Source organism: Mesorhizobium sp. YR577 (genome assembly GCF_900116595.1).
Taxonomy (GTDB): domain Bacteria; phylum Pseudomonadota; class Alphaproteobacteria; order Rhizobiales; family Rhizobiaceae; genus Mesorhizobium_M.
Window position 1 is genome coordinate 230,687 of record NZ_FPBI01000002.1, and the last position, 57,671, is coordinate 288,357.

General features: G+C 60.4%; 52 protein-coding genes (2 of these 52 running past the window's edge). 40 read left to right on the forward strand and 12 right to left on the reverse strand.

What is annotated here, in order from left to right; genetic code table 11:
* The 4 genes in view from BM413_RS04020 to BM413_RS04035 are tightly spaced (at most 37 nt apart) and all read left to right on the forward strand, a layout consistent with a single transcriptional unit that may run on beyond the window.
* Positions 1-1,374, forward strand: partial view of a molybdopterin-dependent oxidoreductase gene (locus tag BM413_RS04020; protein ID WP_091910689.1) — the 3' portion only. 936 nt of this gene lie to the left of the window's left edge; only the last 1,374 of its 2,310 coding nucleotides appear in the window; the start codon falls outside the window, past its left edge; its stop codon occupies positions 1,372-1,374.
* A 21-nt stretch (positions 1,375-1,395) separates the two neighbouring features.
* Positions 1,396-1,965, forward strand: coding sequence for a peroxidase-related enzyme (locus BM413_RS04025; protein ID WP_091911109.1), 570 nt, complete (start codon positions 1,396-1,398; stop codon positions 1,963-1,965).
* 4 nt (positions 1,966-1,969) lie between these two features.
* Positions 1,970-2,371, forward strand: a complete 402-nt coding sequence (locus BM413_RS04030; RefSeq protein WP_091910692.1) for a rhodanese-like domain-containing protein — start codon at positions 1,970-1,972, stop codon at positions 2,369-2,371.
* A gap of 37 nt (positions 2,372-2,408) precedes the next feature.
* Positions 2,409-3,830, forward strand: a complete 1,422-nt coding sequence (locus BM413_RS04035; protein WP_091910694.1) for an FAD-binding oxidoreductase — start codon at positions 2,409-2,411, stop codon at positions 3,828-3,830.
* Between the two features lie 13 nt (positions 3,831-3,843).
* Here BM413_RS04035 and araD read toward each other — a convergent pair whose 3' ends face one another.
* The 10 genes from araD to BM413_RS04080 form a co-directional block, all read right to left on the reverse strand.
* Positions 3,844-5,586, reverse strand: coding sequence for an L-arabinonate dehydratase (araD, locus tag BM413_RS04040; RefSeq protein WP_091910695.1), 1,743 nt, complete (start codon positions 5,584-5,586; stop codon positions 3,844-3,846).
* 81 nt (positions 5,587-5,667) lie between these two features.
* Positions 5,668-6,441, reverse strand: a complete 774-nt coding sequence (locus BM413_RS04045; RefSeq protein WP_244537746.1) for a FadR/GntR family transcriptional regulator — start codon at positions 6,439-6,441, stop codon at positions 5,668-5,670.
* Entirely contained in the window at positions 6,442-7,416 is a 975-nt protein-coding gene (yjfF, locus tag BM413_RS04050) for a galactofuranose ABC transporter, permease protein YjfF (protein ID WP_091910697.1), read from the reverse strand.
* Positions 7,413-8,432 carry an ABC transporter permease gene (locus BM413_RS04055; protein ID WP_091910699.1) on the reverse strand — a complete coding sequence of 340 codons (1,020 nt, stop codon included), beginning with the start codon at positions 8,430-8,432 and terminating at the stop codon, positions 7,413-7,415. The genes yjfF and BM413_RS04055 overlap by 4 nt, the downstream gene beginning before the upstream one ends.
* Positions 8,429-9,943: a sugar ABC transporter ATP-binding protein gene (locus BM413_RS04060; RefSeq protein WP_091910701.1), complete on the reverse strand. Its 1,515-nt coding sequence runs from the start codon at positions 9,941-9,943 to the stop codon at positions 8,429-8,431. The genes BM413_RS04055 and BM413_RS04060 overlap by 4 nt, the downstream gene beginning before the upstream one ends.
* A 116-nt stretch (positions 9,944-10,059) precedes the next feature.
* Positions 10,060-11,022, reverse strand: coding sequence for a galactofuranose ABC transporter, galactofuranose-binding protein YtfQ (gene ytfQ, locus BM413_RS04065; protein WP_091910703.1), 963 nt, complete (start codon positions 11,020-11,022; stop codon positions 10,060-10,062).
* A 174-nt stretch (positions 11,023-11,196) separates the two neighbouring features.
* A complete protein-coding gene (locus tag BM413_RS33510) occupies positions 11,197-11,529 on the reverse strand; it encodes a hypothetical protein (RefSeq protein WP_244537747.1) in 333 nt (110 codons plus the stop codon).
* Positions 11,523-12,842 carry a hydantoinase/carbamoylase family amidase gene (locus BM413_RS04070; protein ID WP_348272874.1) on the reverse strand — a complete coding sequence of 440 codons (1,320 nt, stop codon included), beginning with the start codon at positions 12,840-12,842 and terminating at the stop codon, positions 11,523-11,525. Before BM413_RS04070 ends, BM413_RS33510 begins: the two co-directional genes overlap by 7 nt.
* On the reverse strand, positions 12,842-13,777 hold the full coding sequence (locus BM413_RS04075; protein ID WP_091910705.1) for a dihydroorotate dehydrogenase: 936 nt from the start codon (positions 13,775-13,777) through the stop codon (positions 12,842-12,844). Before BM413_RS04075 ends, BM413_RS04070 begins: the two co-directional genes overlap by 1 nt.
* The gene (locus BM413_RS04080; RefSeq protein WP_091910707.1) at positions 13,777-14,613 is read right to left on the reverse strand and encodes a dihydroorotate dehydrogenase electron transfer subunit; all 837 of its coding nucleotides are present in this window, start codon (positions 14,611-14,613) and stop codon (positions 13,777-13,779) included. The genes BM413_RS04075 and BM413_RS04080 overlap by 1 nt, the downstream gene beginning before the upstream one ends.
* A gap of 351 nt (positions 14,614-14,964) precedes the next feature.
* Here BM413_RS04080 and BM413_RS04085 point away from each other — a divergent pair, with 351 nt between their 5' ends.
* From BM413_RS04085 to BM413_RS04165, 17 genes are all read left to right on the forward strand, one after another.
* Complete coding sequence (locus BM413_RS04085) at positions 14,965-15,852, forward strand: helix-turn-helix domain-containing protein (RefSeq protein WP_244537748.1); 888 nt, start codon at positions 14,965-14,967, stop codon at positions 15,850-15,852.
* A 187-nt stretch (positions 15,853-16,039) separates the two neighbouring features.
* Complete coding sequence (locus BM413_RS04090; RefSeq protein ID WP_210188903.1) at positions 16,040-16,813, forward strand: ABC transporter ATP-binding protein; 774 nt, start codon at positions 16,040-16,042, stop codon at positions 16,811-16,813.
* Positions 16,813-17,580: an ABC transporter permease gene (locus BM413_RS04095; protein ID WP_091910713.1), complete on the forward strand. Its 768-nt coding sequence runs from the start codon at positions 16,813-16,815 to the stop codon at positions 17,578-17,580. The genes BM413_RS04090 and BM413_RS04095 overlap by 1 nt, the downstream gene beginning before the upstream one ends.
* Complete coding sequence (locus BM413_RS04100) at positions 17,573-18,370, forward strand: nucleoside phosphorylase (RefSeq protein WP_091910715.1); 798 nt, start codon at positions 17,573-17,575, stop codon at positions 18,368-18,370. Before BM413_RS04095 ends, BM413_RS04100 begins: the two co-directional genes overlap by 8 nt.
* On the forward strand, positions 18,367-19,371 hold the full coding sequence (locus BM413_RS04105) for an ABC transporter substrate-binding protein (protein ID WP_091910717.1): 1,005 nt from the start codon (positions 18,367-18,369) through the stop codon (positions 19,369-19,371). Before BM413_RS04100 ends, BM413_RS04105 begins: the two co-directional genes overlap by 4 nt.
* A 3-nt stretch (positions 19,372-19,374) precedes the next feature.
* Positions 19,375-20,118 carry an ABC transporter permease gene (locus BM413_RS04110; RefSeq protein ID WP_091910719.1) on the forward strand — a complete coding sequence of 248 codons (744 nt, stop codon included), beginning with the start codon at positions 19,375-19,377 and terminating at the stop codon, positions 20,116-20,118.
* Between the two features lie 10 nt (positions 20,119-20,128).
* Positions 20,129-21,310 (forward strand): phosphopentomutase, encoded by a 1,182-nt coding sequence (locus tag BM413_RS04115; protein WP_091910721.1) that lies wholly within the window; start codon positions 20,129-20,131, stop codon positions 21,308-21,310.
* Positions 21,311-21,430: 120 nt separating this feature from the next.
* A complete protein-coding gene (locus tag BM413_RS04120) occupies positions 21,431-21,694 on the forward strand; it encodes a WGR domain-containing protein (RefSeq protein WP_091911113.1) in 264 nt (87 codons plus the stop codon).
* A gap of 272 nt (positions 21,695-21,966) precedes the next feature.
* On the forward strand, positions 21,967-22,998 hold the full coding sequence (locus tag BM413_RS04125) for a substrate-binding domain-containing protein (protein ID WP_091910722.1): 1,032 nt from the start codon (positions 21,967-21,969) through the stop codon (positions 22,996-22,998).
* Positions 22,999-23,086: 88 nt separating this feature from the next.
* Positions 23,087-24,625, forward strand: coding sequence for a sugar ABC transporter ATP-binding protein (locus BM413_RS04130; protein WP_091911114.1), 1,539 nt, complete (start codon positions 23,087-23,089; stop codon positions 24,623-24,625).
* Positions 24,626-24,644: 19 nt separating this feature from the next.
* Positions 24,645-25,631 (forward strand): ABC transporter permease, encoded by a 987-nt coding sequence (locus BM413_RS04135; protein ID WP_091910724.1) that lies wholly within the window; start codon positions 24,645-24,647, stop codon positions 25,629-25,631.
* Between the two features lie 27 nt (positions 25,632-25,658).
* Positions 25,659-26,639 (forward strand): sugar-binding transcriptional regulator, encoded by a 981-nt coding sequence (locus tag BM413_RS04140; protein ID WP_091910726.1) that lies wholly within the window; start codon positions 25,659-25,661, stop codon positions 26,637-26,639.
* Positions 26,636-27,631: an aldo/keto reductase gene (locus BM413_RS04145; RefSeq protein WP_091910728.1), complete on the forward strand. Its 996-nt coding sequence runs from the start codon at positions 26,636-26,638 to the stop codon at positions 27,629-27,631. Before BM413_RS04140 ends, BM413_RS04145 begins: the two co-directional genes overlap by 4 nt.
* Before the next feature lie 18 nt (positions 27,632-27,649).
* Positions 27,650-29,359, forward strand: a complete 1,710-nt coding sequence (locus tag BM413_RS04150) for a glycerol-3-phosphate dehydrogenase/oxidase (RefSeq protein ID WP_091910730.1) — start codon at positions 27,650-27,652, stop codon at positions 29,357-29,359.
* On the forward strand, positions 29,350-30,192 hold the full coding sequence (locus tag BM413_RS04155) for a class I fructose-bisphosphate aldolase (RefSeq protein WP_091910732.1): 843 nt from the start codon (positions 29,350-29,352) through the stop codon (positions 30,190-30,192). The genes BM413_RS04150 and BM413_RS04155 overlap by 10 nt, the downstream gene beginning before the upstream one ends.
* A gap of 22 nt (positions 30,193-30,214) precedes the next feature.
* Entirely contained in the window at positions 30,215-31,729 is a 1,515-nt protein-coding gene (locus tag BM413_RS04160; protein ID WP_091910734.1) for an FGGY-family carbohydrate kinase, read from the forward strand.
* Positions 31,726-33,342, forward strand: coding sequence for a GMC family oxidoreductase (locus BM413_RS04165; RefSeq protein ID WP_091910737.1), 1,617 nt, complete (start codon positions 31,726-31,728; stop codon positions 33,340-33,342). The genes BM413_RS04160 and BM413_RS04165 overlap by 4 nt, the downstream gene beginning before the upstream one ends.
* Before the next feature lie 19 nt (positions 33,343-33,361).
* On the opposite strand, the gene BM413_RS04170 is transcribed toward BM413_RS04165, so the two are convergent.
* On the reverse strand, positions 33,362-33,883 hold the full coding sequence (locus tag BM413_RS04170; RefSeq protein ID WP_091910739.1) for a Pycsar system effector family protein: 522 nt from the start codon (positions 33,881-33,883) through the stop codon (positions 33,362-33,364).
* Between the two features lie 173 nt (positions 33,884-34,056).
* Between BM413_RS04170 and BM413_RS04175 the strand changes: the two genes are divergently transcribed.
* The 4 genes from BM413_RS04175 (at position 34,057) to BM413_RS04190 (ending at position 42,273) form a co-directional block, all read left to right on the forward strand.
* On the forward strand, positions 34,057-37,782 hold the full coding sequence (locus tag BM413_RS04175) for a TonB-dependent receptor domain-containing protein (protein WP_091910741.1): 3,726 nt from the start codon (positions 34,057-34,059) through the stop codon (positions 37,780-37,782).
* Positions 37,782-39,752, forward strand: coding sequence for a CHASE2 domain-containing protein (locus BM413_RS04180; protein ID WP_091910742.1), 1,971 nt, complete (start codon positions 37,782-37,784; stop codon positions 39,750-39,752). The genes BM413_RS04175 and BM413_RS04180 overlap by 1 nt, the downstream gene beginning before the upstream one ends.
* 209 nt (positions 39,753-39,961) lie before the next feature.
* Positions 39,962-41,497 carry an L-piperidine-6-carboxylate dehydrogenase gene (locus BM413_RS04185; protein WP_091910744.1) on the forward strand — a complete coding sequence of 512 codons (1,536 nt, stop codon included), beginning with the start codon at positions 39,962-39,964 and terminating at the stop codon, positions 41,495-41,497.
* Between the two features lie 290 nt (positions 41,498-41,787).
* A complete protein-coding gene (locus BM413_RS04190; RefSeq protein WP_091910745.1) occupies positions 41,788-42,273 on the forward strand; it encodes a transposase in 486 nt (161 codons plus the stop codon).
* Positions 42,274-42,413: 140 nt separating this feature from the next.
* On the opposite strand, the gene BM413_RS04195 is transcribed toward BM413_RS04190, so the two are convergent.
* Positions 42,414-43,571: a fumarylacetoacetate hydrolase family protein gene (locus BM413_RS04195; protein ID WP_091910747.1), complete on the reverse strand. Its 1,158-nt coding sequence runs from the start codon at positions 43,569-43,571 to the stop codon at positions 42,414-42,416.
* Positions 43,572-43,968: 397 nt separating this feature from the next.
* Here BM413_RS04195 and BM413_RS04200 point away from each other — a divergent pair, with 397 nt between their 5' ends.
* The 15 genes from BM413_RS04200 to urtC form a co-directional block, all read left to right on the forward strand.
* Positions 43,969-45,294, forward strand: a complete 1,326-nt coding sequence (locus BM413_RS04200) for an ABC transporter substrate-binding protein (protein ID WP_091910749.1) — start codon at positions 43,969-43,971, stop codon at positions 45,292-45,294.
* Between the two features lie 124 nt (positions 45,295-45,418).
* A complete protein-coding gene (locus BM413_RS04205) occupies positions 45,419-46,366 on the forward strand; it encodes a carbohydrate ABC transporter permease (RefSeq protein ID WP_091910752.1) in 948 nt (315 codons plus the stop codon).
* A complete protein-coding gene (locus BM413_RS04210; RefSeq protein WP_091910754.1) occupies positions 46,363-47,313 on the forward strand; it encodes a carbohydrate ABC transporter permease in 951 nt (316 codons plus the stop codon). Before BM413_RS04205 ends, BM413_RS04210 begins: the two co-directional genes overlap by 4 nt.
* Entirely contained in the window at positions 47,310-47,507 is a 198-nt protein-coding gene (locus BM413_RS04215) for a hypothetical protein (protein WP_091910756.1), read from the forward strand. The genes BM413_RS04210 and BM413_RS04215 overlap by 4 nt, the downstream gene beginning before the upstream one ends.
* A 4-nt stretch (positions 47,508-47,511) precedes the next feature.
* Entirely contained in the window at positions 47,512-48,624 is a 1,113-nt protein-coding gene (locus BM413_RS04220) for an ABC transporter ATP-binding protein (protein ID WP_091910758.1), read from the forward strand.
* Complete coding sequence (locus BM413_RS04225) at positions 48,617-49,636, forward strand: ABC transporter ATP-binding protein (RefSeq protein ID WP_091910760.1); 1,020 nt, start codon at positions 48,617-48,619, stop codon at positions 49,634-49,636. The genes BM413_RS04220 and BM413_RS04225 overlap by 8 nt, the downstream gene beginning before the upstream one ends.
* Positions 49,637-49,647: 11 nt before the next feature.
* On the forward strand, positions 49,648-50,250 hold the full coding sequence (gene dhaL / locus BM413_RS04230) for a dihydroxyacetone kinase subunit DhaL (protein ID WP_091911117.1): 603 nt from the start codon (positions 49,648-49,650) through the stop codon (positions 50,248-50,250).
* Positions 50,247-50,636 (forward strand): dihydroxyacetone kinase phosphoryl donor subunit DhaM, encoded by a 390-nt coding sequence (gene dhaM / locus BM413_RS04235; protein ID WP_091910762.1) that lies wholly within the window; start codon positions 50,247-50,249, stop codon positions 50,634-50,636. Before dhaL ends, dhaM begins: the two co-directional genes overlap by 4 nt.
* Before the next feature lie 17 nt (positions 50,637-50,653).
* Positions 50,654-50,956, forward strand: a complete 303-nt coding sequence (locus BM413_RS04240) for an HPr family phosphocarrier protein (protein ID WP_091910764.1) — start codon at positions 50,654-50,656, stop codon at positions 50,954-50,956.
* On the forward strand, positions 50,940-52,532 hold the full coding sequence (gene ptsP / locus BM413_RS04245) for a phosphoenolpyruvate--protein phosphotransferase (protein WP_091910766.1): 1,593 nt from the start codon (positions 50,940-50,942) through the stop codon (positions 52,530-52,532). The genes BM413_RS04240 and ptsP overlap by 17 nt, the downstream gene beginning before the upstream one ends.
* Before the next feature lie 10 nt (positions 52,533-52,542).
* Entirely contained in the window at positions 52,543-52,974 is a 432-nt protein-coding gene (locus BM413_RS04250; RefSeq protein ID WP_175544235.1) for a hypothetical protein, read from the forward strand.
* Positions 52,975-53,011: 37 nt separating this feature from the next.
* Positions 53,012-53,998, forward strand: coding sequence for a dihydroxyacetone kinase subunit DhaK (gene dhaK, locus BM413_RS04255; RefSeq protein ID WP_091910767.1), 987 nt, complete (start codon positions 53,012-53,014; stop codon positions 53,996-53,998).
* 270 nt (positions 53,999-54,268) lie between these two features.
* Positions 54,269-55,579 carry an urea ABC transporter substrate-binding protein gene (urtA, locus tag BM413_RS04260; RefSeq protein ID WP_091910769.1) on the forward strand — a complete coding sequence of 437 codons (1,311 nt, stop codon included), beginning with the start codon at positions 54,269-54,271 and terminating at the stop codon, positions 55,577-55,579.
* A gap of 185 nt (positions 55,580-55,764) precedes the next feature.
* Positions 55,765-57,381, forward strand: a complete 1,617-nt coding sequence (gene urtB / locus BM413_RS04265; protein ID WP_091910771.1) for an urea ABC transporter permease subunit UrtB — start codon at positions 55,765-55,767, stop codon at positions 57,379-57,381.
* On the forward strand, positions 57,378-57,671 hold the 5' portion of the coding sequence (gene urtC, locus BM413_RS04270; protein ID WP_091910773.1) for an urea ABC transporter permease subunit UrtC. 936 nt of this gene lie beyond the right edge of the window; 294 of the gene's 1,230 nt are visible here — the first part of the coding sequence; it begins with the start codon at positions 57,378-57,380; the stop codon falls past the right edge of the window. The genes urtB and urtC overlap by 4 nt, the downstream gene beginning before the upstream one ends.

The following is a 57,671-nucleotide window of genomic DNA, read 5'->3' on the forward strand; positions in this document are numbered from 1 at the left end:
GTTGCCACGCGCAGCATGATCACCGTGAGCTGGAGCCTTCAGCGGGCGCATCATGGCGAGCAGCCATTCTGGGCAGCCCTCGGTCTGGCAGCAGTGACGGGCCAGATCGGCCTGCCAGGCGGCGGCGTTGGCTATGGCTACGGTTCGCTAGGCGGCGTCGGGGCGCCCTATAATATCGGGAAATCGCCGGCGATCTCGCAGCTTCAGAAGCCGATAGACAGCTTTATCCCTGTCGCACGCATCACCGATATGCTGCTCAATCCCGGCAAGCCCTTCACCTATCAAGGCGAGACTCGAACCTACCCGGATGCCCGCCTCGTCTACTGGGCTGGCGGCAACCCCTATCACCATCATCAGGACATCAACCGCCTGTCGGACGCCTGGACGCGGCCTGAAACGATCATCGTGCAGGATCCGATGTGGACGGCGACGGCGCAGCGCGCCGACATCGTCCTACCAGCGAGTACGTCGATCGAGCGCAACGACCTCGCCGGAAACCGCCGCTCGGACTTCCTCCTGGCCATGCACAAGGCCATCGAACCGCTTGGCGAGGCACGCTCCGACTTCGACATTTTCCATGGAATTGCGCAGGAACTGGGCGTTGGCAACGCCTTCAGCGAAGGCCGCGACGAAATGGGCTGGCTACGCCATCTCTATGATGCAAGCCGTGAGGACGCGGCCGAGCGTTTCGGCTTCGAAATGCCGGATTTCGAGACCTTCTGGGAAGCCGGCTATGCGCGCGTTCCCGTAAAGACCCATCACACCTATCTCGCCGAATATCGCGAAGACCCTGATGCAAACGCACTGGCTACCGAAAGCGGGCGCATCGTTCTCGGCAGCGAAACGCTTGCACGGCTTGGCTATCAGGATTGCCTCAGTCATCCCGCATGGATCGAGCCGGCCGAGTGGCTGGGAAAGGCGACACCCAATGAGTTGCATCTCGTCTCGCACCAGCCGGAAGGCCGTCTGCACAGCCAGCTCGAGACCGGAATTGCCAGCCGCAAGCACAAGCGCAACGGACGAGAGCAGGCAAAGATCAATGGGCAGGACGCCGGTCGGCTCGGCATCGCGGACGGCGATACGATCCGCCTATGGAACGAGCGCGGCGCATGCCTGGCCACTGCGACGGTAACAGAAGCAGTCAGGGCTGGCGTCATTGTCCTTCCGACCGGTGCGTGGCTCACGCCGGTCGGCAATAGCGGTCTCGATATCGCGGGCAATCCTAATGTGCTGACGCTCGACGTTCCAACGTCGAGTTTCGGCCAGGGCTGCTCGGCCCACACCTGCCTGGTTCATGTCGAACCCTATGGCGGCGACGTCGAGGACGCGCACCGCACCTATCAGAACGCGCTCGAAGCGCTTGACGCAGTTTGAAACGATTATTTGGAGGTCACCGTGAACGCACCCGCCATCAGCCGCTTCCCCGTCCCGGAGATCAAGGATCTCCCCGACGACATCCGCGAACGCATTCTGGCGGTTCAGGAGAAATCCGGCTTCGTCCCGAATGTCTTTCTAACGCTTGCCCATAGGCCGGACGAATTCCGGGCATTCTTCGCCTATCACGATGCGCTCATGGACAAGCCCGGCCCGATCACCAAGGCCGAGCGCGAGATGATCGTGGTTGCGACGAGCAACGCCAACCAATGCCAGTATTGCGTTGTTGCCCACGGGGCCATCCTGCGTATCCGGGCCAAGAACCCGCTCATCGCCGATCAGGTCGCAGTCAATTATCGCAAGGCCGACATCACGCCGCGCCAGATGGCAATGCTCGATTTTGCCATGAAGGTTTCGACGCGCGCCTATGAGGTCGGCGACGCCGATGTCGAGGTGCTGAAGGAGCACGGCTTCACCGAGGAAGACGCCTGGGACATCACCGCGATCTCTGCCTTCTTCGGCATGTCCAACAGGCTCGCCAATGTGACGAGCATGCGCCCCAACGACGAATTCTACGCGATGGGGCGCTGAGATAATGGCCAAAGGTTACAAGGACATGCTGGCGGAAGCGGATGCTGTTGTTCAATCCGTCAGCACCGCCGACATGGCTCCGCTTGCCGGCGATGACCAATACACGCTCGTCGATATCCGCGACGTGCGCGAGCTGGAGCGCGACGGCACGATCCCCGGATCGATGCATGCGCCGCGCGGGATGCTGGAGTTTTGGATCGATCCGGAAAGTCCCTACCACAAGCCAGCTTTTGCTGAAGACAAGACCTTCGTGTTCTTCTGCGCCTCGGGCTGGAGATCACTGCTGGCAGCCAAGGTCGCACAGGAGATGGGCTTGAAAAGCATGAGCATGCGCGGCGGCTTTTCCGAGTGGAAGAAGGCCGGTCATCCTGTCGCCGAGCGCGAAAGGCGCGAAGTGAAAGGCTGACGCGGCAGCCGTCTCAATATTGGTTCCGGGAGGGAGAATGCTGGAGCGTCCTTCAGACGCCGTACTCGACGCTTTCGCGGCGATCGTCGGACCTGCCTACGCGCTGCGTGACACAGATGCGGTTGCGCCCTATGTGACCGACCCGCGTGGCCTCTTTTCGGGATACACGCCGCTCGTGCTCCGGCCCGGCAGCGTCGAGGAAGTTTCCCGCATCCTGCGCCTAGCGACCGAGACGCGAACCGCCGTCGTGCCGCAGGGCGGCAATACGGGGCTCGTCGGCGGGCAGCATCCCGATGTCGGTGGGACCGAAATCCTCCTTTCGCTAGGCCGGCTCGACCGCATCCGCGAGATCGACTTGCGCTCGGGCGTCGTCGTTGCCGAGGCCGGCGTGATCCTGCAGCGTCTGCGTGATATCGCCGACACGCAGGACAAGTTGTTTCCCCTATCGCTCGGCTCGCAGGGCTCCTGCCAGATCGGCGGCAACCTGTCCTCCAACGCCGGCGGCACCTCCGTCCTGGCTTACGGAAATGCACGCGATCTTTGCCTCGGCCTCGAAGTGGTACTGCCGACCGGTGAAGTGTTCGATGATCTGCGCAAACTGCGCAAGGACAACACCGGATACGACTTGAAGAACCTCTTCATCGGTGCCGAAGGAACCCTCGGCGTCATCACCGCCGCAGTTCTCAAGCTGTTTCCCAAACCCAGAGGGCGCGAAACTATCTGGCTTGGGGTCGCATCACCCCAAAATGCGCTTGAGTTGTTCGAGATCGCATCCTCCACCGCTGCCCGCGCGCTCACCGGTTTCGAGCTAATGCAGGAATGCGTCGTGGATTTCGTCATCAAGCATATGCACGGTCATCGTGCGCCGCTTGCGTCGGCTGCTCCATGGCACATCCTGGTCGAGATCTCCTCTGGCCGGTCGGCCGACGACGCGCGCGGGCTTGCCGAGGAAATCGTCGCCGCCGGTTTCGAGCGCGGCCTTATCCTCGACGGAACAATGGCAGAAAATCTGGCTCAGACAGCCGAATTCTGGCGCATGCGGGAAAGCATGACCGAGGCGCAGCGGCCTGAAGGCGCCTCGATAAAGCACGACATCGCCGTGCCTGTCGCGGACATTCCGCGCTTCATCGATGAAGCGGGCCGCGCGGTCGCTTCGGTCTGTCAGGATGCGCGCGTGGTTTGCTTCGGGCACATGGGCGACGGCAATCTGCACTATAACGCGACCCAGCCTGCCGGCGCGTTCGATGCTTCATTCCTCAATCTTTACCCGGCCATGAACAAGGCGGTTCACGATGTCGTCCGCTCGCTTTCGGGATCGATCTCGGCCGAGCATGGCATCGGCCGCATGAAGCGTCAGGAGTTGATCGAGACCGCGCCACCGGTTGCGATCGATCTCATGCGGCGAATGAAAGACGTGGTGGATCCGGCAGGCATCATGAATCCCGGCAAGGTCATTTGATCAAGCCCTTTCGTCAGTGCGAGTCGCGCTCCACATGCGACCCACGATTTCCGCGCAGGAAATCGAAGTCAGCGCCGGTATCGGCCTGCATCACGCGATCGACATAGAGCATGGCGTAGCCGGACTCCGGCTTGTCGAAGGGCGGCCTCCATGCGGCCAGACGCTCGGCGATTTCTGCGTCCGATATGTCGAGATGCAATGTCCGCGCCGGCACATCCACCTCGATCATGTCGCCGTTGCGCACGATGGCTAGCGGTCCGCCGGCGGCGGCCTCGGGTGCGGTGTGCAGGATGACGGTGCCATAGGCTGTCCCTGACATGCGGGCATCGGAAATGCGGATCATGTCGGTCACGCCTTTCTTCAGCACCTTTGACGGAAGCCCCATATTTCCGACTTCGGCCATGCCCGGATAGCCCTTTGGGCCGCAGTATTTGAGTACCATGATGCAGTTCTCGTCTATGTCGAGCGCGTCGTCGTTGATGCGCGCATGGTAGTCCTCGATGCTTTCGAAGACGACCGCGCGGCCGCGATGGCGCATGAGATGCTCTGAGGCCGCTGACGGTTTCAGGACTGCACCGCCGGGCGCGAGATTGCCCCGCAACACCGCAATACCGCCTGATCGCGTCAGCGCCTTCTCTACCGGCAGTATGACGTCGTGATCGTAGTTTTCGACGGCTTTCACGCCTTCCCAGATCGCCTCGCCGGTCACCGCGAGAGCATCTTTGTGCAGCAGCCCGAGCTCGCCGACGGCGCGCATCACCGCAGGCAGGCCGCCGGCATAATAGAACTCTTCCATCAGGAACTTGCCGGAAGGCTGGAGGTTGACGATGGTCGGCACATCCCGGCCGAGTCTGTCCCAATCGTCGAGCGAAAGATTGATTCCGATGCGGCCGGCCAGCGCCAGAAGGTGCAGCACAGCATTGGTGGAACCGCCGATCGCACCGTTGACGCGGATTGCATTCTCGAAGGCTTCGCGCGTGAGCACATCCGACGGCTTGAGGTCGTCCTTGACCATATCGACGATGCGCCGGCCCGACATTTGCGCCAGCACGCGACGGCGGGCGTCCACAGCAGGAATGGCAGCATTGCCTGGCAGTGTCATGCCAAGCGCTTCCGCCATCGAGGCCATTGTCGAAGCGGTGCCCATGGTCATGCAACTGCCGGCGGAGCGCGCCATGCCCTGCTCGGCATCCATGAATTCCTCCAGTGTCATCTCGCCGGATTTCACCATTTCAGAGAATTGCCAGATGGCGGTGCCTGAGCCGACATCCTTGCCGCGCCACTTGCCATTCAGCATCGGGCCGCCGGACACGACGATTGCGGGTATGTCGACGCTCGCAGCGCCCATCATCAGCGAAGGCGTGGTCTTGTCGCAGCCGGCAAGAAGCACCACACCGTCGATCGGGTTGCCGCGTATCGCCTCCTCGGCATCCATCGCGCCGAGATTGCGGAACATCATGGCAGTCGGGCGCAGCGTGCTCTCGCCGCAGGAGAAAACCGGGAACTCGACCGGAAAGCCGCCGGCCTCATAAACGCCGCGCTTCACGCGCTCGGCGATGTCGCGCAGATGCGCGTTGCACGGCGTCAATTCGGACCAGGTGTTGCAGATGCCGATGATCGGTCGGCCATCGAATGTGTCGGCCGGCAGGCCCTGGTTCTTCATCCAGGAGCGATGCATGATCGCGTTCTTGCCGGTTCCGCCGAACCATTCCTGGGAACGTAGCTTGCGTGGCCATTCGGCCTTTTTGAATGTCATTACCGTCTCGTTTCCAACAACCAACTAAATTTCCATTCGCGCGCCTGTTGTCCAACCGGCAAGCCGACAGGACGGCGACGCTTAATCAACACGCTCCACGCCATCGGGCGAACGCTGTTCTTTGCCGATGACAACGCGGATGCGCTCGATGCCTTCATTGATGACCGCACGCATGGCAGCGCTGGCAGCCTCTTCCTGCGAATTCTCGATGGCGAGCGCAATCTGGCGATGCTTTTCAACCGTTAGAGCGTGACGTTCGGAGTTCGGGATCGGCGAGCTGATGGTGAATGTCGTCGCCAGAGCGACCTCCACCAGCGTGCTGATCGAGCGCATGAAAGGGTTTGCCGACGCCTCGGCGACCGTGATGTGAAATTGAAGATCGCTTTCGACAAACGAGGCAGCGACAGTATCCGACATCTGGTTTACCCAGTGGTGCAGCCTGGCGATCTGATCCTTGGTTCGGCGCTGGGCAGCCAGTCGCGCGGCTTCGGGCTCCAGCGCTAGCCGCATCTCCTGCAGCGACATCAGGAATGCGCTGTCGACGCCTGTCTCGACATACCAATGGAGAATGTCCGGGTCGAACATGTTCCAGTTGCGCCTTTCCAGAACGCGCGTCCCGATCTTCGCCTTGGGTTGCACCACCCCCTTTGCGGCCAAGGTTTTGAAGGCTTCTCTCAACACGGTGCGCGACACGCCGTACTGCTGCTGCAATTCGGCGTCGCCCGGCATGATCGTGTTTTCGGGGTAGCGGCCACTGACGATGCCGATACCGAGATCTCGGATGACATGGCCATGTTGGGTCCGGGGTGTCGGTGTGCTCATCATTCGCGGGATGGTTTTCTTGTTCGACGGCATTCAATGCTCCCCTGCCAAAGCCCTACGACTCGACAAGTACACAAGAAGTCGCTGCAGGGCGATAAAAGCAAAGAGCAGAAAGCCCACGACGATCTTGGTCCACCAGGAGGACAAGGTGCCGTCGAAGACGATATAGGTCTGGATGATCCCCTGGATTATGACGCCGACGAAGGTGCCAGCAACAAGGCCGACGCCGCCTGTCAGCAGCGTTCCGCCGATCACCACTGCCGCGATCGTGTCCAGTTCGACCCCGACGGCTGACAGCGAATACCCCGCCGAGGTGTAGAGCGAAAACACGATGCCGGAGAGGCCGGAGAGGAAACCCGATAGGGCATAGATGGCTATGGTGGTGCGGCCTACGGGGACGCCCATCAATTCTGCCGACGTGCGATTTCCGCCAATAGCGTAGACATAGGAACCGAACTTGGTGAAATGCGCCACCACGATACCGACGAGGAAAACCAGCACCATGACCCCGCCGACGAAGTTCAGCCGTCCGCCGCCCGGCATGCGATAATAAAGGCCCTGCAGCGCGGTATAGAACTCGTGGTTGATGGGGATCGATTCCGTGGTGATAACGAACGACATGCCCCGCGCCAGGAACATTCCCGCCAGCGTCACGATGAATGCCGGCACGTCGAGATAATGGATGATCGCGCCCATGCCGGCGCCGAAGGCCGTGGCGATCGCCAATGCAATGGCGAAGGCGATCAGCGGGTGAACACCGTACCAGCCGACCAGAACCGCGATAAGCACGCCGGTGAAGGCGATTACCGAGCCGACCGACAGGTCGATACCGCCTGACAGGATGACGAAGGTCATCCCGACCGCCGCAATGCCGAGAAAGGCATTGTCGGTAAGCAGATTGCCGAGCACGCGCGTCGAGAACATGTTCGGGAACTGAAACACGCAGATGGCATAAGCCAGCACGCAGATGATCAGGGTCGCATAGAATGGCAGCAGGCGATTGGTCATGAAGCGTCCACCTTCTTGGCGGCAGAAGGGTCGCGAACGAACAGGCTGCCGACGCCGGCGAAAGACGCCGACTGGGCAAGCAGGATCATGATGATGACCGCGGCCTTGACGATGAGGTTGTATTCCGGCGGAAAGCCGGAGATCAGGATTCCGGTGTTCATCGCCTGGATAATGATTGCGCCGAGCACGGACATCAGGACGGAAAAGCGGCCGCCCAGCAGTGATGTACCGCCAATGACCACGGCCAGGATCGCGTCGAGTTCCAGCCACAGGCCCGCATTGTTGGCATCTGCGCCGCGAATATCTGCGGCGGCGATAATTCCTGCAAGCGCTGCGCAAAATCCCGACAGCGTGTAGACGAAAATCAGGAGGAGCGTGCTGTTAATGCCGGCGTAGCTGCTGGCACTGCGATTGACGCCGACGGCCTCGATCAGCAGCCCGAGTGCCGTCCGTCGCATCAGCAGTATGACGCCAATTGCTAGCAAAGCTGCAATGACGATCGGCATCGGCAGGCCTATGACAGAGCCTGTCCCGAAGAACATTAGGCCCGGATCGTTGAAGGTAACGATAACACCTTCCGTGATGAGCTGGGCGATGCCACGTCCGGCCACCATGAGGATGAGCGTGGCGACGATCGGCTGTAGATCGAAGACTGCCACCAGAAGCCCGTTGAGAAGGCCGCAGGCTATGCCGACCGCAAACGCGGTCAGTATCACAGCCATCAGCGGATAACCGTCTACGGTCATCGTCGCCGCCACCGCGCCCGATATGGCCATCACTGCGCCGACCGAAAGGTCGACGCCCTTGCTGGCGATGACAGCCGTCATGCCGATGGCCAAGATCATGACCGGCGCGCCGCGGTTAAGCACGTCGATCAGGCTGCCGAACAAACGGCCGTCCTGAATGCGGAGGTCAAAGAAACCCGGAAATGCCAGCCAATTCAGGAACAGTATGACGGCCAGCGAGATCAACTGAGGCGCCGCACGGCGAAGACCGCTTGCAATGCTGCTGTTCATGCGGTCGCTCCCGTCTGAGCGGCGATGGCCCGCATGATTCCGTCGGTTGAAATCTCGTCGCCCGTCAAATCCTGGCAGTGCACGCGGTCGCGCAGAACCCGCACGCGGGTCGAGTAAGCCACGATTTCCTCAAGCTCGGACGAGATGACCAGCAGCGCCATGCCCTCATGGCAGAGCCGCTTGATCAACTCGATTATCTCGGCATGGGCTCCGACATCGATGCCACGGGTTGGCTCATCAAGGATAAGGAACCGCGGGCCTGTCGCCAGCCATCGCGCGAGGATCACCTTCTGCTGGTTGCCGCCGGAGAGAAGCTTTACCGGCTTTTCGATATCGGTGGTGCGAATGTCGAGCGCCTTGACGAACCGGTCCGCCAGCTCGGCCTGCTCGCGGCTCGACATGCGCCTCAGCCAACCGCGCCTCGCCTGCAGCGCCAGGGCGATGTTTTCCCGTACGGAGAGATCGCCAATGATGCCGTCGATCTTGCGATCCTCAGGGCACAGGCCAAAACCAAGCCTGATCGCGTCGCGAGGCGAAGCAATCCGAATGGCCTTGCCGTCCATGGTTGCACTACCTTTTTCCGGAAGATCGACGCCGAATAGGAGACGTGCAGTTTCGGTACGACCAGAGCCCAGCAGGCCAGCGACGCCGACCACCTCGCCTGCCGCAATGTCGAGATCGAACGGTGCGATGGAACGGCTGCGACCGTAGTTGGAGAACGACACGAGTGGCTGGCGCCGTTCGGTCTCTGGCTGCTTTTCACGTTCTGTCGAAGCGGCCAGAGTGCGTCCCAGCATCATGGAAACCAGATCCACCTTGCTCAAGGCTGCGGTTGGCGATGTTCCCATCAGCCGTCCGTTGCGCAGCACGGTGATGCGGTCGCTGACCTCGTAGACCTGATCCAGAAAATGCGTGATGAAGACGATGCCAAGACCGCGGTCGCGCAGTTTGCGCATGACGCTGAAGAGAAGCTCGACTTCGTGGCGGTCAAGGCTCGCGGTCGGCTCGTCCAGGATGAGCACCGATCCGGAAAGGTCGACGGCGCGCGCGATCGCGACGAGTTGCTGGATGGCCACCGAGTAACGCGCGAGGTCCGCGGTCACATCGATATGGATGTCGTACTGCGCAAGCAACACCTTGGCACGTTCGCCCATGGTCTTTCGATCGACGAGGCCGAACCGTCTCGGCTGGCGGCCGATGAACAGATTTTCCGCCACGGTCAAATTGGGTAGCAAATTGACTTCCTGATAGACAGTGCCGATGCCAAGCTGCTGGGCATGAAGCGTATCGCGCACGACTACGGTCTCGCCGCCAACGCGGACGGTGCCTGAATCCGGGCGATGGACGCCTGTCAGAATCTTGATCAGGGTCGATTTTCCGGCACCATTCTCGCCGAGCAGGGCATGAATCTCACCCGGCCGCACGGAGAAATCCACCCCGTCCAGAACCTTGTAACCGAGAAACGCTTTTCTGATATCGCGCGCGCTGACCAACTCATCAGTGGTATCCATGCGCTGCCTCCGCTTTCGCCATCGAACCGCGCTTCGAAGCGCGGTTCGATACTGTAAATCATCCAGCGGAACTTGCTGCGCACTTCATGCTAAGCAGCCCCGCCGGCTTGGGAGGATCAGTAGCCGAGGCCCTTCTTTTCTTCGTAGACCTTCATCGGTTCATCGGCTGGCGTGTAGAGCTTCGATTCCGTGATGATCTGCTTTGCGGGCACAGTGCCATCCTTCTTGAAGGCTTCGAGGGCGTCGAATGCCGGTCCGGCCATATTTGGCGTCAGTTCGACGGTCGCATTCGCCTCACCGTCGGCCATGGCCTTGAAGATATCCGGAACGGCATCGATCGACACGACCTTGATGTCCGTGCCAGGCTTCAGGCCGGCTTCCTTGATAGCCTGGATCGCACCGACGGCCATATCGTCGTTGTGGGCATAAAGCGCGCAGATGTTTTTGCCGCCGTTTTCAGCCTTCAGGAAACCTTCCATGACCTCCTTGCCCTTGGCGCGAGTGAAGTCGCCGGTCTGGCTGCGGGTGATCTTGATATTGGAAGTGCCGGCGATGGCTTCTTCAAAACCCTTCTTGCGATTGATGGCAGGTGAAGAGCCAGTGGTTCCCTGAAGCTCGACCACATTGCAATCCTTGCCTGCGGCATCCTTTACGAGCCATTCGCCGGCGACCTTGCCCTCCAGAACCTGATCAGAAGCGACCATGGTCATGTAAAGGTCGGGCGAACCATCAATGCCACGATCGAGCAGGATGACCGGGATGTCGGCATCCTTGGCTTCGCCGAGCACGGTTTCCCAGCCGGTAGCGACGACCGGCGCGACGAGGATGGCATCGACGCCCTGCGCGATGAACCCGCGGATCGCCTTGATCTGGTTCTCCTGCTTCTGCTGTGCATCGGCGAATTTGAGGTCGATGCCACGCTTTTCAGCCTGCTGCTTCGTCACGCTGGTTTCAGCCGCGCGCCAGCCCGACTCCGAGCCTATCTGAGAAAAGCCCACTGTCAGTCCGGCTGCATTTGCGGAACCGGCGAGCACCATTCCGAACGCGGTTCCGACGAGCAAACGTGTCACGAATTTCATTTCAACTTCCTCCCTTGGGAACAGTCGCGGGCTCCTCCCGGCGACGGTCAAAAGTGTTACTATCATATAGTATTACTTTTGAGCAAGGGTAACCGTAACCTCGCATGACAACAAGAAAGGGCATGCTGGTAGCCAGCCGTTCGGATCGACTCCGAAGGCTGGCTGCTCTGGTGGTCAGGTTGTCGCTGTCGCGCAGTCCCCGCTCATCGCCCGTGCCACATAGGAAAGCGCTTCCAGGCGACGTTGAAGGTCCGGTGCTTCAAACGCTTCATCGAGCACGCAGGCAAAGCCCTCCAGTCTGGCGAGCTGTTGCTCGGCTGTGTCTGCGTGCAGGGGTTCTTCGCAGTAGGCGTCGGCAAATTCCTGGGCTGCCTTACCAAGCAGGAAATAACCGACCGACCGCTCTATGTCTTTCGTCGCCTGCTGACGGGCGGTCCTGGCTGCCTCGCGATAGCCTGGAATTGCATTGCCCTTGTCGCGGATGATGTTGGTGATCGCTGCTAACATGGGACCGTTTTCCTTTGCTTATTAGGCCCGCTCTTCTGCGGAGAGATGAGGAATTCGTAGAGCACGGAGGTGGCAATCTCGAAGTCGCCGATCTCCATTGCCTCGTGTGGGTTATGTGAGCCGTTGCGGTTGCGGATGAAGATCATCCCGGTGGGAATCCCAACCTGTGAGAAGACCGCCGCATCATGCCCACCGCCAGAAGGAACGATTGCGGGCTCCAGGCCGAGCGCTTCCGCTGAACGCGTCAGTTCAGCGATGAGTTGCCGGTGGCAAAGCGCGGGCTTTGTCCAGAGCCCATCTCCGAAATCGAATCGTACATTGCGTTCACGTCCGATGCGTTCTGCATGCCGGAGCACCAGATCGTGCATTTTCTGGAGCATCCCGGCATCCTGGCTGCGGATATCAAGGCTGAACTCGACGCTGTCGGGAATTCGGGAGAGCGCATGCTTTGCCCGGTCGGTAGAAACCATCCCGCTGGTAACAACCAGATCCCCGTCCTTGGACGCAAAGTCGTGCCAAGCGACATCGAGACCATTCAAGAGTTCCGCCATGGCAAGCACCGGATCGTGACGGTAGGCGAGTGGCACCGCGCCCGAGTGACCGGCTTCGCCGAAGCAGGCGATTTTCTTGTAGCGGAAGTTGCCACGAATGCCGGAAACCACTGCGACAGGCAGGTTCCGTTCGATCAGCACCGGTCCTTGTTCTATATGCACTTCGAGATAGGCCGTGACAGCCTTTCGATCCAGAAGTGGCCGGGAGGCCCGGACACTCGTCATGTCGATGCCGACGGCCTCCATATGAGCGTCGAGGGTCTTGCCGCCTTCCTTGTGCCGGGCCGCAAGTTCTGTTTCAGAAAGGATACCGAGCAGCGCCTTCGACCCAACATAGCAAGGCCCGAACCAGGCGCTTTCTTCGCCGCGCATGGCGATGACCTTTACGGGCTGCGCAAAACGCGCACCTTCCCTCTTGGCCCTGACAAGGCACAGGAGCCCAGCCAGAACGCCTGCGAGGCCATCGAAATTGCCGCCGCATGGCACGCTGTCCACGTGGGAGCCGACAAGGATGTAGTTATCCCCGCGCTCATGCTCGGGCAACGAAAAGACGACATTGCGGCCGGCATCCCAATCAGCGGCAAGCCCTTCCGAACGGGCGAAATCCAGTAAAAACTGAAGAGTCTCTGTTTCTATCGTCGAGAAGGCCGGACGGCTGACGCCTTCGACATCGGCAGTTCGCTCGGCTACTTCGCTGAAAAGCCGCGCTGCAAGCGCACCGAGGTCGGAGGATGCGGGTCTATCGAGCAACATTCCACCCATCACGCATATTCCGCGACCACAATGGCTTCGTCTGTGACGTCAACCGTACCGATCAGCGCATCGAGGGAGGGAAGACCGCGCACGTCGAGCGCCTCGCGGAGCTCCCGGATAAGACGCAGCATCGTGGACGGGCTGATGAAGGTGGCCGTGCCGACCTGGACGGCACGGGCGCCGGCGACCAGATATTCGATCACATCGTCTACGGTGGATATGCCGCCGCATCCGATCACCGGAATGGAGACCGCACGCGCGCATTGATAGGTCATGCGCAGTGTGATGGGTTTGAGCGACGGGCCGGAGAGCCCGCCCATGATGTTGCCGAGCCTTGCACGGCCGGTGCGGCTGTCGATCGCCATGGCGAGCATGGTGTTTGCGGTGACGAGAGCGTCGGCCCCGGCTTCCTCGGCTGCAAGCGCCACCTCCACCACCTCCCCGGTGTTCGGTGACAGCTTCGCCCAGAGCGGAAGGTGAGTGGCTGAGCGTATGCGGCGGATGACGTCACCGGTTGGGCCCGGCTTCATGGCGAAGGCCTTTCCGTCATCCTCAATGTTCGGGCAAGAGATGTTCACTTCAATCGCCGCCACGCCCGGCACGCTGACTTCCTCAGCGAAGCGCGCGAATTCATCAGCCGTATTGGCGGAGATGCTGATGACCAGCGGCGCCTCGTAATCCCGGTAGAACGGCAGGGTGTTCTGGAGGAACCATGGGGCGCCCTTGCTGGGAATGCCGATCGAATTCAGCATTGCGCCGTTGACCTCGCAGACGCGCGGCACAGAATTGCCGGCCCGTTTTCCCCTTGTGATGGTCTTGGTAACATGCGCTCCCAGACAATCGAGATCGAAGACCTCCGCGAGTTCCTCCGAGAAAGTTCCGGAAGCCGGCATAATCGGATTCTTGAGCGTGAGGCTGCCAATGGCCGTCCTGAGGTCCGCCATCACAGCACCTCGTGAAGATCGAAAACCGGGCCCTCGCGGCAGACCCGCAGATTGACCGCGCCGCCATCGCGCAGGAAGGGTCGCACGCAGGCCTGGCACATGCCGATACCGCAGGCCATGTGCTGCTCGACCGCCACTTGTCCGCCTATGCCGTGGCGGGTACCGATCTGCTGCAGCATGCGCAGGAGACGCGCGGAGCCACAGGTAAAGAACGCATCGATGCCGCGCATACGGATCAGTTCCTCGATCAGCGGTGTCAGGCTCCCGACATCCGAATTGCTCTCGGCATCGGTGACGGTGATCACCTCGGCGCCGAAGGAGCGGAAGAGATCGGTCGACATCACCAGATCGGGCGAGCGTGCACTGCAGATAGCCGTCAGCGGTCGACCGAGACGCACGCATTCGCCTGCCAGAGGTGCCAGCGTCGCGAGCCCGACACCGCGGGCGAGAAGAAGCGGCCGCCGCCATTCACGTCTGATCTCGAAACCTTGCCCGAGCGGGCCGACGATGTTCAGGAATTCACCCGGCTCGAGGCTTGCCAGCGCCCCGGTTCCGGTGCCCGCTACCTTATAGAGGAAGGAAAGTTCTCCCCGGGCACGATCATAGGAGTAAATGCTCATCGGCCGGCGCAGATAAGGCTGGAATCGATCCGTTTGGGGGCAAAGGAGATTGAAAAACTGCCCCGCCTCGCAATCGAGAACGGAACGCGGCGCCGAGAGCGCAAGGCGCCGGTATTCGCCGTTCACCTGGTCGTGGGTTTTAACCCGACATTCGACCTCATGGACGGAATACGGACGAGAAATGGAATCGGGAACGACGCAAGGGCTTGCGGGCATGACGGTTTCCGGAATCAAGGAAAAGTGGCTCCGTCGGCGGATTTGACCGCCGGGCGGATGAAAATGTCGATTGGGATGGCGACTTCGGGCTTCAGCACATCGCCCAGGCTGTCGCGCGCGGCCTACGCTTGAGGGTCAGCGTCGGAGAGAGTGACGGTCGGACGTCATAGGGTGCTCCCTGCATTCGGGGTCCAAAAACAGAGCCTATTGTGGAAACACGAAAGCTGTCAAGACGATTCTCAAAAATGAGATTTTTCGCGTAAAAATTATCTTCATTGCGATTTTTCCATTTTTTGTTTAATGAGTCGAAGATTTAGCAACAGAATGACGGGAGGAATCGCCTTGGACTTGATGAGCTCCACAGCGGATGTCGGGCGCCGCCTTCGCGCATTCCGCATGGGCGCAGGACTTACTCCAGAGGATCTCGCCGCCAAGGCCGGCGTATCGCGTGCTGCGATCTATCGCTACGAATCCGGCAAGCCGCCCAAGGTCGATACGCTGGGCAAGATCGCCGACCTGCTCGGCGTTTCGTTGCCCACATTGCTCGGTGTCGGCATCGAATACGTCGCTTCGGCCGTGAGCTTCTTCGAACGCATGCGCCAGCTCGAGGAGGATGTCGACCAGATCACCGTGATGTTCGGGCCGATCTCCTATCTGCTCACCACGGATCGCTACGACGATCTGCTGCCGAAGGTTCTGGACGAGAGCATTCCCGAGGATGTCGGCGACCGGAAGACCGCCATTCGCGAGATCGGCGCGCTGATGGATATCCTCAAAACCCGCAAGGAAACCTTCCGGCGGCGCACGCCCAGCATCGTCAGCCTGGTTTCGGCCGCGGAGCTGGACGAGTTCGGCCGCGTCGGGTTTGTCGGCGCACACAATCATCCCTCGGTCAATCTGGCAGAACGCCAGAAGGCCGCGCGCGACGAGATCGAGAACATCGTTCACATGCTGCGCGAGCAGCCGATCGGCGTGCAGATCGGCGTGGTGATCGATTCCATGCCCGGTGCGAGCTTCCAGATATTCAAGCGGGCCGACAAGGCGCAGGTTGCCGTGAGCCCCTTCCGCCTCGGATCTTTTGCCAATATCCGCGTCGGCGTTGCGACCATTACGGCGGCGGCAGAGGCGGTGCAGCTTTACGGCGGCATGACCGACAGGCTATGGCGGCGAAGCCTCAAGGGCGACCAGGCGGCCGACTTCATCGAAAAGACCGTGCTCAAGAAGCGGGTTGCAGCCTGACGGCAATCAGTACGGGAAACCGAAGCGCAGAAACAATTTTGATACAAATCTCATCTTTGAGATTTTGGTTGCTTCCGTGAAAGTTTTGTGAAAGCTTGGCTCCTTTCCGGGGTTGGACGGGTAATCGAAGAGGATATTGTCCTCTCGATGACCAATTGTTCCCCGCTGGTAAGGCATGGAGTTTTTGGTGTCGCAATCGGAGCGGATGATCGATATCGCGGGTGTCCATAAGACATTCGTGGCTGACCATGGCACGGTAACCGCGCTGGAGCCGGTCAGCATCACTATCGGGGAAGGCGAGTTCATCTCGATCGTCGGCCCTTCGGGTTGCGGAAAATCCACGCTTCTCAGGCTGATTTCCGGTCTGGATCAGGCGAGCGGTGGTTCGATCAGGCTCGACGTTTCCGGCCGCAAGCGCCCTGTCGGTTTCGTCTTCCAGGAGCCGGTTCTGCTCCCCTGGAAAAGCATCATCGATAATGTCCGCTTTCCGCTCGATACCTCGGGCGTCAGCCGTGCCCAGGGCGACAAGACCGCGCTCGACCTCATCAAGATGGTCGGCCTCGCCGGTTTCGAGAAGGCATTGCCGCGCCAGCTTTCCGGCGGCATGCGCCAGCGCGCGGCGATTGCCCGCGCACTCTCCGACGACCCGCCGATCCTGCTGATGGACGAGCCGTTTTCGGCTGTCGACCTGCTCACCCGCGACAATCTCAACGACGAACTGCTACGCATCTGGCAGTCGACCGGCAAGACGATCCTGCTCGTCACACACAGCGTGGAAGAGGCCGCCTATCTCGCTGACCGCGTCATGGTCATGACGGCGCGTCCCGGCAAGCTGAAATGCGTTCATAACGTCGAGCTTCCCCGTCCGCGTGGCGAGGAGACCAAGCTCGATCCGGCCTATCATGCTCTGGTTGCCCAGCTTCGCCGCGACCTCAGGACGCCTGCTGGTGAGGCGCATTGATGAGCGGGCGTTTTTCCGCGGCGATCGATTATACGCTGGCACTCGCCGTGCTCCTTTTTGCCTGGTGGTTCGCGACCGGCCCCATGGCGCTGCCGACCTACCTTCTGCCTTCGCCGCTCAAGACCTGGAATGCGCTGGTGACGATCGCCCTCACCGGCGAGCTGTGGCGGCATCTCGGCTTCACGCTGCAGAACATTGTGCTCGGCCTTATCCTCGGCTGCATTGCCGGCATTGCGATCGCCTATGTCATGACGCGGTTTCCCAAGCTTGCAGTCTGGCTCGATGGCCCGCTGGTGATCCTGCAAACGGCCCCGAAGATCGCGCTCGCGCCGCTCTTCATCGTCTGGTTCGGCTTCGGCATCCTGTCGAAGATCGTCCTGATTTTCTCTCTTGTGTTTTTCCCGGTCTTTGTCGGTGCGGTCGCCGGCTTCCGTGCACTCGATCCGAAGATGAAGGATCTTTCGAAGCTTCTCGGCCTCAGCTCCATGCAGCGGTTCCGGCAGATCGAGTTGCCGGCGGCGATGCCGGAAATCTTCGTCGGCCTGAAGATCGGCGCGGTGCAGGCGCTGGTCGGCGCGGTGCTTGCCGAGTGGATGGCCGGCAAGGTGGGTCTTGGCTATCTGATGACCTTCGCGGCGGCCACCTACAAGACACCGCTCCTGTTTGCCGCCGTCCTCATGACCGTGGTTCTTGGCCTTCTTCTGCACGTCGCGCTGACCATTCTTGAACGCCGGCTCCTGTCCTGGAAAGGAGCGGTCAATGGCTAGGACCAGCGCTGCATTCCCCTGGAAGAACGGCCGCCCGCCGCATCTGCCGTGCGGCCCCGGTGACATTGCCGAAAACGTCCTGACACCGGGGGACCCGGATCGCGTGCGGCTGCTGGCCGACATGATGGAGGACGTGACCGATTTCGGCCGTAAGCGCGAGTTCGCCGTCATCACCGGCACCTATGAAGGCAAGCGGCTGACCATTTGCTCGACCGGCATCGGCGGACCGTCGACGGAAATCGCTCTCGTGGAGCTCGCCATGCTCGGCGCCAAACGTGTCGTGCGCATCGGGGGCATGTCTTCGCTGGTTGCCGACTATGCGGTCGGCACCTTCATCGCCGTCGACAGTGCCATCGGCGATACCGGAACTGCCCTCACCTATCGCGCCGCCGGCGGTGAGGCGAAGGCTTCGCCACAGATAACGCAGGGCCTCGTGAACGCAGCGACTGAGCTTGGCCTCGCCTGCAGCCCGGGCAAGGTCGCCTCGACCGACAGCTATTATTTCGGCCAGGACCGCCGCTTTCGTTCGATCGAAGGCAGCGACGATGCCTACGGCAATTTCATCGACCGCTTCCAGGCTCAGGGCGTCGTCGGCGTCGAGATGGAGAGCGAGATCATCTTGACCGTCGGCGGGGCGATCGGCCTCGAAACCGGCTGCCTACTTGGTGTCCATGGAAATCGCGCCACCGATGAATGGCTCGACGACTATGAGGCAACCCAGCGAAACCTTCTGCGCATTGCAGGAAGGGCATTATCCTCCACAGATTGGGAACTCAGGAGCCAACCATGATCCAGTTTCGCGTGACAACCGCGGCAAGCCTGCTCGCCTTGCTCACTTCGCCATTTTTCGCATCCCTCGCCGACGCGGCCGACAAGGTCGTGATGCAGATCGACGGCGCAGCCGCTCCCTTCTACGCACCGCTTTATGCCGGCGTTGAAAACGGCGTCTTCGAGAAGAACGGCATCGAGGTCGAGTTCATCTATGCTGCTGCCGCAGACATCCTGACCAACATCGCTGCCGGCAATGTCGATTTCGGCTTCCCGAACGGTGATGCCGTGGTCGCCGCTGCTGCTAACGGCCTGCCGGTCAAGGTGGTCCACACGACCTATCAGCGCGGCATCGGCGCACTGCTTGCCAAGGCCGATAGCGGCATTACGGGCTACAAGGACCTGAAGGGCAAGAAGATCGCCGTCACCAGCCTTGCCAGCCCGAACTATCTCCAGCTCCAGGTCGGCCTGAAGCTGGCCGGCCTGTCGCTCGACGACGTCAGCGTCGAGGTCGTCCAGACGGGTGCCATCGTCCAGTCGCTGCAGGCCGGACAGGTCGACGCGATCGTCTTCTCCGAGCTTCGCAAGTACAATCTTGAAGCCGACGGTACCAAGGTCACGATGGTTCTCTCCAACGACTTCCTGCCGTCCTTCGGCAATGTGGTCGTCACCAATGCCGCCAAGCTGGCCGAGAACCCCGATCTGGTGAAGCGCTTCACCACGGCCGTTACGCAGTCCTATGAATGGGTCATCGACGGCCATGTCAAAGAAGCGCTGGATATCGCGCTCGACAAGTACGCACCGACCTGGCCGAAGGATCAGAAGGGTATTTTGACGACCGCCTTCGAACAGACCTTCGTACCAACCGTCTGGCAGAGCCCGCTCACCAAGGAAAAGGGCCTGGGTGCGGCTGACTTCGCCGGCTGGCAGAAAAACGCCGACATCCTGGCCGAATACAAGGTCATCGACGAAGCACCCAAGGCGGAAGGCTTCGTCGTCGATCCGTCCACGATCGGTCAGTAAAACATGTTGCTGCGTGGCATAGCGGGCCTTATCGCGACCCTCGTCCTGTGGACGGCGATCGTTTTCATTTTTCAGGTTCCGAGCTTTCTGCTGCCGGGACCGATGGAAGTGCTCAACCGTCTCGTCTTCCTCTTCGAGAACGCCAAGCTTCTCCGGCATATTGGCGTGACGCTCACAGAGATCGTCGCGGGCTTCGTGCTCGGAACGGTGACCGGCATTCTTGCCGGCGTCGTTTTCGCACGCTTGCCGCGCGTCGAACGCTTTGCCACGCCGCTGATCCTACTGCTGCAGACAGCACCGAAGATCGCGATCGCACCACTGCTGCTCTTGTGGCTGGGGATCGGGCCGACGCCCAAGATCGTGCTGATCGCGATCGTCACCTTCTTCCCGGTGATGTCCGGCATGGTCACTGGCCTGCGTTACGGGGAAGGCAGTTTCCGCGATCTCGCCGCCGTGTTGAAGCTCAGCCCCTGGCAGAGCTTTTGGCATATCGAGCTACCTTCGGCCCTGCCGGCGGTGCTCGCCGGCATGGCAGTTGCCACCACGCTTGCCATGACCGCAGCGGTCATCGGCGAACTGATGGGCGCCAATGAAGGCATCGGCTATCTCCTGTCTTCCGGTCAGGAAAACAGCGACACCGCAGTCGTCATCGGCATGGTTCTGCTGCTCTCTTTGATCGGCGGGGCTTTTTATGAGATCATCGAGTTGATCCGCCGCCGATCGCTCGGCCGCTTCCAACTCTCTTGAGCCGGTGACAATGGCGCGTGTTTTCCTCTGTGTCCTCGATTCCGTCGGATGCGGCGGCGCGCCGGATGCGGCGCGCTACGGCGACGAAGGGTCGAATACGCTACTGCATATCGCCGAGGCCTGTGCTACCGGCAATGCTGAGGAAGGGCGAAGCGGGCCGCTGAAGGTTCCCAACCTCGATGCGCTCGGGCTGGGTGCTGCGATCCGGCTTGCATCCGGCAAGGCAGCTCCGGGTCTCGGTGCTGTGCCGATCGGAAGTTGGGGGGCAGCAGAGGAAATCTCCGCCGGTAAGGATACCCAGTCGGGCCATTGGGAGCTCTCCGGCGTACCGGTAACCCGTGACTGGCATTATTTTCCGCGCACCGTTCCGGCTTTCCCGGATGAGCTGATGGCCGAACTGGTCGCTCGCTCCGGCATTCCGGGGACGCTTGCCAATTGCCATGCTTCGGGAACGGAGGTGCTAGACCAGTTCGGTGTCGAGCACATCGCGACCGGCAAGCCGATCGTCTACACGTCGGCCGATAGCGTCGTGCAGATCGCCGCGCATGAGGAGCATTTCGGGCTTGAACGATTGCTCGACGTCTGCCGGATTGCTGCGGAGATATTTCATCCCCTGAATGTCGGGCGGATCATTGCGCGTCCGTTCATCGGCGAAACGCCAGGGGCGTTTGCCCGCACCGCGAACCGCAAGGACTATGCGATCGCTCCGCCCGCGGGCACTATCTGCGACCACGTCGTGGCGGCCGGTGGCGCGGTCCACGCAGTGGGCAAGATCGGGGATATTTTCGCGTACAAGAGCATTACCGATGTTTCGAAGGGCAAGGATGACATGGCGCTCTTCGACCATATGCTTTCCTGGTGCGACCGAGCCGCATCAGGCGATCTGATTTTCGCAAACTTCGTCGAGTTCGACAGTCTCTGGGGCCATCGGCGCAATGTTTCGGGTTATGCTCGCGCTCTCGAAACTTTCGATGCACGGCTGCCGGAACTGACAGGCCGTCTGCAAGACGGCGATCTTCTCATCATCACCGCAGACCACGGCAACGACCCGACCTGGCATGGCACCGACCATACGCGCGAGCGCGTTCCGGTGCTGGTCACTGGACCCGGCATCGAAGGACAGGAACTCGGGATCATCCCGTTCGCCAGGGTTGCCGAGCTGGTTGCCTCGCATCTGAAGATCGGACGATAACCTATCGCCGCCGGCTGCTTTTGACCGGAGACGTGAAGCATCAGCAGCATGAATCGATCCGAGCGGATCGATTCATGGAACTCGTTGGACGCCGCTTTCGCGAAACGCGAAAATCCGTCCATGCCGAAAGAACAAGCCGGACCGCTTCATCTGCGCCGCGTCGACCCGACCCAGAACATGCGCCGCTTCTATACGCTCACCATCCAGCCGACACTGTTCGGCGGCTCATCGCTCATACGCCATTGGGGCCGCATCGGCACCAATGGCCAATCGATGATGGAGACCTTTGACGCATCGGAAGACGCGGACGGCGCCCTCGCCCGTCTCGAACGGACAAAGCGGCGAAAGGGCTATCTCGACGCGGGGTGTAACGGAGCTGGTTGAATTCTGTGATGCCCTAAGATGAGCAATGAGATACCTGCGCTACGCGACGAGGAGCCCCGCGCAAGGCTGCGGCACCAGCAAGCAAAGTCACCTATAACCTTTCTATTATGAAATATATTTCAGTATATGAATTTTATTGACATAAGTTTCAGAGGCTGCAATGTAGCCGAAGTCGGGCTTCGGGAGGAGTTCGACACTAATCAATCCATACGGCAGCGCTCCTGGAGCGCTCGCGACGGTCATTGAGGATGGCTTCGGCCAAGGGAGGAAACTTGCGCAAATTTCTGAGAACGCTCACAATCGCAGCGGCTGCATCGACCTGCTTGGGTTCTATGCAGGCACTCGCCGAAACCCCTAACCCGTTCAAATGCGAGCCAGGTGAAAAATACGTCATGAACGTGATGGTTTCGGGCGTCGAATACTGGTTCCCGGTCTATGAGATGTTCAAGCAGGCCGGCCAGCAATTCGGCTGCGAGACCGCCTATACCGGCACGCCCGAATATGACGTCAACAAGCAGATCGCGACCTTCGACCAGGCACTGGCACAGAAGCCGGCCGGCATACTGGTCCATCCGATGAACTCCGATCCATTCATCGAGCCGATCAATCGCGCCATCGAGCAGGGCACCGCAGTGGTGACGTTTGCGGCCGACTCGCCCAATTCCAAACGGGTCTCCTACATCACCTCTGATAACAATGCCGAAGGCACTTATGCCGCCGACGCCGTTGCCAAGGCGATGGACGGCAAGGGCGAATATGCCGTGCTGGAAAACCCCGGCCAGGATAACCACGACAAGCGCGTCAACGCCTTCGTCGCTCGCATGGAAGCGAAATGGCCCGACATGAAGCTCGTCGGCCGCGCGGCATCGAACCAGGATCCGACCAAGGCCTATCAGGCAGTTCTCAGCCTGGCGCAGGCGCATCCCGATCTCGGTGCCGTGTTCATGCCGGAAGCCAACTCGGCGATCGGTGCGGCCCAGGCAGCCAAGGAAGGCGGCGGCAAGATCAAGATCATGCTTGCCGACGTCAACGCCAAGATCCTCGACATGATCAAAGCTGGCGAGATATTCGGCTCGGTCAACCCGAACCAGGGCATGCAGGGCTACATGGGCTTCATGCTCCTGTGGATGGCCAAGCACCCCGACCTGATCGACCCGATGAACGACGCCAGGCGTTCGGGGTCCAACGCCATGAGCGTGCCCTTCGTCGACAACGGCTTCTCGATCGTCACTGCGGACAATGCCGACGACTTCTACTGGGACACCTACCTCAAGCGTCGCGGCACCAAGGGCATCGAGGAATAATCTCGACATCCCAAGATTGTCAGGACAACCAAGTCGGAAGGGGGTCGCAGCCCCCTTCCCCTCGCAGCGCCCATTGCAGGAGCATGGCGTGACCCAGACGCCCATTCTTGAAATCAACGGCCTGTCCAAGGCGTTCGGCCCAGTCAAGGCGCTGAGCGACGTGCAGTTCGAGCTCAAGCGCGGTGAAATCCATGCGCTGTGCGGCGAAAATGGCGCGGGCAAGTCGACGTTGATGAATATGATCGCAGGCGTGCTGCAGCCTGACCAGGGCGACATACTGATTGACAGCGAGCGCGTTTCGATCCCCTCGCCGGCAGCAGCCCAGCGTCTCGGCATAGCGCTCGTGCATCAGGAGATCGCGCTCTGCCAGGACGCGACGGTCGCCGAAAATATCTACATGGCCGCGATCAATGCCCGTCGCGCGCCGCTGATGAATTTCCAGAAGCTCTATGTCGACGCGCAGAAGGTGATGGACCTTCTCGCCCCCATTCCGGTGCGCACCAAGGTCGCCGACCTTTCCATTTCCAACCAGCAGCTCGTCGAGATCGCCAAGGCGCTGACGCTCGACTGCAAGGTGCTGATGCTCGACGAACCAACCGCAGCCCTGACCGAAAGCGAGGCGCAACGACTGTTTTCGATAGTGCGCGGCCTGAAGGAACGCGGCATTTCGGTGGTTTATATCAGCCATCGCATGGCTGAGATTTTTTCGCTGTGCGACCGCGTCACCGTCTTCCGCGACGGCCATTACGTCGCCACCGATCCAATAAATGCCGTGTCGCCCGACGACGTAGTCCGCAAGATGGTCGGCCGCGAGATCACCCAGCTCTATCCCGACAAGCTGGCGCCGAAGGAACCCGGGCGTCTGCTATTGACTGTCGAAGATCTTTCCGACGGCAGCCGTTTCACTGACGTGAACCTGCAGCTCCGCGCCGGCGAAATTCTCGGCATCGGCGGCCTCATCGGCGCCGGCCGCAGCGAGATCGCGCAGACCATTTGCGGCCTGAGGCCGGCGGTTTCGGGAACCATTGCGCTCGACGGCCTGAGCCTGCGTATCCGCAACTACAGCGATGCAGTCAAGGCAGGGCTCGTCTATCTCTCCGAGGATCGCAAGGGCTCCGGCGTGTTTCTCGACATGCCAATCGCGGCAAACATCTCGGCTCTCGACCTCGGCAAGCTGACCGGGACGCTCGGGCTTCTCGACCGCAAGGCAGAGGACCGCCAGGCAGCCGATCTGACCAGGCGTCTGGGCGTTCGCATGGCCGGCATCGGGGCAGCCGTATCGACGCTCAGCGGCGGAAACCAGCAGAAGGTGGCCATCGCCAAGCAATTGTCGATCGAGCCCAAGGTTATAATCATGGACGAACCGACGCGCGGCATCGACGTCGGCGCCAAGGTCGAGATCCACCGGCTGCTGCGCCAGCTGGCCGGCAAGGGCGTGGGCATCGTCGTCATCTCGTCAGAGCTGCCGGAACTGATCGGCCTGTGCGACCGCGTGATGGTCGTGCGCGAAGGCAGGATTGCCGGCGAACTCGCCGCAGACGAGCTCGGCGAAGAATCCATCATCATGCTCGCGTCGGGCGTCCAGAGCGGTTCAAATCAGAAAATGCAGGCCCAGAATGTCGCCTAGGGAAGCCGGAGAAACCCTCATGCACGCCGATATCAAGGCACCCAGCGAAGCGCGGCGCATCGACTTTGCCCGCCTGGCATCGATGCGCGAGGCAGGGCTGATCGTCATCATCCTGGCGCTGTGCATCGCCATGAGCTTCGCATCGCCGCATTTCCTGACATGGGGCAACTTCCGCGCCATGCTGATGAGCTTCTCCATCGAAGGCATCGTCGTGGTCGGCATGACCATCCTGCTCATTGTCGGCGGCATCGACCTGTCGGTCGGCTCGGTCGTCTGTTTCTCGATGGTGGTTTCAGGCGCGCTGTTCCTGGCCGGTCTCGATCCGTGGACCGCCAGCCTGATCGGCATCGGCGTCAGCGCGCTGATCGGGGCTGCCATGGGCTTCTTCGTGACGGTGGTCGGATTGAACCACTTCATCACCTCTCTTGCGGCGATGGTCATCGTGCGCGGCATGTGCCTGGTCATCACCAAGGGCACGCCACTGTCGCTGTTCACGCTGCCGCCGGCGTTCAAGGCGATCGGCCAGGGCAGCTTCAACAGCATTCCCTATGTGATCATGATCTTTGTCGTGGTCGTTGCGATTTTCGACTTCCTGCTGCGACGAGCCACCGCCTTCCGCAAGGTTTTCTACACCGGCTCCAACGAGAAGGCCGCGCAGTTCTCGGGCATCAAGACCAGGCAGGTGAAGTTCTGGGTCACGGTGTTGTGCTCCACCCTCGCCGGTCTCGCAGGTGTCATTTACATGGCCCGCTTTGGCGCTGCGACACCAACCTTCGGTGCCGGCATGGAACTCAACATCATCGCCGCAGCCGTGATCGGAGGTGCGTCGCTGAATGGCGGCTCGGGCACCATCTTCGGCGCGATCCTCGGCATGGCGCTGCTCTCCGTCGTGACGAGTTCGCTGATCCTGCTCGACGTGTCCGTCTATTGGCAGGACATGATCAAGGGGTGCATCCTGCTCGCAGCAGTGTCGATCGACCACTTCCTGCATCGCAAGAAGTCCTGAATTCAAGAAGCGCATCGAAACAAGATCATGGCCCCCAACAACACACGCGACGACATCTCGACGGTCCGCCAAATGCACCAGGCGCTTGTCCTGCACTATGTCGAAGGCAAGACCCAGGCAGAGATCGCAAAGGAACTCGGTATCTCGCATGCCACGGTCAACCGGCTGATCAAACGGGGCCATCAACTCGGCCTTGTCGAGATCAAGATCAAATCGCCGATCGACCACTTGATAGACATCGAGGCACAGCTTGTGGCACTTGGCGGCATCGAGCGCGCAGTGGTCGTGCCGTCGGTTTCCGAAAATCCGCAGACGGCCCTGCAGCGTGTCGGCGAGGCAGCGGCACGGCTGCTGCTCGACACTATCAAGGACGGCGACACCATATCCATCACCGGCGGCAAGGGCGTCAGCGCGCTGGTCGCCGGGCTTCAGCCCGGACGACGCTATGATGTCGAGGTCATTCCCGCGACGGGCCTCGTCCAGGGCAAGCACTACACCGACGTCAATCACGTCGCTTCGCTGATGGCCGACAAGCTCGGCGGTCGTGCCTATCAGGTCCATGCGCCATTGTTTGCCGACTCGCCAGAGCAACGCGGAATGCTGATGGGCGTGCGTTCCGTCGCCGATGTGTTCCGCAAGGCGCGCGAGGCCGACGTTGCCGTCATCGGCATCGGTTCAATCCTGAGCGACGATTCGAGTTATTACGACCTTCATCCGTCATCGAGCGCCGACCGCCAAGCCATTGAACATTCAGGTGCTACGGGCGAACTGCTTGCTCACCTCATCGACCGCGACGGGAGGCTTTGCGATTATACGCTCAACCGGTCTCTGGTGTCGCTGACACTCGACGAGTTCGCAACGATCCCGCGATCGATCGGCATAGCCAGCGGCGCAAGCAAGGTCTCGCCTATCCTCAGCGCCATGCGCGGCAACCATCTCGACACCATCGTCACCGACGAGGCCACCGGCCTTCAGATCCTCGACCTTGCCAAGCAGGAGGCAGCATGAGCTCCCGACAAATCCAACGCCATATCGGCAGGTCCGACGTCTCAGCATCGGCCGTAGGCCTCGGCACCTGGGCAATAGGCGGCTGGATGTGGGGCGGCACCGACGAGCAAGCGTCGATCCGCGCCATAGACGCTTCGATAGACGCCGGCATCAGCCTGATTGATACCGCGCCTGCCTACGGTCTCGGTCGCAGCGAGGAGATTGTCGGCAAGGCCATCAAAGGCAAGCGCGACAAGGTCGTCATCGCCACCAAATGCGGACTGAACTGGCATTCCGGCAAGGGCAACCATTTCTTCGACCAGGACGGCAAGCCGGTCCATCGCTATCTCGGCGCCGACGGGATTGCCTATGAGCTTGAGCAGAGCCTGCGCCGTCTCGGAACCGATCATATCGACCTCTACATCACCCATTGGCAGGACCCGACCACGCCGATCACGGAAACGGTTGCCGCACTCGAAAAGCTCAAGGCGCAGGGCAAGATACGCGCCATCGGCGCCTCGAACATCAGTGCCGAGGATCTCCAGCATTATGTCGAAGCGGGGCAGCTTGACGCCATCCAGGAGCGCTATTCGATGATCGATCGGGAGATCGAAGACAGCCTGCTGCCGATCACCCGCCAAAACGATATCGCCACGCTGAGCTACTCGTCGCTGGCGCTCGGCCTGCTCACCGGTGCCATCCACCCAACGCGCGAATTCACCGGCGACGACCAGCGCAAGGGCAATCCCCGCTTCTCGGCCGCCAACCGGCAGAAAGTGGCAAGGCTTAAGCGAGCCATCGCTCCGATTGCCGAACAACACAGCGCTTCGATGGCGCAGATCGTCATCGCCTGGACGCTGGCGCAGCGCGGAATCACCTTCGCGCTGTGCGGTGCGCGCAATGCAGAACAGGCGCTTGAGAATGCACGAGCTGGCGAGATCACGCTCGAAGCCGGCGAACTTGCCGCTATCGATGCCGCCATCGTTGCGCACCTCGTAGCCATGGATGCCTGAGCGAAAGGCAAAGTTCAAATGAACCGCAATGAAACACTCGCCGCTCTGCGCGAGCGGCCGGATATTGCCGTGCTCGTGATTGGCGGCGGCATCAACGGCATCAGCGTCTTTCGTGAGCTTGCCTTGCAGGGCGTCGACGTCGTTCTGGCGGACAAGGGCGACTATTGCAGCGGTGCGAGTGCGGCGCTGTCGCGCATGGTGCATGGTGGTCTGCGCTATCTGGAAAACGGTGAGTTCAAGCTGGTGCGCGAATCGCTAGTCGAGCGCGACCGCCTGCTGAAGAATGCCCCGCATTATGTGGCGCCGCTGCCCACGACAGTACCGATTTTCGATACGTTTTCCGGGATCGCCAATGGCGCCGTGCGCTTTCTGGGCCTGACGCGCCGTCCGAGCCGGCGCGGCGCGCTGGTGATCAAGGCCGGGCTCACCATGTACGATCTGTTCACGGCAGCCCGGCGGCTGATGCCGACGCACCAATTCCGGGGGCGGACAGACACGCTGAAAACGTGGCCGGCGATCAACTCGGCAATTCGCAGCTCTGCCACCTATTACGACGCCTGGGTCAGCCGGCCTGAGCGCCTCGGACTGGAAATGCTGTTCGATACAGTCACGGCAGCATCATCGGCGCGCGCCCTGAACTACGCCGCGGTCGCTTCAACCGATGCGGGCCTCGCCCTCATCGACACCTTGACCGAAGAGACGCTGCCGCTGCGCCCGCAATTGATCGTCAATGCCACCGGCGGCTGGATCGACCTGACCAACAATGCCATCGGCGCCACCGCGCAAAAGATGATGGGCGGTACCAAAGGATCGCACCTGATCGTGGACAACGCCGAGCTTTACGACGCGCTCGGCGGCCACATGGTCTATTACGAGAATGAGGACGGGCGGATCTGCATCCTGTTTCCTTATCTCGGCAAGGTGCTGATCGGCTCGACCGATATCCGCGTCGACAACCCGGACGAGGTGCGCTGCGAGGACGACGAGCGGAGCTACATCCTTCAATCGCTCGCATTCGTGTTTCCCTCGATCGTGATCGCCGACAATGAGATCGTCTTCCGCTTCGCCGGCGTGCGTCCCCTGCCCGCCAGCGAGGACAGCTTCACCGGCCGTATCCCGCGCGATCATTTCTGTGAGTTCGTCGAACCAAGCGGACATCTGCCGGCAACGCTTTGCATGATCGGCGGCAAATGGACGACGTTCCGCTCCTTCGGCGAAATGGCTGCCAACATGGCGCTGGAGCGGCTCGGCCTGAACCGCAGCAAAGGCACCGAAGACCTCGCCATCGGCGGCGGCCGGAATTTCCCGGCTGATCCGGAAAAATGGTGCGCCTCATTGGCAGAACAGCACAGGCTGTCCTTAGAACGCGCGCATATGCTTCTGGAGCGTTATGGCACCTCTGCCGAGGGTTTCGCACAACTCACCGCGGACCAGATGCTGCCGCGATCAGATTATTCGGTTGGTGAAGTCCGGCTCATCATCGAGCGCGAACAGGTCGAATGCCTGGCCGACATATTTCTACGCCGCACCACCATCGCCATCTCGGGCGGCCTCAGTCTCGCGCTCATTGATGCCGTGCTCGACATTCTCGCCGCACACAAAGGGTGGGATGTCGACCAGGCAGCCACCGAACGCACTGCCTTCCTCGTCTTGCTGGCGCACCAGCACGGCGTCGACCTATCGGACCTATCTCAGACGAACGACAAAAGGAGCGCCCTATGCGCGTGAACAAGAAAGTCCGCATGAACCGACTGTTCGGCGGCGGGCGCTGTCTCGATGTCGCCATCGACCACGGCGTCTGCAACGAGCCGAGCTTTCTGGCGGGACTGGAGGACATGGCCAGCGTGGTAGGCCAGTTGGTCAAGGCCGGCCCTGACGCCATCCAGATGAATTACGGCCAGGCCGACCTGCTGCAGGCGGTGCCGGGCAAGGACAAACCGGCTCTCGTCATGCGCATCGACATGGGCAATCCCTACAACAAGATACGCCACCGCGCGATGTGGGCGGTTGTTCAGAACGAAGCAGAGCCGCTGCTTGGCGCGATCGAGATGGATGCGGCCTGCGTCGTCGTCAACCTGTTCATGCTGCCCGACGAGCCGGATCTGTTCCGCCAATGCGTGCAGAACATCGCCCGCGTGCGTGCCGACTGCGAGAAATACGGCCTGCCGCTGATGATCGAACCGCTGGCCATGCTGCCAGTCTCAGAACATGGCGGTTACATGGTCGATGGCGACGCGGAAAAGATCGTGACGCTGACCCGGCTCGCCCGCGAGATGGGCGCCGACATCATCAAGGCGGATCCGACCACCGATCCAAACGATTTCCACCGCGTGGTGGAAGCCGCCCGCTGCCCGGTTCTGGTACGCGGCGGCGGCAAGGAGGATCTGCGCGCCGTGTTCGACAAGTCGGCTGCCCTGATGGCGCAGGGCGCGCTAGGCATGGTCTATGGCCGCAACATCTACCAACACGCCAATCCAAGCGCCGTGGTGCGCGGTTTGATGGCGATCATTCATGACGACGCGGATGGCGCTGCCGCCTGGGACCTGTACAAGCAGGCATAGGTTGCGGCATCGGGAGGAGCCAATGGGAAATTACATTCTTGGCCTCGATGCGGGTAACACCGTTATCAAGGCAATCATCTTCGACTTGTCCGGGCGCGAACTTGCGCTCGCTGCCTGCGACGGCCGCTCGTGCATGCCCAAGCCAGGTCATGTCGAGCGCGACCTTAACGAGCTCTGGCGCAACGCCGTCGCGGTCATCGGGCAATGCATCGAAAAGGCCGGCATCGATCCAGGCGAGATCGTCGCCATCGGCTGTGCCGGTCACGGCAATGGCCTTTACGCATTCGACCGTGACGGCGCACCGCTGATCGGCATCCAGTCGCTCGACACGCGAGCGGTCGGAATCGTCGCCGAATGGGCCGAACAAAATGTCGGCGACCGCACCTATGGGCATTGCCTGCAAAGGCCATGGGCGGCGCAGACGCCGACCCTGCTTGCCTGGCTCAAGCGCTTTTCGCCCGAGTTGTTCGCCAGGATCGGCACTGTGTTTCTGTGCAAGGATTTTGTCGTCAACCGACTAACCGGCGCGCGTTCGACCGACACTTCGGACATGTCGGGCTGCGGCCTGCTGCAAATTCCCGATCGGCGCTACGACGAGGATTTGCTTGCGGCTTACGGGTTGGGCGATTGCATGGCATTGCTGCCGCCAGTTCTGGAATCGGCTGATATCGCCGGCCACATCACCGCCGAGGTCGCAGCACTGACCGGCCTTCTCACCGGTACGCCTGTCGTCGCCGGGTTGTTCGATGTGGTTGCCAGCGCTATCGGCTCGGGCGTCACCCGCACCGGTGCGGCCTCGATCATCGCCGGGACCTGGAGCATTAACCAGATCATCACCGACGAGCCAATCCGCGACCCCTCGATTTTCATGGTCTCGACCTTCGATCCCAAACGCTATCTGGCGATTGAATCGAGTGCCACTTCGGCGGCCAATCTCGAATGGATCGTCCGCGAATTCCTCGAACACGGCCACGAGCCAGGCAAGTCGCCGTTCGAGCTGTGCAGTGAACTCGTCGCGTCGGTTGATCCAGACAGCGACATCCCGATCTACCACCCTTTCCTCTATGGCTCGCAGCAGAACGGCCGTGCACGCGCCGGCTTCTACGGCATCGCCGGCTGGCACACCCGTGCCCATATGCTGCGCGCCTTGTTTGAGGGTGTCGCCTTCGAACACAAGCGTCACATCGAGACTTTGCACAAGGCCGGAGCCATCTTCGACCAGGCAGTATTGTCAGGCGGTGGCTCGCGCAGTGAAATATGGCCGCAAATCTTTGCCGACGTGCTTGGCGTTCCCGTCACCGTGGCGCGCAGCCGCGAGACCGGGGCGCTTGGCGCGGCAATCGCAGCGGGCACGGGCGTGGGTATTTTTGAAGACTACGGGGCGGGTGCGGCGGCAATGACATCCGCTGCCCGGCACTATACGCCCAACAATGCGATTGCCCCCGCTTACGCACAGCGCTATCGCCTGTATGGCGAGATCAATCAGGCGATGACCCCTATGTGGGAGCGCATCGCCATCCAGCAGGCGTGCAAGTGACCGAAGCTTTATCCTCCTCATTTGACGAATACGACTACGTCATCGTTGGTGCCGGCTCGGCCGGCTGCGTGCTCGCCAACCGGCTTTCTGCAGATCCACGTAACCGGGTGCTGCTGCTCGAGGCCGGCGGCAGCGACCGTTATCACTGGGTCGATATCCCGATCGGCTATCTCTATTGCATGGGCAATCCGCGCACCGACTGGCTGATGAAGACCGAGCCGGAAGCCGGGCTCAATGGGCGGAGTCTCAATTATCCCCGAGGCAAGGTGCTTGGCGGGTGCTCGTCGATCAACGGCATGATCTATATGCGCGGCCAGGCCGCCGACTATGATGGCTGGCGCCAGTCCGGCAATGTCGGCTGGGGGTGGGACGACGTCCTGCCCTATTTCCGCAAGTCGGAAGACTATCACGGCGGCAAAAGCGCCATGCATGGTGCTGGCGGCGAATGGCGCATCGAAAAACAGCGCTTGTCGTGGCCAATCCTCGATGCCTTCCGCGACGCCGCCGAAGAACTCGGCATCCCGCGCACCGACGACTTCAACGCCGGCACCAATGAGGGCTCCGGTTACTTTGAGGTCAACCAGAAAAAGGGCGTGCGCTGGAACACCTCCAAAGCGTTTCTGCGCGGCATTAAGGACCGCAAGAACCTGCGCGTCGTCACCGGGGCCGAAACCGAGCGGCTCGAATTCGACGGCCGCCGCGTCACCGGGCTGGTTTTCCGAAAGGACGGCGGCTTGCGTCAGGTCAAAGCGGGGCAGACGATCCTCGCCGCCGGCGCCATCAACTCGCCGAAGATCCTCGAGCTCTCAGGCGTCGGCCAGCCGGACCTGCTCTCGCGCCTCGGCATCGGAGTGCGCCATGGCTTACCCGGCGTAGGCGAAAACCTGCAGGACCATTTGCAGATTCGCACCGTCTTCAAGGTAACCGGCGCGGCGACGCTCAACCAGCGCTACCACAATCTGATCAGCCGCGCCGCCATGGGTCTCGAATATGCGGCCCGCCGCAGCGGCCCGTTGTCGATGGCGCCGAGCCAGCTCGGCATCTTCGCCAAGAGTGATCCACGTCTCGAAACGCCGGATCTTGAGTATCACGTGCAGCCGCTGAGCACCGACCGGCTTGGCGAGCCGCTGCATCGTTTTCCGGCGGTAACGGTGTCGGTGTGCAATCTTCGCCCCGAAAGCCGGGGAACCGTGCATATGGGCTCGACCGACCCGCGCGAGGCGGCGAAGATCAGGCCGAACTACCTTTCAACCGAGGGCGACCGCAGCGTCGCCATTGCCTCGCTGCGTCATGCCCGCCGCCTCATGAAGGCCAAAGCCGTAGCCCGCTTTGCGCCGGAAGAGATGCTGCCCGGCACCCAATACGACAGCGATGAAGATCTGCTCCGCAAGGCCGGCGACATCGGCACGACGATCTTCCATCCGGTCGGCACCTGCAAGATGGGCTCGGACACGATGGCGGTGGTTGACGACCACCTGCGGGTCCATGGGCTCGACGGCCTGCGGGTGGTGGACGCCTCCATCATGCCGACCATCGTCTCCGGCAACACCAACTCGCCGGTCATCATGATCGCCGAGAAGGCGGCGGAGATGATCCTGCGGGATGTTCGCTGACGTTGCTGTTAGGCTCCAGTCAGCGGCTACCGGTAGCAATCAGCAACAACACATATGAGATTACCAGGACGATCAGCCCGCGAAATGCCAGGCTGACAAAATGGTATTTCGCCTTCGCGATGATCGACAGCGTATCGATGTTGCCGAGATATTCCTGATAGAGAAACGTTGGATCATTGCGCTCGCCGGCAGCAAGCAGAGCTGTGCGGTTGGCGTCCCAGCCGCCCCAGAACAGTGATGTTGATCGCAGACCGCGCCGAGGCAGCACGACGACTATGGCCGAAACCAGCGTGAAGGTGGCGGCTACGGCCATGCAGCCGGAGAAAAGCACCAGCGGAAACTGTGCCTCTATATAACGCTGCCATTGAAACGCCATTCGACCTTCCGACGAGCTGATCATGAAAGCCAGCATGAAAGTGAAGATGTAGGCCGCCTTCTGGTCGGCGATCTTTATCTGATCGTAAAAAACGTCGTTTATCTTCTTCAGATGTTCCAGATAGTCCTTCCCCGGAATGGACGATGAAACTTCGGTATTTCCCATGGAAGAATCGAATTTAAGCGAACTTGCCATTTCCCCTAGCCCTTGATGCGATTCACTGTAAAGCCCGAGTAACGAATGCAGCATTCCACATGCTAGTGCAAAGGGATTATTGACAGTTCTGTCCCGCTCCGGTCATAACGCCCCTTGGGTTTGAGGGGATATCAATAAAAACAATGCGACGCTATCTGGCGGTTTCTTTGATACTGTCGGCAGTGTTCGGTGCGCAGCAGGTTGCGGCCGAGCCGGTGACGCGCGCGCAGCCCGCTGCCGGTTCCGTGATCGCGCGCAAGTCCGGCGAGGAAGTTCGCTTCGTCGATGTGTCGGACTGGCGCTTCGTTGATCTACGCCAGGATGTCGTGGCCGGCGATTATCTTCGCACCAATGCGACCGGCAATCTGGCCGTGCTGTTTTCCGACCGTACGCAAATGCGCCTTGGCCGCAACACAACGCTTCTGGTCAAGAATGTCGGCCCGTCGACCGACGCGGCCTTTGCGCTCGAAAGCGGCACGATCTGGGCGCGCGCGGAGCGTGGTGGACCAGGACTGACCGTCGAGACGCCGGCCGCGGCTGCCGCCATTCGCGGTACCGACTGGACGATGACGGTTGAGAGCAATGGCCGCACCTCCCTGACCGTGCTGGAGGGTAAGGTCGAACTCGCCAACCAATTTGGGGCGGTGACGGTTTCGCAGGGCGAAGGCGCGGTCGCCAATATCGGCTCGGCGCCCACCAAGATCGTCAACGTCAATCCCGACGATCGGGAGCAGATGCTGTTCTTCCTGTCGCTGCGAAATTCCTTCAACATGTTGCCGGCATCGCCGCTTTCCAGCCCGGATATGCGCAAGGCCCGCGGAGAGATCACCGCTAAGGCGCCATCGGCCCGTTCCGGGGAAGACTGGCTGACGCTGGCCGAAGTGAACCTCAATTACGAAGGCCGTGAGGCTGCGCGCGAAGCAGCCGCTCAGGCACGTCAATTCAGACTGACACGCGCGCAAACGGCCCGCCTCGATCTCATCGAGGCGATGATTGCGGGAGCCGAGAAACGCTATGATGAGGCGGCTCATCTTTTCGAACAGGCGAGGCAGAACCTGGACCCCCGCCGCCGCGCTATGGCGACATATGGTGGTTATTATGCGCGGGCACTTGCTGATCCGAACCGCACCGAGGCGCCGCCCAAGCCCAAAGCGGACGGCCCTTACGCGGCAATGGCGGAAGCATTGACGGTTGCCTTCCTGGTTGATTTCAAGGCGTCGATCGCTGTTCTGAAAAGGGCGGAACAACGCTATCCGGAGAATCCGAGCCTGCCGGCGATGCGCGCACAGCTGGCGATGGCACTGGACGATCGTCAGCAGATGGAGGAAGCAATCGACAGGTCTCTGTCGCTCGATCCGGATGATCCAAACGCACTGGAAGCTCGCGCCAATTTTCGTGCGGGTTTCAAGAGCGATCTCGAAGGCGCCTATGCGGATCTAACCCGTGCGCTGGAAATCGCACCCGGGTCGACGACCATCTGGAATGGGCTCGGCCTCGTGCAGAATGCCCGTGGCGCATATCGGGAATCGGAAGCCGCGCTGAAGCAGGCGATCGCGCTCGATCCGCAAGACCCCGTCTCGCATATCAATCTCGCTGTGCTTTACCTGGACCAGGATCGCGTCGTGGAGGCGCGCGCCGAGATCGACAAGGCGCTGGAAGTCGACCCTTCCTTTGACATGGCCCTGCTCATTCGCGGCCGCTACTACATGCAGACCGGCGAGCTGGAAAAGGCGCGCGAGGACCTGCTGGCCGGCACGACGGCCAATCCGGCGGATGCTCAGGGTCTGCTGTTGCTCGGTGCTTCCTACTATGAAAGCGGCGAGCACGAACCGGCTGCGCAAGCTATCGAGAATGCTGACAGGCTCGATGCCAATGATCCGGTCGTGTCGTCATTCAGGACCGCGATTGCCATCGACGAATATGAATCCGATGAGGCGATCAGAAGTGCCCAGGAAGCCTTGAGGAGAGCCCGGGCTCGTGGCGGCGACTATGCGCCGCTCAGCGCCAGTCGCGATCAGGGTTCGACCCTGAACGATGCCTACCGCCTGCAGGGATTAGACGCCTGGGGGCGCTATTATGGTGCTGCCGTGTTCGATCCATTCGGCGCGGCGGGCTATGTCGACCAGACGGTTTCGGGCAGCCCAAATCCGTTCGTCAATGACCTCAATTATGGCGCAACGGTAGTCGATCCCGGTACGAACGGGGCGGGCTTTTCGTCGTTCTTTCAGGGGTTGATGCTTGACCCGGCCATGATCTCAGGCCGCTCCACCAGCGCCACTCTCTTCAGGCGTCCATTTCTGGAGACGAGCATTGGCGGTGGCTTCACCAGCACCAGCGATAACACCGGCTGGACAAGCGAAGCCGAGGTTCAGGGGTTCGTGAACGATCCGATACCGTGGAGTTTCTACGGCAAGCTTGATGTGCAGCGCTCCGGGGAATTCCGGGAAGGCACAGATCCAGGGTTCCCTGTTCCAAATGTCCGGTTTGATCTTGAAGACAAGCTCGTAGCCGGGACCGGATTCGTGACGGCCCGACCGACGCCGAACGACCGTGTGGTTGCTTATGTCGATATCCGGAACGATGAAGCGAACCTCAACAATGGCCTGTTCGTGTTTCCTTCACCAGTTATTATCGATCCAGGTTTTCCGTTTCCGATTGTAGGCTCTACCTACGACCGGCAGCTTGAGAACAGATCGGCCAATCTGGGATTGGGCTGGAGCCACACATTTGGGTATAAGAATGTGGTGAATGCGGCCTTCTTTGCGTCCAGTTCACGCCAGACCAGCGAGGAAGCGGCAACTTTCGCATTCGACTTTGGACTTCCAATTCTATTGCCCGGCCCGGGCACGATAGACGGCTCGTCAGAGCAAAGCGCTTATATTGGTGCCTTGAACCATACGTATGGGGTTGGTGATCTTACGCTCAGATATGGTTTGGAAGGCGGAACGATCGACTCCAAGCAGACCAAAGCGACCAGCATATCCTTTCCCTTTCTTCCCGTTTTTAACGAAATCGAGACTACCGATACCGGCCTAACGATTGGCCGCGCTTATATGGATGGCCTTTATGAGGTTACGTCCGCTTTGAAACTGGAGGCAGCGCTTTTCGGAACCTATCTTGACGGTGATGTGAATGGCTTGGGGTTCGAGCAGGGCAAGCTGGAGCCGCGTGTCGGTGCCGCCTGGGCGCCGGTCGAAGGTCACTGGCTCCGCGCTGCCTTCATGCGTGAGACGGCAGCAGTCAACACAACGACACTTGCACCGATCGGCATCGTCGGCCTGCAATCCAATCAGACGCCGATTGGATTGGGAGGATATTCAGACACGTTTGCGGCCCGGTGGGACGCAGAATTGAACGGCCGCCTCTTCACGACGCTCGACTACCAGCACCAGGAACTCTCCGGCCTTTCCATAGACATCCCGGGAGCCTTTGATTCAACCGACCTTACCGAGGCCCGTATCGATCGCCTTGCGGCAACGGCCAATGTCTGGTTGGGCGGCGGTTTTGGCGCATTTGCGACCTACGCTTACACCGACTCCGAAAACAAGGATCCGACCAGCTTCGGCTTCGGCGAGGCTTTGCCATACGTGCCCGAACACTCGGCGCGGCTTGGCGTAACCTGGGTCAATCCGGCCAATTTCAAGGTGACACTCGCCGCCACCTATATTGGCGAAAGGTCCGGTGACGTTTCGGGCGATCCGATCGACCCGTACTGGACGGCTGATACCTTCGCGACCTGGGAACCCTTCAACAAGCGTTTTGAGCTGGAACTCGCCGCATACAATCTGTTCGACGAGAAATTCAACGTGGCCGCAAGCGTACCAGGTTGGGGACGCAGCTTTGTCGGGTCGCTCAAGGTTCGCTTCTGATGCTTCTGACCGGTCCATGGTGGAAGGGCCTTGGCGCCTCTGCATCGGCTGCCGCCACGAGGCGCAACGGCGTTGTGATGGTGACATTGCTCGCCGCGTTGCTTGCGGCAATGCTGTCTTTGCTGACGCCGTGGAAACTGCTCGAAGCGCGCGCCTTCGATTATTTTTCGACTAGCGGCGTTCCGGCCCGACCAGCCAACGGGCCGGTTATCGTTGCCATTGACGAACCCTCTCTTGCGGAAGTCGGCTTGCAATGGCCGTGGCCGCGCGACCTGCACGCGAAGCTGATCGAAGCGCTGCGCAAGGCCGGTGCAAAGGCAATCGGCCTCGACATCATCTTTGCCGAACCTTCCAATCCGACTGCGGACGAGGCGCTTGTCAGAAGCCTTGGGCCTGATGTCGTGCTGGCAGGCGACGAGACCTTTATCGAGACACCGCAGGCTGCCCAGCATATCCGGGTCGAGCCCCTGGCGATTTTCACAGGTGCAGGAGCCCGGTCCGGCATTGCTTCGATTGCCTTCGATGGCGACGGCATATTGCGCCGCGTGCCGGCTTATGGTGACGGATTTGCTGCACGACTGCTGGCGGCTGCGGGCCAAACGACAGAGGTGCCGCACAACGCCCTGCTACAGACCTTCGGGCCGTCGCGCACCTATGAAACCGTATCTTACTATCAGGCGCTCGATCCCGATCAGTTTTTGCCCGAAGGCTTTTTCCATGACCGTGTCGTCATGGTGGGGCTGAGCGTCCAGAATGCGCCGACGATCGCCGAGGGCGGTGCCGATGTTCACGCCACACCATTCACCGTTCGTACCGGCAGGCTGGTTGCCGGCGTCGAGATCCACGCGACGATTTTCGACAATCTTGCAGCCGGTCTCTCCATCAATCGTACGCCTGTATTGATCTCACTGCTGTCGATCGCGATCGGCGCGGGGCTTGCTGCCCTGCTTATCCGCCGCCGTACCGGCTGGAAAACGGTGGCGGGCGGTGCAGCCGTTGTTGTGGCCATACTCACCGGCAGCTATCTCTGCCTTCGTTTCGGTCGCATCTTCATCCCACCATTTGCGCCTTCACTGGCCTTCATGCTGGCGGCGAGCGCACAGGGCGCACTGGATTTTGCTTCCGAACGACGGTTGAGGCGAGGTATCACTCGCGCCTTCTCGCAGTATCTCTCACCGCCGCTGGTCGAGCGCCTGGCGCGCGATCCATCACAGCTTCGGCTCGGCGGCGAGGTGCGTACGCTGACCATTCTTTTCTGCGATATTCGCGGCTTCACTACCATCTCCGAGACAATGAAGGACGATCCAGAAGGCCTGACGCGCCTGATCAACCGGTTGCTGACGCCGCTTTCGGAGGTCGTGCTGGCCACTGGCGGCACTATCGACAAATATATCGGCGATTGCATCATGGCGTTCTGGAATGCGCCACTGGACGATCCGGATCACGCCGTTCACGCGGTGCGTGCCGCACTCGGCATGTTCGATGCTCTGAACGCTCTGAATGCCGAGTTCCTCATGGAGGCGGAAGCTTCTGGCAGACCCGCGCTGAAACTCGGTATCGGCATAGGCGTGAACACAGGCGAATGCGTCGTCGGCAATATGGGTTCGACCAGCCGCTTCGATTATTCGGCGCTGGGAGATTCGGTCAATCTCGCCGCACGGCTCGAAAGCGCATCCAAGGATGTCGGCGCGCCGCTGCTCATCGGTGAAACGACTGCCGCCTTGGTGCGGGACAGCTTTCCGATTTTCGAACTGGACCGGCTGACTGTCAAGGGCAAGACGACAGCCGTCGCGGTTTCCACGGTATTGCCGAATGCTACTGCCGAGCAAGTGACGTTGCATGCCCAGCTTCTTGATGCGCGCCGGTCCAGGGATCCATTCTCAAGTGAAGACGCCGAGAAACTAACGGCGGCATTGCCGGTTCTGGCGCCTTTCTATTTGCGCTTGTCCAGCGAGTATTCGCGAGATTGAGCCCAACCGACGGTTGACCCCCGCCCAAGAAGCTCGTGCCTTTTCCAAGCAGCCTCAAACCTGATAAACAGCGAAATCGAAGGCGTCCTGACCTTGCCATGGCCAAGGAAATTGTCGACCGCTATTGTAGCTGAATGACGCTGAAGAATTGCGGCGATTGCAAAGTATCGCATCGCTGCTGACAATGATTGAACAAAGGGAATAGTGAGATGGATAACGCGAAGACGACCGTCGACGTGAAAAAAGAAACCGCCGCGCTTCTTGAAAAGCTCGGTGTTGCGCGCGCGGCCTGGAGCGACGGCGACATGCCCTCCTATTCCCCCGTCAGCGGTGAAGAAATCGCAAAACTCATCTCCATCACACCGGGCAAGGCGACTGCAGTCATCGATGCCGCTCATGAAGCCTTCAAGGAATGGCGTGTGGTACCGGCGCCTCGTCGTGGCGAACTGGTCCGCCTGCTGGGCGAGGAACTGCGCGCGCACAAGACCAATCTCGGGCGGCTGGTATCGATCGAGGCCGGCAAGATAACGTCCGAGGGTTTGGGCGAGGTTCAGGAAATGATCGACATTTGTGATTTCGCCGTCGGTCTATCGCGTCAGCTCTATGGTCTCACCATTGCAACCGAGCGTCCTGGCCACCGGATGATGGAAACCTGGCATCCGCTCGGTGTTGTGGGTATTATATCGGCCTTCAACTTCCCCGTTGCTGTCTGGTCCTGGAATGCGGCTCTCGCCCTCGTCTGCGGCAACTCCGTTGTCTGGAAGCCTTCCGAAAAAACGCCACTCACCGCTCTTGCCTGCCAGGCAATCCTTGAGCGTGCTATCGCCCGCTTCGGTGAGGCCCCGGATAATCTCAGTCAGGTTCTCATAGGCGACCGCGCAATTGGCGAGGTGCTGGTAGATCACCCGAAGGTACCGCTCGTCTCGGCAACCGGATCGACACGCATGGGCAAAGATGTCGGCCCGCGGCTGGCCAAGCGTTTCGCCCGCGCAATCCTGGAACTCGGCGGCAACAATGCCGGCATCGTCTGCCCTTCGGCCGATCTCGACATGGCACTGCGCGCGATTGCCTTTGGCGCGATGGGTACGGCCGGTCAGCGCTGTACGACGCTGCGCCGCCTGTTTGTCCATGAAAGCGTCTACGATCAACTCGTCTCCCGCCTCAAGAAGGCGTATCAGAGCGTTTCTGTCGGCAACCCCCTTGAGACCACCGCTCTTGTCGGCCCGCTGATCGACAAGGCGGCTTTCGACGGCATGGAAAAGGCGCTCGCCGCCGCCAAGAAGAAAGGTGGCGTCGTCACGGGCGGCGAGCGCATCACCGACGCTGGCAAGGAAAGTGCCTACTACGTGAAGCCTGCTCTGGTCGAGATGCCTGAACAGACAGGCCCGGTTCTTGAGGAGACCTTCGCTCCGATCCTTTATGTCATGAAGTACAGCGATTTCTCGGCGGCCCTCAAAGATCACAACGCGGTAGGCGCAGGACTTTCATCCTCTATCTTCACGCTCGATATGCAGGAGTCCGAACTCTTCCTGTCAGCAGAAGGCTCTGATTGTGGCATTGCCAACGTCAATATCGGCACTTCGGGTGCGGAGATTGGTGGCGCTTTCGGCGGCGAGAAAGAAACAGGCGGCGGCCGTGAATCCGGCTCGGATGCATGGCGCGCTTATATGCGACGCGCAACCAACACCATCAATTACTCCAAGGCGCTTCCCCTCGCACAGGGCGTTTCATTCGACATCGAGTAAGCGACGCGGCAACAATCGACGAAGGTGTCTGTAGCAACTGTCGCTCAATCAAAGCCAAAATTGATGTTCGACTGATAGGGCTGCAGCTGCATTGTTGAGCCACCTTAGTCAACGGCGATTGCGATTCAGGATGAAGGGAACCGCTGAATATTCTTCATCGAAACGTGCCCAGCTGATGGAAACGCTGTTTACTTAAACTTCAGAGGCTTATGTTATCCGATTGACTCAAATGCGCATCTTCTTAAAGTCGAGCATTAGAACGGGCACTAAAGTATCAAGGAGAAAATAAAATGCCGGACGTCAAGGAAGCAGTTGTCAAAGAGGCTGGAGAAGCCGCCTCTGTTGGGCAGGAGAAGCCAAAGACTGCGGAAAAATCTCCGAAGGCCGCCAAGCCGAAGACGCGCGCACCGAAGATCGTGCGGGCAAAGGCTGCGAAGCCAGCCAAGGCGTCAGCTTCTGCAGCGGCGACAGTCGCCGCACCGGTAATCTCTGGATCGACCCGAAAGAGATACTCCGAAAAGGAACGAGGCCAAAAGCTTGGCGAGATTCAGAATTTCATCAAGGCAGGCGAAAGCGTACGAGGCGCCACGAAGAAAGCCGGCATCTCCGAGCAGACTTACTATCAGTGGAAGAAACCGGCAGCGAAGGAATCGCAGTCGGGCGAACTTAAGGATCTCGTGAAGCTCGAGACCGAGAATGCACGACTGAAGAAGCTTCTGGCAGAAAGGCTTCGAAAGGAAAACGCAGACCTCAAGAAAAAGCTTGGCATCTCCTGATCCCAAGTCGCGACTTGGTCTAGGTCACAAGTCGTAGCCTTTTCATGCCAGGGCCGAGCATCGCGCGGCCCTGGCATTTCACATGAGCAATACGACATCGCAGGCCGCATCTATCCAGCCACCTCTGATGAAAGGTGGCTCTAGATGAGGTTGGCCTTGGCCAGATCCCGCATGAGATGGCTTGCGCCATAGGTCCAAGGCGCGCACTCAGTCGAAAGCCTGACGCGATTTGTCAGTGTGCCGATCTCGTCGGTCGAGATCGTCACGATGTCCCCTGCACGATGGGTGAAACCCTTGCCCTTCTCACCACGATCCTTTGACGGCACGAACATGGTGCCGAGATACAATGCCATGCCATCGGGGTATTGGTGATGCGGGCCCATCGCGGCAGCGACCAATTCCTCCGGTGAACGGCTGATCTCGGCCATGGAACTAGAACCTTCCAATGAGAAGCCATCCTCGCCTTCGACCGTAAGGTTCACCTTCGCGCGCTTCACGGCAGCGAGTGTAAAATCCTCCTCGAACAGCCTTATGAATGGCCCGAGTGCAGCCGAAGCATTGTTGTCCTTAGCCTTGCCGAGCAGCAGCGCCGAACGGCCCTCGACATCGCGCAAATTGACATCGTTGCCGAGTGTCGCGCCAACGATGTGGCCCTTGCTTGAGGCTATAACTGCTATCTCCGGCTCCGGATTGTTCCAGGTCGATATCGGGTGGAGGCCGACATCCGCACCGAAGCCGACCGAGGCCATGGGCTGGCATTTGCTGAAGATCTCGGCGTCCGGTCCGATGCCGACTTCCAGATATTGCGACCATACCCCGCGCTCTATCAGTTTCTGCTTGCAGGCCATCGCCTCGGGTGACCCCGGCTTCAGCTTCGAAAGATCATCGCCGATCAGCGATGCGATGTCCGCACGAATGGCGTCGGCCTTTTCCGGTGCGCCGCGCGCCTGTTCCTCGATGACGCGTTCCAGCAGACTGACGACGAAGGTGACCCCCGAGGCCTTCACAGCCTGAAGGTCGACCGGAGATAGCAGGAAGGGCTTGCGGGGGTCGCGTGTCGCTTCAAAGCTGTTTGCGGCGATCTGATCAAGACTGCCGATCGCCCTGCCCTCTGCCGAACGGACATAGGCAGCCGGGTTGTCCATCTCGCAAATGTCGCGCGACGTCGGCGTTGTGCTTGCGGTTATGTTCACGACACTTCCATCGCGCACTGTGACCATCAGCGGATATGCGATGCCCGGCACGCTTGCACGGCCAAGAAAAACGCCCTTGCCTGGCAGGTGCATAGAATTCGTCATTGTTTTTCCATCCCTTTGCGGCGTCGCGCGGAAGGAACTGTTTGAGCGATCTCGTGCACCGGCGCAAGCGGGTTTTCCAGCCTGATCAGCCGGCTGACAAAACGTCAACGAATTCAACCAGTCATGTAGCTGAGAATGTTTAGTAATTATCACGCAGCCACCGCAAGACAATGATCGCCGAGACTTCGATGACAGACCTGAACACCTATTGCAGGCGGCTTTCCATGTTGCAACGCAGCAACGATTCTGTTTGCATTGTTTAGTAATATCTGTATCACTAAACAAATTACTAAACATGTGATCTGCCCGAAGAGCAGCCGATGTTTGGGCCCCGGAGGAGGGGTTTGAGGGTTCTTGGGAGCGCCATCCGGGCGCGTCCCGCATATGGGAGGAAGGCATGAAACCGTTATCGAAGATGACGCTTGGACTGGCCTCGGCGCTGTTCGCCTCGACCGCCATTTCCAACGTCGCGCAGGCAGAAGATCTGACGCTTTGCTGGGCCGCCTGGGACCCGGCCAATGCGCTTGTGGAACTGTCCAAGGACTTTACCAAGGAAAGCGGCATCGGCATGAAATTCGAGTTCGTGCCATGGACGAACTATGCCGACCGCTTTCTGAATGAGTTGAATTCGAAAGGCAAACTTTGCGACCTGATCATCGGCGATAGCCAATGGATCGGCGGCGCCGCTGAAAACGGCCACTACGTCAAGCTGAACGACTTCTTCGACAAGGAGAAGATCAGCATGGACGACTTCGTGCCGGCAACAGTCGTCGGCTATTCGGAATGGCCGAAGAACTCACCGAACTATTGGGCGCTGCCGGCAATGGGCGACGTCGTCGGCTGGACCTACCGTAAGGACTGGTTCGAGAAGCCGGAACTGCAGAAGGAATTCAAGGAGAAATATGGCTGGGATCTGGCGCCGCCGACCACCTTCGACCAGTTGAAGCAGATTGCCGAGTTCTTCCAGAAGCGTGAGATCGACGGAAAGACGGTCTATGGTGCCTCGATCTACACCGAGCGTGGTTCCGAAGGCGTCACGATGGGCGTGATGGACGTGCTCTACAGCTTCGGCTTCAAATACGAGAACCCGGACAAGCCCTACGAGATGGAAGGCTTCGTCAATTCCGAAGGCGTAGTGAAGGGGCTCGAATTCTATAAGGCGCTTTACGACTGCTGCACCCCGCCCGGTTCGTCCAACAGCTACATGGGCGAGGGCGTCGACGCCTTCAAATCCGGTCAGGTTGCGATGCATATGAACTTCGCCTTCACCTGGCCCGGCCTCTACAAGGACGAAGCCGTCGGCGGTGACAAGATCGGCTTCTTCGTCAACCCCAAGGAGACGGCGCAGTTCGCCCAGCTTGGCGGGCAAGGCATCTCGGTCGTTTCCTATTCGGAGCACCAGGACGCGGCCCTCAAATACATCAAATGGTTCGCCAACAAGGACGTTCAGGCAAAATGGTGGTCGCTGGGCGGCTATTCATGCCTCAAGGCGGTCGTTGAAGACCCGGGCTTCCCGGCCAGCCAGCCCTACGCGCAGACGTTCCTCGACTCCATGGCCATCGTGAAGGATTTCTGGGCCGAGCCAAGCTACGCGTCCCTGCTTCAGGCATCCCAGAAGCGTTTCCACGATTACGTCGTCGCCGGCAACGGTACCGCCAAGGATGCCCTCGACGGCCTCGTCAAAGACTGGACCGAAGTGTTCCAGGACGACGGTAAGATGTGATCCCTCCCGGGACTTGGTCGTGATTTGACGGCCGCTACAACCGTCCCGTGCCATGCTTGGCACGGGACATGGTTCAGGTAAAATCCATCACAGAGTCGACCAAGTGACCGAAACCGGACTCACCATGATCAACCGGACCGTCGACAGCGCCGCCAAGGCGACGCCTGAGCCGTTGGCCCGCAAGGTGCGCGGCATCAGCGACAAGGGCCTCGCCTGGCTGTTCATTTCGCCGACGATACTGCTGTTGCTCGCCATCAATATCTTCCCGCTGATCTGGGCGATCCAGCTCTCATTTACCAACTACCGCGCCAATCGCCCCAACGAACTTGTCAAGAATGTCGGCCTTTCCAACTATCAGCGTATCCTCAACGACCCTGACATCTGGATCGCCATGCAGACGACCGCGCATTTCGTCTTCTGGACCATCGTGCTGCAGACCTTGATCGGCTTTTCGCTCGCCTATCTCATCGACCGCAAGTTTCGCGGCCATGCCTTCTGGACGACGATCATCCTGGTTCCGATGATGCTGTCGCCGGCAGTGGTCGGCAATTTCTGGCGCTTTCTCTATCAGCCGCAGATCGGGCTGTTTGCCTATGCTGTCTCGTTCGTCACCGGCATCCCGCCGACGCAGATCGAAATGCTTTCCAACGTTTCGCTGGCGCCATGGTCGATCATCATCGTCGATACCTGGATGTGGACGCCCTACGTGATGCTGATCTGCCTGGCCGGACTGCGCTCCATTCCCGAATATATCTATGAGGCCGCCGAGGTCGACCGTGCCTCGAACTGGCGCCAGTTCTGGTCGATCACACTGCCGATGGCCCTGCCCTTCATCATGCTGGCAGTGCTGTTTCGCGGCATCGAAAATTTCAAGATGTTCGACATGGTCAATCTGCTCACTGGCGGCGGGCCGGGCTCGACCACCGAAGTCGCCTCAATCACGCTGAAGCGACAGGCCTTCGAAAGCTGGCGGACGGGCTATTCCTCAGCCTTCTCCATCATCCTTTTCGTCGCGGTGTTCGGGCTGGCTAACATCTACGTCAAGGCGCTCAACAAGGTGAAGCAGCGATGAGCCTTACCACCGCCCATTCAGTCGTCGCGCCTACCACCACGTCGAAACGCGTCGCCGGTACGATCGTCATCGTCTATGCGCTAATCTCAATGGTGCCGCTTCTGTGGATATTTGCCACCAGCTTCAAGACGCCGCCGGATTCCATCGCATATCCGCCGAAAATCCTCTTCCAGCCAAGCGTTGAGGGTTATTGCAACCTCTTCACGACGCGGACACGGCAGACGCCAGACTACATTAACTCCCTGGGACCGGCGACGACCTTCTGCGACGAAACCACCCGCAAGCGCAACATGGTCATCGCCGGTCCGTCCAACTTCCTGCCGCGCTTTGTCAATTCGCTGGTTATCGCCTTCGGCTCCACTTTCTGCGCGGTGTTTTTAGGTACGCTCGCAGCCTACGGCTTTTCGCGCTTCAAGGTGCCGCTGGCCGACGACCTGCTGTTCTTCATCCTGTCGACTCGAATGATGCCCCCGATCGCCGTCGCTATCCCCATCTACCTGATGTACCGCGAGCTTGGCCTCTCCGACACTGCACTCGGCATGATCCTCCTCTACACAGCGGTCAACGTATCACTCGCCGTCTGGCTGCTGAAGGGCTTCATCGACGAAATCCCGCGCGAATACGAGGAGGCGGCGATGATCGACGGCTATACGCGGCTTCAGGCGTTCTGGAAAACCGTGTTGCCGCAAGCCACCACCGGCATTGCCGCCACTGCGATATTCTGCCTGATCTTCGCGTGGAACGAATATGCTTTCGCAGCACTGCTAACCTCTGGCACCGCACAGACTGCACCGCCCTTCATCCCAACCATCATCGGCGAAGGTGGACAGGACTGGCCGGCAGTCGCCGCCGGAACGACAATCTTCCTGGTTCCGATACTCGTCTTTACGATCCTGCTCAGAAAGCAGCTTCTGCGCGGTATCACATTCGGCGCGGTGCGCAAATGAGCACGGTCCAACGCAAATCTCGATGGCCCATATGGTTGCGGCGCGGCCTGTTGGAAAACATCGCTACGATCATCATCGGTCTCGGTTTCCTGATGCTGTTCCAGCCTTTCGCGCTGTCGCTCTACACCTTGTCCTTCATCACGATGCTCTTCGGAACCGTCATGTTCATCGTCGTCTCTAAGTTTCCGGAGTAGGGCCATGGCGGAAATCCGGGTTGAGAATCTGAGGAAGGAATTCGGCGCGTTCACCGCGGTCGAGGACTCGAATTTCGTGGTTGAGGATGGCGAGTTCTTTGTCATGCTCGGACCGTCCGGCTGCGGCAAGACGACGACGCTGCGCATGATCGCCGGCCTCGAATTGCCCACCAGCGGACAAATCCTGCTCGGTGGCGAGAACGTGACCATGCGGCGCGCCCGCGAACGCGACATAGCCTTCGTATTTCAGCTCTTCGCACTCTACCCGCATATGAATGTGCGCAAGAACATCGGCTTCCCCCTGCTTGCCCAGGGAATGCCTGCTTCCGAAATTTGGCAGCGCGTGGAGGAGACGGCAAAGCTGCTGCGCATAGACCATCTGCTCAACAAATCCGTATCCGGCCTTGCTGGCGGCGACCGCCAGCGTGTTGCGCTTGGCCGTGCTATCGTGCGCCGACCGAAATGCTTCCTCATGGACGAGCCGCTGGGAACGCTCGACACCGAGTTCCGCGACCTCATGGTCCATGAGCTGCGCGAACTTCACAACCGCATCCACGCAACCACCGTCTATGTCACCCATGACCAGATGGAGGCCATGTCGATGGCCGACAAGATCGCGGTCATGAACCATGGCGTCATCGAGCAGTTCGGCACGCCGCGCGAAATCTACGATCGCCCGGCAACCATGTTCGTTGCCGACTTCATAGGCTCGCCGCCGATGAACTTTCTGGGCTTTGGCGGCGGGCTTGCCAGAGGCGCCAAGGAAATCACCGTGCAGGGCGCAAAAGTTGCCGTGCCGGAGGTTCGCGAGGATATTGCGCCGAGCGATATGGCGCTGGGCATCAGGCCGGAGCATATCCGCTTCGACGACAAGTCCGGCCTGCGCGGCGCCATCTACGGCACGGAATATCTCGGCACAACGCAGATCGCGGCGGTGGAGACGGCGGACGGTATCATCAAGGCGCGAGTGCCGGCCGAGATCAGGCTCAATCCCGGCGACCATGTCGGTCTTTCGTTCAACAGCGCAAGGCTGTCGCTGTTCGACAAGAAGTCTGGACGCGCAGTCCGCACCTCGATCCATGACCTGGCCTCCGAGGGGAGAGTGCATCATGGCTGAGGTGCGCATCAACGGCGTAACCAAGTCGTTTGGCGAGCGGGCAGCCGTCAGCAATCTCGACCTGCACATTGCGGATGGCGAATTCGTCGTCCTGCTCGGCCCGACCGGTGCGGGCAAGACCACGACGCTTAGGCTGATCGCAGGACTGGAGAAACCGGAGGCCGGACGGATTCACATCGGCGGTCGCGACGCCACCGACCTGGAACCGGCAGCGCGCGACACCGCCTTCGTCTTCCAGCAATATTCGCTCTACCCGCATCTGTCGGTCTTCGACAATCTAGCCTTTCCGCTACGCTCACCGGCGCGGCGGTTTAGCGAGGAGGCCGTGCGCCGCCGCGTCGAGGATGTCGCAAAGATGGTGCGCATCGACCACAAGCTCTCCAACCGCGCAACAAAACTATCCGGCGGCGAGATGCAGCGTGTCGCCATCGGGCGGGCGCTAGTGCGCAAGCCGGCGATCTATCTGATGGACGAGCCGCTGTCGTCTCTCGACGCCAAACTGCGCGCCGATCTGCGTCTGGAACTGAAGCGCATCCAGGCCGAGCTCGGCGCAACGATGCTCTATGTTACGCACGATCAGATCGAGGCGATGACCATGGCCGACCGCATCGGCATCCTGACAGACGGCGTCCTGGTGCAGATCGGTACGCCGAAAACGATCTACACCGAACCGGCAAACCTGCATGTCGCAGCGCGGCTTGGTCAGCCTGCCATCAACCTTTTGCCTACCGGGCTTCTGCCGGACGCAGACGCGCCAACGGGAACGAAAACGATCGGCGCACGCACCGAGCATCTCACCATCGAGAAAGCGGTGAACGGGCATGCCGACGGCACTGTCGACTGGGTCGAGCATCTGGGCGACCAGAACCATCTGCACGTGACGGTCGGAGCCAAAAAGCTGGTGACGCTGACCGATCCCGACACGGATCTGGCGAAGGGCGACAAGATCATGATCCGCTATCGTGCGCCGCTTTTCTTCGACGCGGCAGGCAACAGGATCGCAAACCGATGAGCGCGGAGACGATGACGCAAATTGACCTGAAAGCGCTTATAACGGCTGTTGCCGACACGGTGGCAGCGCATGCGGAAGAACTCACGGTGCTCGATCAGGCGATCGGCGATGGCGATCATGGCCTCAACATGAAGCGCGGATTCGAGGCCGTGCGAGCGGATGCAGATCAAATCGCTGCAAAGCCATTGCCCGAGGCGCTGAAGGCAATCGGCACCAAACTGGTGATGACGGTGGGTGGTGCGTCCGGCCCGCTGTTCGGCACTCTGTTCATGGCACTCGGCAAGGAGCTTCCAGACGAGCCGGATCGCGCCGGATTCACAACTGCCTTTGGTAAGGCGATAGAAGCGGTCGCCGCACGCGGTAAATCTCAATTGGGCCAGAAGTCCATGCTCGACGTGCTCTATCCGGTTCAGGCAGCAATGGCTGCCGGCGCATCCGGCGTCGAGATCGCCATTGCGGCCGAGGCGGCTGCCGAAAAAACCGTTCCAATGAAAGCCAGTCGCGGCCGCGCCTCGTTCCTGGGAGACCGCTCGATCGGCCATATGGACCCCGGCGCGCGCTCGGTCGCGTTGCTGGTTCGCGCCGTCGTGGAGACCGTTGGAGAAGACGCATGAGCAATGTCGGGATCGTCATCGTTTCGCATTCGCCACTGGTAGCGGAAGGCACCGCCGACATGGTGCGCCAGATGGTCGGCAATGAGGTGCCTCTTGCATGGTGCGGCGGAAACGGCCATGGCGGTCTCGGCACCAATGTCGAAGCGATCATAGGCGCAATCGACACTGCCTGGTCCGAGGCAGGCGTGGCGATCCTCGTTGATCTCGGCGGCGCCGAAACCAACAGCGAGATGGCCGTTGAAATGATCGGCGAACCGCGCGCGGCCAAGATCGTTATCTGCAATGCACCGATCGTTGAGGGCGCGGTGATGGCGGCAACCGAGGCTTCGGGTGGCGCATCGCTCCGAGAAGTCGTGGCGACGGCGCATGAGCTGTCGCCGGCGTGAACGAACAGGAATTGAGAATGTCTGCAACTGCCGAGGCCACCGTTTTGATAACCCATGAGGTGGGGCTTCACGCCCGTCCCTCGGTCAAGTTTACCAAGCTTGCCAAGAGCTTTTCCGCGCAGGTGGAAATCGCGCTTGCCGCGAGCGGTCCGTGGTTCGACGCCAAGAGCATCGTCAAGGTCATGGCCGCGAAGGCGCCGAAAGGCACGATGCTGCATCTCAGGGCAACAGGAGACGAAGCGAAAGAAGCCCTGGGCGCTTTGGTGGATCTGGTGCGGCGGGATTTTGACGAAGGCGCGGACCATGCCCGCTCCGCTTAGATTAAAGGGCATATCCGCGTCGGCCGGTTACGCCGAAGGACCTCTCCACAGCCTGGAACAGGTCGGCTCAGGCTATTCTCCAAGCGGCTTGCCCAATCTGGAAAGAGCAGCGCTGGAGACCGCAGTTGGCTCCGCCGTCGAGCGGCTGGCTGCCCTGATCGAAACGAGTGAAGGCGATGCCATGGAGATTCTGGAATTCCAGATCGCCATGCTTGAAGACGATGCCCTGACAGGACCTGCCTATGCCACCATTGCGCAAGGCTTGGCTGCCGACGAAGCATGGAAGCAGGCATTGAACGCAGAGATTTCCGGTTACGAAAATTCCGATCAGGATTATTTTCGGGCGCGTGCCGCAGACATAAGCGACATTCGCGACCGGGTATTGCGAGTGCTTTCTGCTGAAAGCGGTTCCACCGCCCCCACCGGTGCGATCCTTTACGGCGACGATATCGCGCCTACACACTTTCTCGAAACCGATTGGAGCAAAGGCGGCGGCATCGCGCTCATGCGCGGCAGCACGGCCAGCCATGTCGCCATGCTTGCCCGCGCTCGCGGCATTCCCATGGTGGTGGGTCTAGGTTCCAGCGATGTCGCAATCGCCGGCCTTGCCCTCCTCGATGCCGAGCATGGCAGCATCGTGCTCGCACCTTCGAAGCTCGAGATCGAGGAATTTCGGAAATTCTCTTCATCCTTCGCCGTGCGGCAAGACAAGGCTCGATCCTATCTCGCCCAGCCGGCGGTCACGAAGCTCGGTACGCCGGTGCGCGTTCAGATCAACATCGCCGACCCATCCGATGTCGATGCTATCGATATAGCCAACTGCGACGGGGTCGGCCTGATGCGGACAGAGTTCCTGTTCGGCCGCGCCTCTGGCCTGCCGGATGAGGAAACCCAGTACCGGGCCTACGCCCATGTACTTGAATGGGCGGGGGAAAAGCCCGTGACAATCCGCACCGTCGATGCAGGCGGCGACAAGCCGGTTCCCGGCTTCACGGTCGAGGAGAGCAATCCGTTTCTTGGCCTGCGCGGCATTCGCCTGTCGCTGGCCCGCCCGGAAATTTTTCGTGTCCAGATCAGGGCGCTGCTGCGCGCCGGTGTTCACGGCAATCTCAAGGTCATGTTCCCGATGATCGCTGTGCCGGAAGAATATGAGCGCGCTTATGCGCTGTTCGCTGAAGAACGTGCAAAGCTGGAGGCGAGCGGCGTTCCGCACAAGCTGCCGCTGCTCGGCATCATGGTCGAAGTGCCATCCGTAGCGATTACGCCCGAAGGTTTTGCAAACGTTGCCTTCTTTTCGATCGGTTCCAACGACTTGACGCAATATGTAATGGCGGCCGCCCGTGACAATGGCGCGGTGGCCGCCCTCAATGCCGTCCGCCACCCGGCAGTGTTGCGATTGATTTCGCAAGTAGCGGCATACGGCGCGGCAAACGGCATTCCCGTCAGCCTCTGCGGCGACGCCGGTGGCGACCCGGCAACGATTCCTGCCCTGCTGGGCGCCGGCTTGCGCGACCTTTCTGTCGTTCCAGCACAACTCGCGATGGCCAAGGCAGCCATTACAGAAGTTTCGGTGTAGGTACCGACATATGGCCGATATGAAAAAACTGAATGATACCGGATCGGAAGAAGCGATCCGCGCCTACAAGACGATCCTGTCGAATGTCATCGATCAGCGGCCTTCCGGAATGCGCCAGCGCCTCGCCGACGCCCTCGGCAAGCACCGCAGCTTCGTAACGCAGATATCGAGCCCGGCCTATTCGACCCCGATCCCGTTAAAGCACCTGACGGCGATCGTTTCGGTCTGCCACTTCAGCCCCGCCGAGCGTGAACAGTTCCTGGAAGCCTATCGCAAGGCACATCCGGGCAAGATTTCACCGGCTGCGGGCATGAAGAAAACGCGGCATATCTCGCTGACGGTTCCCGATCTCGGCGACCACAAGCAGAACGCTGCGCTCGACCGCGCCATAAACGAATTCATCCAGCGCATCACCAGCATCACGGGCAAAGGCGGAACCTGACCTTTCTTGCTTGCCCGGCCAACTCGGGAGGACGGCCGTGAAGAAGTTTCTCAATTCGATAGACACCGTGCTGACCGAGAGCCTTGACGGCTTTGTCGCGGCCCATTCCGACATACTGGCGCTAGGTGACGAGCATAAATTCGTCCGCCGCAAGATCTTGAAACCCGGCAAGGTAGGGCTCATTTCCGGCGGCGGTTCGGGCCACGAACCACTGCATGGCGGGCTGGTCGGCCGTGGCATGCTGGATGCGGCCTGCCCCGGCCAGATCTTCACTTCGCCGACGCCCGACCAGATGATGGCTGCTGCCGCCGACGTCAACACCGGCGCTGGCTGTATCTTCATCGTCAAGAACTATGAAGGCGATATGATGAATTTCGACATGGCTGCGGAAATGTCGGAAGGCGTCGTGCAGGTTGTCACCAACGATGACGTGGCGGTCGAAAACTCGTCCTACACCACCGGGCGCCGCGGTGTCGCCGGAACGCTGGTTGTCGAAAAGATTGTCGGTGCGGCTGCCGAGCAGGGCATGGGCTTGAAGGACCTCAAGGCGCTGGGCGATCGCGTCAATGCTGCAACACGCTCCATGGGCGTGGCGCTGACCAGTTGCACCGTTCCGGCGGCTGGCAAACCGACCTTCGACATCGGCGACAACGAGATGGAGTTTGGTGTCGGCATCCATGGCGAGCCCGGCCGCCGCCGCGAACGGCTGAGAAGCGCTGACGAAATCGCCGAGGAGATATGTTCGACGATTGTCACTGATCTAGGCGACGCGGCAAGAGGCCCTGCCCTTCTCTTTCTCAACGGCTTCGGGGGCACACCGCTGATGGAACTCTATTTGATGTACAACAGCGCCCGAAAAATCTTCGAGAAGCGTGGCGTTTCGGTAGTGCGCTCGCTCGTCGGTTCTTATGTGACGTCGCTCGACATGGCCGGATGTTCGATAACGCTGAGCAGGCTCGATGACGAGTTGGTCGGGTATTGGGACGCGCCCGTTCATACAGCGGCACTTCGATGGGGGATGTGACTGGCAGCCAGAGCCGGTAAAGATTCCTAACATATGATGGAAATATATGCATTGGGCAAGATTGCCTATTTTATAATCAATGATTGCTGCAGTGCGCATAAAACCCGCAACCCCTCACGCGCCCGCATCATTCACCACCGGAAGCCAGACCGGCAAAGTCGGATAAGTAATTGAAAAGACTTCTCTCAAACGAAACCCAGACCATCTCTTCCTGACTGGCACGGTGGTTGCTTCTGTTATTGCGGTGCAACAACCAGTTGGGAGTGTCATATGAGGGGAAGTTTTTCAGTCATTGGTAAAATAGTTGCGGCGGGTGCAATTGCCGCGAGCCTGATCTCGTCCTTGCCAGCGCGCGCGCAGGAAGAAACCATCAAAGTCGGCGTTCTTCATTCACTGTCGGGCACGATGGCGATTTCGGAAACCACGCTTAAAGACACCATGCTCTTCCTCATAGACGAGCAGAACAAGAAGGGGGGCCTTCTTGGCAAGAAGCTCGAGGCAGTGGTCGTGGACCCGGCTTCCGACTGGCCGCTATTCGCTGAAAAGGCGCGCGAGCTGATCGAAAAGGACAAGGTGGCAGCGGTGTTCGGCTGCTGGACCTCCGTGTCGCGCAAATCCGTGCTGCCGGTGTTCGAGGAACTCAACAATTTGCTCTTCTATCCGGTCCAGTATGAGGGCGAGGAAAGCCAGCGCAACGTGTTCTACACCGGTGCTGCCCCGAACCAGCAGGCCATTCCCGCCGTCGACTACCTGATGAGCGAAGAAGGCGGCTCGGTGAAGCGCTGGGTGCTTGCTGGCACCGACTACGTGTATCCGCGCACGACCAACAAGATACTCGAAGCCTATCTCCAGGCAAAGGGCGTCGCGTCCGAGGACATCATGATCAACTACACGCCGTTCGGCCATTCCGACTGGCAGACGATCGTCTCCGACATCAAGAAATTCGGCTCGGCCGGCAAAAAGACCGCCGTCGTTTCCACCATCAACGGTGACGCCAATGTTCCCTTCTACAAGGAACTTGGCAACCAGGGCATCAAGGCCGAAGACATCCCGGTCGTCGCCTTCTCGGTCGGCGAAGAGGAACTTGCCGGCCTCGACACCGCGCCGCTCGTCGGCCACCTGACTGCGTGGAACTACTTCCAGTCCGTCGACACGCCCGAGAACGCCGACTTCATCGCCAAGTGGAAAGAATACACCAAGAACCCGAAGCGGGTGACCAACGATCCGATGGAAGCCCATGTCATCGGCTTCAACATGTGGGTCAAGGCAGTCGAAAAGGCCGGCACCACCGATCCCGACGCCGTGATCGATGCCATCGTCGGTGTATCCGTGCCGAACCTCTCCGGCGGTTTCTCCACGATGATGCCGAACCATCACATCACCAAGCCGGTACTGATCGGTGAAATCCAGGCCGACGGCCAGATGGAGACCGTGTGGCAGACCTCCGGCCTCGTGGTCGGCGACGAGTGGTCCGACTACCTGCCGGACTCCAAGGACCTGATCTCCGATTGGCGCAAGCCGATGTCGTGCGGCAACTTCAACGTTGCCACCGGCAAATGCGGCGGCAAGGGCACAAACTGACACTCTTGGGGGCGCGACCCACGGTCGCGCATACTCCGGGCGGGTTTTCTCTCCGCCCGCCCGGAGTTCGGTTCGAAGCAATTCCAGGAAAAGTGTATAGCGGTTTTCCGCCCGGAATTGCGCAAAACAGAAACTTAGAGAGGTCGACGATCTCTCTATTGGTTCCTCTGGATGACTGCTTACCGATGAGAATTCTGCGCGCTCTTGGCCTGACATTCCTGCTGACGCTGATGTTTGCGGTTGCATCTTCAGCCGATGACGCAGCACTTCGTCAGATCATCACCAAATTCGCCACCGCCAAGGGCTTCCCGGCCATTGAAGCCGTGGTGCGCGAACTGGGCACTACAGGCGACCCGGCGGTGGAAAAGGTGCTCAACGCACTTTCCGAAGGAAATCTCTATGTCCGCAAATCCGACAATGGCGTCTTCATCGGCAAGGAGAGTGGCGCAAGCGCCAGTCTTTTCGAGCCGCTGAGCGGCGAGCCTGCCGCTGAGGCGCAAAAGGCCGAAATCACCAAGATCAGGGTCAACAACGGCCTGCGTGGCACCATCCGCGATGTGTTGGGGACGCTGACCCTAGGCTCCGATGACCCAAAAGTGCGCCTGGCTGCCGCAACCACCATGTTCAAGAACCCCGATGCGGATGCAATTCCGGCATTGGACGCTGCAATCACCAAGGAAACCGCAGCAGCTGTGAAGGCGCGAATGCAGGATGCGCGCGCTTCCGCCGTGCTGGTTTCGGATTTGCCTGAGGCCGAAAAGCTTGCAGCCATAGAACTACTCGGCAAACGTGGCGACCGCGATACGCTGTCCCTGCTCACCGGCTTTCAGGCCAACGCCCAAGGTGCGCTGAAGGACGCCGCGGGTGCAGCGGTAGAACACATCAATTCCACGCTCGCTCTCTGGCAGGCGGGCCAGAATGTCTGGTACGGCGTATCGCTCGGCTCGGTGCTGCTGCTGGCGGCAATCGGCCTCGCCATCACCTTCGGCGTCATGGGCGTCATCAACATGGCCCATGGCGAGATGGTCATGCTCGGCGCCTACACGACCTTCGTCGTGCAGGAAGTCATCCGCAGCCACGCGCCCGGCCTGTTCGACTGGTCGCTGGCGATCGCGCTGCCGCTTGCCTTCCTCGTTGCCGGTGGCGTTGGTCTCGCGATCGAACGCGGCATTATCCGCTTTCTCTACGGCCGTCCATTGGAGACGCTGCTCGCCACCTGGGGCGTATCGCTGATCCTGCAACAGGCTGTGCGCACCATGTTCGGCCCGACAAATCGCGAAGTTGGCAATCCGTCCTGGATGTCCGGCGCGTTCGATCTCGGTCAGCTTGCGATCACTTGGAACCGGCTATGGATCCTCGTCTTCGCGCTCTGCGTCTTTGCCGTACTGCTCTATGTCATGAAGCGCACGTCCTGGGGACTGCAGATGCGCGCGGTGACGGCCAATAGGCGCATGGCCGCCTCGATGGGCATTCGCACGCCATGGGTCGATGCGCTCACCTTCGCGCTGGGCTCGGGCATTGCCGGTATTGCCGGAGTGGCGCTCAGCCAGATCGACAACGTCTCGCCCAACCTCGGCCAAGGCTACATCATCGACAGTTTCATGGTAGTAGTCTTCGGTGGTGTCGGCAATCTGTGGGGCACGCTGGTTGGCGCCATGTCGCTCGGCATCCTCAACAAATTCCTCGAACCCTATGCGGGGGCCGTGCTGGGCAAGATCCTTGTGCTCGTCCTTATCATCCTGTTTATCCAGAAGCGCCCGCGCGGCCTGTTCGCGCTCAAGGGCCGGGCGGTGGAAGCATGATGACCGGGCGCTTCTTCGCAGCCGGCGCGGACCGTCGCATCGTCATCACCATCGCGATCCTGCTCGTGGTGGCGGTCATCGTGCCGATCCTCAACATAGCAGTGCCATCTGCCAGCGCCTTCCATATTCCGTCCTACATCGTGGCGCTGGTCGGCAAATATCTCTGCTATGCGCTGCTGGCGCTGGCGCTCGATCTGGTCTGGGGCTATTGCGGCATTCTCTCGCTCGGCCATGGTGCATTCTTCGCGCTCGGCGGCTATGCGATGGGCATGTATCTGATGCGCCAGATC

Excerpts from the sequence above, each read along its gene's own strand:
- ytfQ (WP_091910703.1), bottom strand. The coding sequence starts at position 11,022 with ATGAAATTCGTGACACGTTTGCTCGTCGGAACCGCGTTCGGAATGGTG.
- BM413_RS04180 (WP_091910742.1), top strand. The coding sequence starts at position 37,782 with ATGCTTCTGACCGGTCCATGGTGGAAGGGCCTTGGCGCCTCTGCATCG.
- BM413_RS04225 (WP_091910760.1), top strand. The coding sequence starts at position 48,617 with ATGGCTGAGGTGCGCATCAACGGCGTAACCAAGTCGTTTGGCGAGCGG.
- urtA (WP_091910769.1), top strand. The coding sequence starts at position 54,269 with ATGAGGGGAAGTTTTTCAGTCATTGGTAAAATAGTTGCGGCGGGTGCA.
- BM413_RS04115 (WP_091910721.1), top strand. The coding sequence starts at position 20,129 with ATGGCGCGTGTTTTCCTCTGTGTCCTCGATTCCGTCGGATGCGGCGGC.
- urtB (WP_091910771.1), top strand. The coding sequence starts at position 55,765 with ATGAGAATTCTGCGCGCTCTTGGCCTGACATTCCTGCTGACGCTGATG.
- BM413_RS04095 (WP_091910713.1), top strand. The coding sequence starts at position 16,813 with ATGAGCGGGCGTTTTTCCGCGGCGATCGATTATACGCTGGCACTCGCC.
- BM413_RS04170 (WP_091910739.1), bottom strand. The coding sequence starts at position 33,883 with ATGGGAAATACCGAAGTTTCATCGTCCATTCCGGGGAAGGACTATCTG.
- BM413_RS04100 (WP_091910715.1), top strand. The coding sequence starts at position 17,573 with ATGGCTAGGACCAGCGCTGCATTCCCCTGGAAGAACGGCCGCCCGCCG.
- BM413_RS04110 (WP_091910719.1), top strand. The coding sequence starts at position 19,375 with ATGTTGCTGCGTGGCATAGCGGGCCTTATCGCGACCCTCGTCCTGTGG.
- BM413_RS04045 (WP_244537746.1), bottom strand. The coding sequence starts at position 6,441 with ATGCCGTCGAACAAGAAAACCATCCCGCGAATGATGAGCACACCGACA.
- BM413_RS04145 (WP_091910728.1), top strand. The coding sequence starts at position 26,636 with ATGAGCTCCCGACAAATCCAACGCCATATCGGCAGGTCCGACGTCTCA.
- BM413_RS04205 (WP_091910752.1), top strand. The coding sequence starts at position 45,419 with ATGATCAACCGGACCGTCGACAGCGCCGCCAAGGCGACGCCTGAGCCG.
- BM413_RS04070 (WP_348272874.1), bottom strand. The coding sequence starts at position 12,842 with ATGGGTGGAATGTTGCTCGATAGACCCGCATCCTCCGACCTCGGTGCG.
- BM413_RS04190 (WP_091910745.1), top strand. The coding sequence starts at position 41,788 with ATGCCGGACGTCAAGGAAGCAGTTGTCAAAGAGGCTGGAGAAGCCGCC.
- BM413_RS04215 (WP_091910756.1), top strand. The coding sequence starts at position 47,310 with ATGAGCACGGTCCAACGCAAATCTCGATGGCCCATATGGTTGCGGCGC.
- BM413_RS33510 (WP_244537747.1), bottom strand. The coding sequence starts at position 11,529 with ATGTTAGCAGCGATCACCAACATCATCCGCGACAAGGGCAATGCAATT.
- BM413_RS04195 (WP_091910747.1), bottom strand. The coding sequence starts at position 43,571 with ATGACGAATTCTATGCACCTGCCAGGCAAGGGCGTTTTTCTTGGCCGT.
- BM413_RS04055 (WP_091910699.1), bottom strand. The coding sequence starts at position 8,432 with ATGAACAGCAGCATTGCAAGCGGTCTTCGCCGTGCGGCGCCTCAGTTG.
- BM413_RS04240 (WP_091910764.1), top strand. The coding sequence starts at position 50,654 with ATGTCTGCAACTGCCGAGGCCACCGTTTTGATAACCCATGAGGTGGGG.
- BM413_RS04150 (WP_091910730.1), top strand. The coding sequence starts at position 27,650 with ATGAACCGCAATGAAACACTCGCCGCTCTGCGCGAGCGGCCGGATATT.
- BM413_RS04120 (WP_091911113.1), top strand. The coding sequence starts at position 21,431 with ATGCCGAAAGAACAAGCCGGACCGCTTCATCTGCGCCGCGTCGACCCG.
- BM413_RS04085 (WP_244537748.1), top strand. The coding sequence starts at position 14,965 with ATGAGCTCCACAGCGGATGTCGGGCGCCGCCTTCGCGCATTCCGCATG.
- BM413_RS04080 (WP_091910707.1), bottom strand. The coding sequence starts at position 14,613 with ATGCCCGCAAGCCCTTGCGTCGTTCCCGATTCCATTTCTCGTCCGTAT.
- BM413_RS04155 (WP_091910732.1), top strand. The coding sequence starts at position 29,350 with ATGCGCGTGAACAAGAAAGTCCGCATGAACCGACTGTTCGGCGGCGGG.
- yjfF (WP_091910697.1), bottom strand. The coding sequence starts at position 7,416 with ATGACCAATCGCCTGCTGCCATTCTATGCGACCCTGATCATCTGCGTG.
- BM413_RS04030 (WP_091910692.1), top strand. The coding sequence starts at position 1,970 with ATGGCCAAAGGTTACAAGGACATGCTGGCGGAAGCGGATGCTGTTGTT.
- BM413_RS04135 (WP_091910724.1), top strand. The coding sequence starts at position 24,645 with ATGCACGCCGATATCAAGGCACCCAGCGAAGCGCGGCGCATCGACTTT.
- BM413_RS04160 (WP_091910734.1), top strand. The coding sequence starts at position 30,215 with ATGGGAAATTACATTCTTGGCCTCGATGCGGGTAACACCGTTATCAAG.
- BM413_RS04105 (WP_091910717.1), top strand. The coding sequence starts at position 18,367 with ATGATCCAGTTTCGCGTGACAACCGCGGCAAGCCTGCTCGCCTTGCTC.
- BM413_RS04185 (WP_091910744.1), top strand. The coding sequence starts at position 39,962 with ATGGATAACGCGAAGACGACCGTCGACGTGAAAAAAGAAACCGCCGCG.
- BM413_RS04175 (WP_091910741.1), top strand. The coding sequence starts at position 34,057 with ATGCGACGCTATCTGGCGGTTTCTTTGATACTGTCGGCAGTGTTCGGT.
- BM413_RS04200 (WP_091910749.1), top strand. The coding sequence starts at position 43,969 with ATGAAACCGTTATCGAAGATGACGCTTGGACTGGCCTCGGCGCTGTTC.
- BM413_RS04035 (WP_091910694.1), top strand. The coding sequence starts at position 2,409 with ATGCTGGAGCGTCCTTCAGACGCCGTACTCGACGCTTTCGCGGCGATC.
- araD (WP_091910695.1), bottom strand. The coding sequence starts at position 5,586 with ATGACATTCAAAAAGGCCGAATGGCCACGCAAGCTACGTTCCCAGGAA.
- BM413_RS04250 (WP_175544235.1), top strand. The coding sequence starts at position 52,543 with ATGGCCGATATGAAAAAACTGAATGATACCGGATCGGAAGAAGCGATC.
- BM413_RS04220 (WP_091910758.1), top strand. The coding sequence starts at position 47,512 with ATGGCGGAAATCCGGGTTGAGAATCTGAGGAAGGAATTCGGCGCGTTC.
- BM413_RS04075 (WP_091910705.1), bottom strand. The coding sequence starts at position 13,777 with ATGGCGGACCTCAGGACGGCCATTGGCAGCCTCACGCTCAAGAATCCG.
- ptsP (WP_091910766.1), top strand. The coding sequence starts at position 50,940 with ATGCCCGCTCCGCTTAGATTAAAGGGCATATCCGCGTCGGCCGGTTAC.
- dhaL (WP_091911117.1), top strand. The coding sequence starts at position 49,648 with ATGACGCAAATTGACCTGAAAGCGCTTATAACGGCTGTTGCCGACACG.
- BM413_RS04140 (WP_091910726.1), top strand. The coding sequence starts at position 25,659 with ATGGCCCCCAACAACACACGCGACGACATCTCGACGGTCCGCCAAATG.
- dhaM (WP_091910762.1), top strand. The coding sequence starts at position 50,247 with ATGAGCAATGTCGGGATCGTCATCGTTTCGCATTCGCCACTGGTAGCG.
- BM413_RS04060 (WP_091910701.1), bottom strand. The coding sequence starts at position 9,943 with ATGGATACCACTGATGAGTTGGTCAGCGCGCGCGATATCAGAAAAGCG.
- BM413_RS04210 (WP_091910754.1), top strand. The coding sequence starts at position 46,363 with ATGAGCCTTACCACCGCCCATTCAGTCGTCGCGCCTACCACCACGTCG.